At 43.8% G+C, this 53,628-nt stretch carries 51 protein-coding genes and 1 pseudogene (1 of these 52 cut by a window edge); 25 read left to right on the top strand and 27 right to left on the bottom strand.

All coding sequences use genetic code 11. From position 1 onward, the window contains the following. The coding region (locus OH460_RS19895; protein WP_269995361.1) for a flagellin at window positions 1–370 on the top strand (370 nt) is incomplete at its 5' end. A 729-nt stretch (window positions 371–1,099) separates the two neighbouring features. Here the strand turns inward: OH460_RS19895 and crr are convergent. The 5 genes from crr to cysZ form a co-directional block, all read right to left on the bottom strand. Next, window positions 1,100–1,609 (bottom strand): PTS glucose transporter subunit IIA, encoded by a 510-nt coding sequence (gene crr / locus OH460_RS19890; protein ID WP_004737851.1) that lies wholly within the window; start codon window positions 1,607–1,609, stop codon window positions 1,100–1,102. Between the two features lie 106 nt (window positions 1,610–1,715). Then, on the bottom strand, window positions 1,716–3,440 hold the full coding sequence (gene ptsI, locus OH460_RS19885) for a phosphoenolpyruvate-protein phosphotransferase PtsI (protein WP_269999249.1): 1,725 nt from the start codon (window positions 3,438–3,440) through the stop codon (window positions 1,716–1,718). 136 nt (window positions 3,441–3,576) lie between these two features. Next, window positions 3,577–3,834, bottom strand: coding sequence for an HPr family phosphocarrier protein (locus tag OH460_RS19880; RefSeq protein WP_004734263.1), 258 nt, complete (start codon window positions 3,832–3,834; stop codon window positions 3,577–3,579). A gap of 302 nt (window positions 3,835–4,136) precedes the next feature. Further along, window positions 4,137–5,105 carry a cysteine synthase A gene (cysK, locus tag OH460_RS19875; protein WP_008224684.1) on the bottom strand — a complete coding sequence of 323 codons (969 nt, stop codon included), beginning with the start codon at window positions 5,103–5,105 and terminating at the stop codon, window positions 4,137–4,139. Window positions 5,106–5,342: 237 nt separating this feature from the next. Next, the gene (cysZ, locus tag OH460_RS19870; RefSeq protein ID WP_269999248.1) at window positions 5,343–6,101 is read right to left on the bottom strand and encodes a sulfate transporter CysZ; all 759 of its coding nucleotides are present in this window, start codon (window positions 6,099–6,101) and stop codon (window positions 5,343–5,345) included. A gap of 228 nt (window positions 6,102–6,329) precedes the next feature. Between cysZ and zipA the strand changes: the two genes are divergently transcribed. The 5 genes from zipA (at window position 6,330) to cueR (ending at window position 12,550) form a co-directional block, all read left to right on the top strand. Further along, window positions 6,330–7,391: a cell division protein ZipA gene (gene zipA, locus OH460_RS19865; protein ID WP_269999247.1), complete on the top strand. Its 1,062-nt coding sequence runs from the start codon at window positions 6,330–6,332 to the stop codon at window positions 7,389–7,391. 92 nt (window positions 7,392–7,483) lie between these two features. After that, entirely contained in the window at window positions 7,484–9,496 is a 2,013-nt protein-coding gene (gene ligA, locus OH460_RS19860; protein WP_269999246.1) for an NAD-dependent DNA ligase LigA, read from the top strand. A 523-nt stretch (window positions 9,497–10,019) separates the two neighbouring features. Then, window positions 10,020–11,159 carry a porin gene (locus OH460_RS19855; RefSeq protein ID WP_061034181.1) on the top strand — a complete coding sequence of 380 codons (1,140 nt, stop codon included), beginning with the start codon at window positions 10,020–10,022 and terminating at the stop codon, window positions 11,157–11,159. A 98-nt stretch (window positions 11,160–11,257) separates the two neighbouring features. Further along, window positions 11,258–12,064, top strand: coding sequence for a DUF2057 family protein (locus OH460_RS19850; RefSeq protein ID WP_061034180.1), 807 nt, complete (start codon window positions 11,258–11,260; stop codon window positions 12,062–12,064). A 93-nt stretch (window positions 12,065–12,157) separates the two neighbouring features. Further along, window positions 12,158–12,550 (top strand): Cu(I)-responsive transcriptional regulator, encoded by a 393-nt coding sequence (gene cueR, locus OH460_RS19845; RefSeq protein ID WP_269999245.1) that lies wholly within the window; start codon window positions 12,158–12,160, stop codon window positions 12,548–12,550. 64 nt (window positions 12,551–12,614) lie between these two features. On the opposite strand, the gene OH460_RS19840 is transcribed toward cueR, so the two are convergent. The 6 genes from OH460_RS19840 to OH460_RS19815 all read right to left on the bottom strand — a co-directional run bounded on the left by OH460_RS19840 (window position 12,615) and on the right by OH460_RS19815 (window position 17,739). Further along, the gene (locus tag OH460_RS19840) at window positions 12,615–12,794 is read right to left on the bottom strand and encodes a hypothetical protein (RefSeq protein WP_004737863.1); all 180 of its coding nucleotides are present in this window, start codon (window positions 12,792–12,794) and stop codon (window positions 12,615–12,617) included. 319 nt (window positions 12,795–13,113) lie between these two features. Continuing rightward, the gene (locus OH460_RS19835; protein ID WP_269999244.1) at window positions 13,114–13,563 is read right to left on the bottom strand and encodes an NfeD family protein; all 450 of its coding nucleotides are present in this window, start codon (window positions 13,561–13,563) and stop codon (window positions 13,114–13,116) included. 3 nt (window positions 13,564–13,566) lie between these two features. After that, the gene (locus OH460_RS19830; protein WP_008224544.1) at window positions 13,567–14,496 is read right to left on the bottom strand and encodes an SPFH domain-containing protein; all 930 of its coding nucleotides are present in this window, start codon (window positions 14,494–14,496) and stop codon (window positions 13,567–13,569) included. Between the two features lie 204 nt (window positions 14,497–14,700). Then, on the bottom strand, window positions 14,701–15,555 hold the full coding sequence (locus OH460_RS19825; RefSeq protein WP_269999243.1) for a co-chaperone YbbN: 855 nt from the start codon (window positions 15,553–15,555) through the stop codon (window positions 14,701–14,703). A gap of 398 nt (window positions 15,556–15,953) precedes the next feature. Beyond that, window positions 15,954–16,781 (bottom strand): SDR family oxidoreductase, encoded by an 828-nt coding sequence (locus OH460_RS19820; RefSeq protein ID WP_269999242.1) that lies wholly within the window; start codon window positions 16,779–16,781, stop codon window positions 15,954–15,956. A gap of 43 nt (window positions 16,782–16,824) precedes the next feature. Further along, the gene (locus OH460_RS19815) at window positions 16,825–17,739 is read right to left on the bottom strand and encodes a TIGR01777 family oxidoreductase (protein WP_269999241.1); all 915 of its coding nucleotides are present in this window, start codon (window positions 17,737–17,739) and stop codon (window positions 16,825–16,827) included. A 304-nt stretch (window positions 17,740–18,043) separates the two neighbouring features. Here OH460_RS19815 and OH460_RS19810 point away from each other — a divergent pair, with 304 nt between their 5' ends. The 5 genes from OH460_RS19810 to yfcE are packed head-to-tail and all read left to right on the top strand — an operon-like array spanning window position 18,044 to window position 20,906. After that, window positions 18,044–18,778, top strand: coding sequence for a DUF1538 domain-containing protein (locus OH460_RS19810; RefSeq protein ID WP_269999240.1), 735 nt, complete (start codon window positions 18,044–18,046; stop codon window positions 18,776–18,778). Next, window positions 18,775–19,569, top strand: a complete 795-nt coding sequence (locus tag OH460_RS19805; RefSeq protein ID WP_269999239.1) for a DUF1538 domain-containing protein — start codon at window positions 18,775–18,777, stop codon at window positions 19,567–19,569. The genes OH460_RS19810 and OH460_RS19805 overlap by 4 nt, the downstream gene beginning before the upstream one ends. After that, window positions 19,559–19,909, top strand: a complete 351-nt coding sequence (locus OH460_RS19800) for a P-II family nitrogen regulator (protein WP_004737873.1) — start codon at window positions 19,559–19,561, stop codon at window positions 19,907–19,909. The genes OH460_RS19805 and OH460_RS19800 overlap by 11 nt, the downstream gene beginning before the upstream one ends. Beyond that, entirely contained in the window at window positions 19,906–20,313 is a 408-nt protein-coding gene (locus OH460_RS19795; RefSeq protein ID WP_128159755.1) for a CBS domain-containing protein, read from the top strand. The genes OH460_RS19800 and OH460_RS19795 overlap by 4 nt, the downstream gene beginning before the upstream one ends. A 47-nt stretch (window positions 20,314–20,360) precedes the next feature. Further along, the gene (gene yfcE / locus OH460_RS19790; protein WP_269999238.1) at window positions 20,361–20,906 is read left to right on the top strand and encodes a phosphodiesterase; all 546 of its coding nucleotides are present in this window, start codon (window positions 20,361–20,363) and stop codon (window positions 20,904–20,906) included. A 24-nt stretch (window positions 20,907–20,930) separates the two neighbouring features. Here yfcE and OH460_RS19785 read toward each other — a convergent pair whose 3' ends face one another. The 4 genes from OH460_RS19785 to OH460_RS19770 all read right to left on the bottom strand — a co-directional run bounded on the left by OH460_RS19785 (window position 20,931) and on the right by OH460_RS19770 (window position 23,554). Then, window positions 20,931–21,209 (bottom strand): SelT/SelW/SelH family protein, encoded by a 279-nt coding sequence (locus OH460_RS19785; protein ID WP_157372401.1) that lies wholly within the window; start codon window positions 21,207–21,209, stop codon window positions 20,931–20,933. 50 nt (window positions 21,210–21,259) lie between these two features. Next, window positions 21,260–22,015 carry a sulfite exporter TauE/SafE family protein gene (locus OH460_RS19780; RefSeq protein WP_269999237.1) on the bottom strand — a complete coding sequence of 252 codons (756 nt, stop codon included), beginning with the start codon at window positions 22,013–22,015 and terminating at the stop codon, window positions 21,260–21,262. Between the two features lie 110 nt (window positions 22,016–22,125). Then, complete coding sequence (locus OH460_RS19775; protein ID WP_008223800.1) at window positions 22,126–22,641, bottom strand: regulatory protein ToxS; 516 nt, start codon at window positions 22,639–22,641, stop codon at window positions 22,126–22,128. A 1-nt stretch (window position 22,642) separates the two neighbouring features. Beyond that, on the bottom strand, window positions 22,643–23,554 hold the full coding sequence (locus tag OH460_RS19770; RefSeq protein WP_061034170.1) for a transcriptional regulator: 912 nt from the start codon (window positions 23,552–23,554) through the stop codon (window positions 22,643–22,645). 269 nt (window positions 23,555–23,823) lie between these two features. Between OH460_RS19770 and htpG the strand changes: the two genes are divergently transcribed. The 3 genes from htpG (at window position 23,824) to hemH (ending at window position 28,000) form a co-directional block, all read left to right on the top strand. Further along, window positions 23,824–25,728 carry a molecular chaperone HtpG gene (gene htpG, locus OH460_RS19765; RefSeq protein WP_116871763.1) on the top strand — a complete coding sequence of 635 codons (1,905 nt, stop codon included), beginning with the start codon at window positions 23,824–23,826 and terminating at the stop codon, window positions 25,726–25,728. Between the two features lie 388 nt (window positions 25,729–26,116). After that, window positions 26,117–26,761, top strand: a complete 645-nt coding sequence (adk, locus tag OH460_RS19760; protein ID WP_004737884.1) for an adenylate kinase — start codon at window positions 26,117–26,119, stop codon at window positions 26,759–26,761. A gap of 276 nt (window positions 26,762–27,037) precedes the next feature. Continuing rightward, entirely contained in the window at window positions 27,038–28,000 is a 963-nt protein-coding gene (gene hemH / locus OH460_RS19755) for a ferrochelatase (protein ID WP_008223805.1), read from the top strand. A 93-nt stretch (window positions 28,001–28,093) separates the two neighbouring features. Here hemH and OH460_RS19750 read toward each other — a convergent pair. Continuing rightward, window positions 28,094–29,491, bottom strand: a pseudogene (locus OH460_RS19750) (peptide MFS transporter). Window positions 29,492–29,992: 501 nt separating this feature from the next. Here OH460_RS19750 and rfaH point away from each other — a divergent pair. After that, window positions 29,993–30,499, top strand: coding sequence for a transcription/translation regulatory transformer protein RfaH (gene rfaH / locus OH460_RS19745; protein ID WP_061034165.1), 507 nt, complete (start codon window positions 29,993–29,995; stop codon window positions 30,497–30,499). Window positions 30,500–30,585: 86 nt separating this feature from the next. Here rfaH and asnB read toward each other — a convergent pair whose 3' ends face one another. The 4 genes from asnB to nagA all read right to left on the bottom strand — a co-directional run bounded on the left by asnB (window position 30,586) and on the right by nagA (window position 36,514). Next, window positions 30,586–32,256: an asparagine synthase B gene (gene asnB / locus OH460_RS19740; RefSeq protein WP_061034164.1), complete on the bottom strand. Its 1,671-nt coding sequence runs from the start codon at window positions 32,254–32,256 to the stop codon at window positions 30,586–30,588. Window positions 32,257–32,489: 233 nt separating this feature from the next. Beyond that, window positions 32,490–34,076, bottom strand: coding sequence for a cation:proton antiporter family protein (locus tag OH460_RS19735; RefSeq protein ID WP_269999236.1), 1,587 nt, complete (start codon window positions 34,074–34,076; stop codon window positions 32,490–32,492). A gap of 84 nt (window positions 34,077–34,160) precedes the next feature. After that, window positions 34,161–35,375, bottom strand: a complete 1,215-nt coding sequence (gene nagC / locus OH460_RS19730) for a DNA-binding transcriptional regulator NagC (RefSeq protein ID WP_061034162.1) — start codon at window positions 35,373–35,375, stop codon at window positions 34,161–34,163. 2 nt (window positions 35,376–35,377) lie between these two features. Beyond that, window positions 35,378–36,514 carry an N-acetylglucosamine-6-phosphate deacetylase gene (gene nagA / locus OH460_RS19725; RefSeq protein WP_008223817.1) on the bottom strand — a complete coding sequence of 379 codons (1,137 nt, stop codon included), beginning with the start codon at window positions 36,512–36,514 and terminating at the stop codon, window positions 35,378–35,380. Window positions 36,515–36,990: 476 nt separating this feature from the next. Between nagA and nagE the strand changes: the two genes are divergently transcribed. Both nagE and glnS read left to right on the top strand, forming a co-directional pair. Next, window positions 36,991–38,547 (top strand): N-acetylglucosamine-specific PTS transporter subunit IIBC, encoded by a 1,557-nt coding sequence (gene nagE / locus OH460_RS19720; RefSeq protein WP_032498767.1) that lies wholly within the window; start codon window positions 36,991–36,993, stop codon window positions 38,545–38,547. 302 nt (window positions 38,548–38,849) lie between these two features. Then, the gene (gene glnS, locus OH460_RS19715; protein WP_061034161.1) at window positions 38,850–40,517 is read left to right on the top strand and encodes a glutamine--tRNA ligase; all 1,668 of its coding nucleotides are present in this window, start codon (window positions 38,850–38,852) and stop codon (window positions 40,515–40,517) included. A gap of 81 nt (window positions 40,518–40,598) precedes the next feature. On the opposite strand, the gene OH460_RS19710 is transcribed toward glnS, so the two are convergent. Next, window positions 40,599–41,228, bottom strand: coding sequence for a pilus assembly FimT family protein (locus OH460_RS19710; RefSeq protein WP_269999235.1), 630 nt, complete (start codon window positions 41,226–41,228; stop codon window positions 40,599–40,601). A gap of 42 nt (window positions 41,229–41,270) precedes the next feature. Continuing rightward, window positions 41,271–41,720, bottom strand: coding sequence for a ferric iron uptake transcriptional regulator FcrX (gene fcrX, locus OH460_RS19705; protein WP_004737897.1), 450 nt, complete (start codon window positions 41,718–41,720; stop codon window positions 41,271–41,273). A gap of 207 nt (window positions 41,721–41,927) precedes the next feature. On the opposite strand from fcrX, the gene OH460_RS19700 reads away from it, so the two are divergent. After that, window positions 41,928–42,434, top strand: coding sequence for a DUF4442 domain-containing protein (locus tag OH460_RS19700; RefSeq protein WP_004737898.1), 507 nt, complete (start codon window positions 41,928–41,930; stop codon window positions 42,432–42,434). A gap of 110 nt (window positions 42,435–42,544) precedes the next feature. Here the strand turns inward: OH460_RS19700 and fldA are convergent, their stop codons facing one another. The 3 genes from fldA to OH460_RS19685 all read right to left on the bottom strand — a co-directional run bounded on the left by fldA (window position 42,545) and on the right by OH460_RS19685 (window position 44,225). Then, window positions 42,545–43,078, bottom strand: a complete 534-nt coding sequence (gene fldA / locus OH460_RS19695; protein WP_004737899.1) for a flavodoxin FldA — start codon at window positions 43,076–43,078, stop codon at window positions 42,545–42,547. A 58-nt stretch (window positions 43,079–43,136) separates the two neighbouring features. After that, window positions 43,137–43,355, bottom strand: coding sequence for a DUF2788 domain-containing protein (locus OH460_RS19690; protein ID WP_004737900.1), 219 nt, complete (start codon window positions 43,353–43,355; stop codon window positions 43,137–43,139). Between the two features lie 108 nt (window positions 43,356–43,463). Next, on the bottom strand, window positions 43,464–44,225 hold the full coding sequence (locus tag OH460_RS19685; RefSeq protein ID WP_269999234.1) for an alpha/beta fold hydrolase: 762 nt from the start codon (window positions 44,223–44,225) through the stop codon (window positions 43,464–43,466). A gap of 93 nt (window positions 44,226–44,318) precedes the next feature. Between OH460_RS19685 and seqA the strand changes: the two genes are divergently transcribed. Together seqA and pgm are read left to right on the top strand one after the other, a co-directional pair. Continuing rightward, window positions 44,319–44,858, top strand: coding sequence for a replication initiation negative regulator SeqA (seqA, locus tag OH460_RS19680; protein WP_017061953.1), 540 nt, complete (start codon window positions 44,319–44,321; stop codon window positions 44,856–44,858). A 94-nt stretch (window positions 44,859–44,952) separates the two neighbouring features. Next, a complete protein-coding gene (gene pgm, locus OH460_RS19675; protein ID WP_269999233.1) occupies window positions 44,953–46,599 on the top strand; it encodes a phosphoglucomutase (alpha-D-glucose-1,6-bisphosphate-dependent) in 1,647 nt (548 codons plus the stop codon). Between the two features lie 118 nt (window positions 46,600–46,717). On the opposite strand, the gene OH460_RS19670 is transcribed toward pgm, so the two are convergent. Beyond that, window positions 46,718–47,476, bottom strand: coding sequence for a DUF1853 family protein (locus OH460_RS19670; protein ID WP_269999232.1), 759 nt, complete (start codon window positions 47,474–47,476; stop codon window positions 46,718–46,720). A gap of 114 nt (window positions 47,477–47,590) precedes the next feature. On the opposite strand from OH460_RS19670, the gene OH460_RS19665 reads away from it, so the two are divergent. Beyond that, window positions 47,591–48,349, top strand: coding sequence for a Nif3-like dinuclear metal center hexameric protein (locus tag OH460_RS19665; protein ID WP_269999231.1), 759 nt, complete (start codon window positions 47,591–47,593; stop codon window positions 48,347–48,349). Between the two features lie 686 nt (window positions 48,350–49,035). Here OH460_RS19665 and OH460_RS19660 read toward each other — a convergent pair. Further along, window positions 49,036–50,325 (bottom strand): citrate synthase, encoded by a 1,290-nt coding sequence (locus OH460_RS19660; RefSeq protein ID WP_061034157.1) that lies wholly within the window; start codon window positions 50,323–50,325, stop codon window positions 49,036–49,038. Between the two features lie 417 nt (window positions 50,326–50,742). On the opposite strand from OH460_RS19660, the gene sdhC reads away from it, so the two are divergent. The 4 genes in view from sdhC to OH460_RS19640 are tightly spaced (at most 12 nt apart) and all read left to right on the top strand, a layout consistent with a single transcriptional unit that may run on beyond the window. After that, window positions 50,743–51,135 (top strand): succinate dehydrogenase cytochrome b556 subunit, encoded by a 393-nt coding sequence (gene sdhC / locus OH460_RS19655; RefSeq protein WP_019820486.1) that lies wholly within the window; start codon window positions 50,743–50,745, stop codon window positions 51,133–51,135. Next, the gene (sdhD, locus tag OH460_RS19650; RefSeq protein ID WP_004737911.1) at window positions 51,129–51,473 is read left to right on the top strand and encodes a succinate dehydrogenase, hydrophobic membrane anchor protein; all 345 of its coding nucleotides are present in this window, start codon (window positions 51,129–51,131) and stop codon (window positions 51,471–51,473) included. The genes sdhC and sdhD overlap by 7 nt, the downstream gene beginning before the upstream one ends. Then, the gene (gene sdhA, locus OH460_RS19645; protein ID WP_269999230.1) at window positions 51,474–53,240 is read left to right on the top strand and encodes a succinate dehydrogenase flavoprotein subunit; all 1,767 of its coding nucleotides are present in this window, start codon (window positions 51,474–51,476) and stop codon (window positions 53,238–53,240) included. 12 nt (window positions 53,241–53,252) lie between these two features. Continuing rightward, window positions 53,253–53,628, top strand: partial view of a succinate dehydrogenase iron-sulfur subunit gene (locus OH460_RS19640; RefSeq protein WP_008221173.1) — the 5' portion only. It continues 335 nt past the right edge of the window; only the first 376 of its 711 coding nucleotides appear in the window; it begins with the start codon at window positions 53,253–53,255; its stop codon lies beyond the right edge, outside the window.

Raw genomic sequence — 53,628 nt, 5'->3', positions numbered from 1 at the left:
TGTTTCTTTCTCTGGCGGTCTTGCTGGTGAGCTAGGCATTCAAGCGGGTAAAGACGTAACCGTTGATACTATCGACGTAACGTCTGTTGGCGGCGCACAAGAGTCTGTAGCAGTAATCGATGCAGCACTTAAGTACGTAGACAGCCACCGTGCAGAGCTAGGTGCTTTCCAAAACCGTTTTGACCACGCTATCAGCAACTTAGACAACATTAACGAGAACGTTAACGCATCTAAGAGCCGTATTAAAGATACCGATTTCGCGAAAGAAACGACTCAGATGACTAAGTCTCAGATCCTTTCTCAAGCTTCAAGCTCGATTCTTGCTCAAGCGAAGCAAGCGCCGAACTCGGCACTTAGCCTACTAGGTTAATCGATTAAAAAGCCACGTTGACTATAAGCGTTGTTGAGACAAAGCGTTAACGTAAGGCCTCCACAAATTAGCTCGTGGTGAGAGATGAGCGCTAAACAAACCCAGCTTCGGCTGGGTTTTTGCTTTTCTGTGAATGGCAAAAGTGTGCTTTCAAGGTTCCAATTAGGGTTGTGGGTACCAAGCGAGATTCCCTATCACGGGCGTCCCTCCCTGTAGGGAATGACGGGAATTGGACGATGATGATCTTATTGCTTTGTAAAATGAGTACGATTGGTTTGAGCAAGTAATGGCTCAGTAAAAAAAAGGATTTTAACGTTATTCCAGAACCGAGTAGAACTAGGAATTAGGAGTTTCGCTTTTGAAAGAGAGGTTGGTATTTCAGGCTTCTTTTTCGGATTCGTGAAGCTTTCATAAGTTAGTTGAGAACTAACCGCCATTCCAGAATTGAGTAGAACGAGATTTAAGGGAACTGTTTCTTAAGAGGAGACTCTTTCGAAATTAGGAAGGTAAAGGTACTTATCTGTACATCAGCTCAACTGAACTTCCGTCATCCCAGAATCGAGTCGAGCGAGATATCAGGGATCTATATTCGTGAAAGGGTGCTGCAAAAGAGGGGGATTTCGCTGTCAGAGAGGGGGAGAGTAATTAGTCACCTAACATGCGAATATAACAGGCACAAAAAACGCCACCCTTAGGCAGCGTTTTATTAAAGCAGATAAGTAATCGAAATTACTTAGTTACTTTAAGAACTGGAGTTTCACCAACAGTTACAGAACCAGAAAGCTTGTTCAGCTCTTTGATTTCGTCCATGTTAGAGATAACAACTGGAGTAAGCGTAGATTTCGCTTTCTCTTCTAGAAGCGCTAGGTCGAAAGTGATGATAGTGTCACCAGCTTTAACAGATTGACCTTCTTCAGCTACACGAGTGAAGCCTTCGCCTTTAAGTTCAACAGTATCGATACCGAAGTGAACGAAAAGCTCAACACCGTCGTCAGACTCGATAGAGAATGCGTGGTTAGTTTCGAAGATCTTACCGATAGTACCGTTAACTGGAGCTACCATTTTGTCGCCAGCTGGTTTGATCGCGATGCCGTCACCAACGATTTTCTCAGCGAAAACTACATCTGGCACATCTTCGATGTTTACGATTTCACCAGAAAGAGGTGCGATGATTTCGATTGCACCAGCATCAGCGCTGTCATCAGATACAAGCTTTTTCAGTTTGTCAAACAGACCCATTGTGTCATGCTCCTAACGTTTAGTTTTATTCTGTAGAATATACTATACCAATCTAACAAATTAGACGACTATTTTTAGCCGTCTAACTTTATTAAGAATTTGGCGATTACTGAGATTTCTCAGCGATGAATTTTTCTACGCAAGCTTCAATTTCAGCAGCTGTAGGTAGAGATAGTGCTTCGTCAGCCATAGCTTTAACTTCAGCGAAGTTAGAGTTACGGATTACTTTCTTAACTTTAGGGATAGAGATGCCGCTCATAGAGAACTCATCTAGGCCCATACCAAGAAGAAGAAGTGTTGCACGCTCATCACCAGCAAGCTCACCACACATACCAGTCCACTTACCTTCAGCGTGTGATGCGTCGATCACTTGCTTGATTACTGTAAGAACAGCAGGAGATAGCGGGTTGTATAGGTGAGAAATCATTTCGTTACCACGGTCTACTGCAAGAGTGTATTGCGTTAGGTCGTTAGTACCGATAGAGAAGAAAGATACTTCTTTCGCTAGGTGGTGTGCGATTGCAGCAGCTGCTGGAGTCTCAACCATTACGCCGATTTCGATGTCTTCATCGAAAGCTAGGCCTTCAGCGCGAAGTTCAGCTTTGTACTCTTCGATTGCTTTCTTCAGTTCACGGATCTCTTCAACAGAAATGATCATTGGGAACATGATGCGTAGTTTACCGTGTGCAGATGCACGTAGGATACCACGTAGTTGGTCACGTAGGATTTCACGACGATCCAAGCTGATACGTACTGCACGCCAGCCTAGGAATGGGTTCATCTCTTGTGGAAGATCCATGTATGGTAGATCTTTATCGCCACCGATATCCATAGTACGGATGATCACTGACTCACCGTTCATTGCTTCAGCTACTTCTTTGTAAGCAACGTATTGCTCCTCTTCAGTAGGAAGCGCGTCACGGTCCATGAATAGGAATTCAGTACGGTACAGACCAACGCCTTCACCGCCATTACGCAGGATACCGTCACAGTCTTTTACTGTACCGATGTTGCCGCAAACTTCTACACGGTGACCGTCTAGAGTTTCAGCATGCAAATCTTTTAGTTTTGCTAGTTCAGCCGCTTCTGCTTCGAAATCTGCTTTGATTTTCTTAGCTTCTGCTAGTTCAGCTTCAGAAGGGTTGATGATGATCTTGTTGTTCATCGCGTCTAGCACAAGCATGTCGCCGTTCTTAACTTGCTTAGTGATATCGTTAGTACCAACGATAGCTGGAAGCTCAAGAGAACGTGCCATGATTGAAGTATGAGATGTACGACCGCCGATGTCACAAGCGAAACCAAGAACGTAGTCTAGGTTGATTTGTGCAGTTTCAGATGGCGTTAGGTCGTAAGCTACTAGGATAACCTCTTCACTGATGTCTGATAGAGACACAATGTTGATGCCTAGAGCATTTTTAACGAAACGAGTACCGATATCGCGGATATCAGTTGCACGTTCTTTTAGGTACTCATCATCAAGAGATTCAAGCGCACAAGCTTGCTCTTCGATCACAGTGTGGATCGCGTTGTCTGCGTGCATTTTTTCTTTCTTGATGAGTGCTAAAATCTCTTCTTCTAGCTCTTCATCTTCAAGCAGCATGATGTGGCCTTCAAAGATTGCTTCTTTTTCTTCGCCAAAAGTTTCAAGTGCTTTTTGCTTAACAACTTCAAGTTGTTGAGAAGATTTGTTACGAGCGTCAAAGAAACGCTGTACTTCTGCTTCAACTTGGTCGTCAGAGATAGATTGAGTGTTTAGGACAATTTCATCTTCTTGAAGTAGTAGTGCTTTACCGAAAGCAATACCAGGAGATGCTAGGATGCCTGAAATCATAGCCTTACCTTAGTTGTTCAACTGTAAACGGGAGAGTGTGTGACTTTAAGTCGTCGACTAATGTCGCGCTTATTCCTATCTATTTCGAACAAAGCCACTTTGCTATGCAAAATGGCTTTGAAAGAAGGAGACCGTATTAGTGTAGTTGATCCATAAGAGCAACTAGGTGGTCAACTGCTTGCTGAGCTTGAGGACCTTCAGCTGAAATAGTTACGTTAGTACCTTTTACTAGGCCTAAAGTTTGTAGTTTGAACAGGCTTTTCGCGCTAGCGCTTTTGCCGTTAGAAGTCACTGTGATGTCAGCGTCGAAAGATTTTGCTTCTTTAACGAACTGTGCAGCTGGACGAGTGTGAAGACCGTTTTCTGCTGTGATTTCTACTTGCTTCTCGTACATTTTATATACCCCAATTAATTTATTTTTTGTAAGTTTGTAACCAGTTTAGCTTAACTGCTTTAGCCCAAATGCGCTAGAGGCTAGTACGCCATGTTCGTGTTAGAACTTAGACTGGTTATAAATTTTTATCCAGCCATGGTCATCTTTTGTTGAGGACTCACGACCTTCAGAATCTGTTTATTGCTTCTTTTATTTTGAAGCGAAAAATAAAACAGACCCGATATTACCAAAGGTGGGGCAGGGATCAACAAAAAAGCCCCTAAACGGGGCTTTTTTGGACGAAAAATTGATTTGACCACATATTATTGTTGGTTCTCTTTTTCCGTAAAGATACCTGCAAATAGCGCTGTACTTAGGTAACGCTCACCAGAGCTTGGAAGTACAGTGACAATGGTTTTTCCTGCAAATTCAGGTAGTTCAGCGATTCTGTTCGCGGCTACTACTGCTGCACCTGAAGAGATACCTGCAAGAATACCTTCTTCTTTCATTAGTCGTTGAGCCATTTCAATTGCTTCTTCAGAAGTTACTGACTCGACGCGGTCGATAAGTTCTAAATCTAAGTTTCCAGGGATGAAACCGGCACCGATACCTTGGATTTTGTGCGGAGCTGGTTTGATTTCTTCACCTGCAAGTGCCTGTGCGATTACTGGAGATTCTGCTGGCTCTACAGCGACAGAAGTGATGGCTTTGCCTTTTTCACCTTTAATGTAACGACTTGTACCAGTGATAGTACCGCCTGTACCTACGCCAGCTACAAACACGTCAATCTCGCCGTCTGTTGCTTCCCAGATCTCAGGACCTGTTGTTTGTTCGTGAATCTGTGGGTTAGCTGGGTTGTTGAACTGTTGTAGTAGTAGGTATTTGTCTGGATCTGAAGCAACAATCTCTTCTGCTTTAGCAATCGCGCCATTCATGCCTTTTGGTGCTTCAGTTAGCACTAGGTTTGCGCCAAGCGCTTTAAGCAGCTTACGACGCTCTAAGCTCATTGACTCAGGCATAGTTAGTGTAAGTTTGTAACCACGCGCTGCAGCTACGAATGCGAGTGCAACACCTGTATTACCACTGGTTGGTTCAACAAGCTCGATGCCTGGCTTAAGGGTACCTGCTTTCTCTGCTTCCCAGATCATGTTCGAACCGATACGACACTTAACACTGAAGCTTGGGTTACGAGCTTCGATCTTAGCTAGGACGTTACCTTTGCTTACTTTGTTTAGGCGGACTAGAGGTGTATTACCAATCGTTAGGGTGTTGTCTTCGTAGATCTTGCTCATGCGATATTCCTTCATTTAATGACAGAACTAAACGTAGTATATCAATCAATTTACCGTCTAGTGTCTTTCGATGTTTGTTCAGCTTGAATTTAGATTAAACAAGTTGAAAAAAAGGTAAAAGGATTAAAAAGTTATATCATATAGATATGTAGCAGAATTGACGCCTATCTTTATTGAAATCAGAACTTCAAAAAGATAGGCGAAACTAGGAAGTGTAGGCAGGGGTAGATACAAGAACTATAGACGAGAGCGTAGAGCTTGGTCTTTAAACTCAGCAACCCACATCGCGGTTGCACCACATACGGCTACGGGCATTACAATCAGGTTTAAAATTGGAATAGTAGTGAACACGGAAACAAGCGCGCCGAAGCTATAGCTCTTGCCTTGTTTTTGTTTCAAACTATTTCTCATGTCATCAAATTTGATTTTATGGTTATCGAATGGGTAGTCGGCGTATTGAATCGCTAACATCCACGCGGTGAAGATGAACCATAAAAACGGTGCAACGGTTTGTCCTAGTGCTGGAATTAACAAAAGTAGGAATAAACCGATCGCTTTTGGCAGAACGTAGACAAGCTTGCGCCATTCTCTTGCTAAAATACGCGGTGTGTCTTTAAGAACATCAAGTAGGCCATCATCATTGACTTTCTTGCCGCTAAGTAGCTCTTCGACTTTTTCAGAGAGCAAACCGTTAAAAGGAGCTGCAATGAAATTGGCAAGGGTGCTAAAGAAATATGAAAACGTTGCTAAGACAGTTAACCCCAATAGTGGCCATAAGATATAGGACAACCATGACAAGAAGCTTGGTAAACCTTCCATCCAGCCTTCAATCCAAGTGTTTAAGTTAGAGAAGATATAAAACAACGCACCACCAACCAGCAGGACGTTAGCGATAAGAGGAAGTAGCACAAATTTACGAATGCTCGGTGACAACGCGATTTTTATTCCGAAAACAAAATAGCCAAAGCCGGAGCGGGGAACAGATTCAATAGTCATATTTAATTAAGGTCACATGTGAATTTGGTTAAATAGCAAACACGTCTAGTGTACTCGACCGAAATTAAGAAAAAAAGCGTGGTGAAAATCACACCATCTAAGGAACTAATTGTATTAAGTTGTTCTAAAACAGTGGCTACTTTTGATAGAGTAGTGAGATTGGTCAAATTAACCCAACTTAGTGACAGCGTTTTGCCGCTAGTTGACTAAGAAAGCTGAGAGCGAAAAATGCAGGAATTGCGATTTGTACTCATTATTGTTGGCGCACTAGCTATCGCCGCATTATTGTTCCACGGATTGTGGACGAGTAAAAAAGAAGGGAAAGCAAAGTTTGGAGATAAGCCACTTGGCAAGCTAGATAATGATAGCTTAGACGATGCTGAAACCATCCCAAACCGTTCATTCGCCCCAGAAGATGATTTTGAAATAATCCGAAAAGAGCGTAAAGAGCCGGATTTTGCGGTATCGCCATCTGCGACTGATCCGCTGATCGATTCAGATCCGCTTACAGCACCACAATCAAAAGAAGAGCAACAAGACGATATCGAGTTGAATGATTTGCCTTCTTTCAGTGTTGAAGACCCTATCAAGGTTGATAGCGAACCGGAAGATGCTGAACAAGCGGTAGAACCAGAGGTTCCTAGCTTCGAACTGACCGACGAGCAAAAAGAGAGCCATGCAGGTTTTAAAGAGCAGTACGGTTCTTTTGAAGAAGTTGCAGCTGAACAAGTTGAAGAGCCTGTAGTCGCAAGTGAGCCAATGGCTTCACAACAAACTTTTACTGCAAGTGAACCATTCGCAGCAAAAGAGAGTGTTGCTCCACAAGCAGCAGCTCCTGTTGAAGAAACAAAGCAAGATGAAGAGTTAGGCTTAGAGGTGATTGTCCTTAATGTTCACTGTGCTGGAGAGATCCCATTTGTTGGTACTGAACTTTTCCGCAGCATGGAGAACAATGGCTTAACTTACGGTGAGATGTCTATTTACCACTGCTTTGCACAATCAGCTGATGAGCCTAAGGTTATCTTCAGTGTCGCAAATATGATGCAGCCTGGTACTTTAGAGCATGATGATCCAGCTGACTTTACGACTAAAGGTATTTCGTTCTTCATGACATTGCCATGCTATGGTCAAGCTGATCAAAACTTCAATGTGATGTTGAGTGCGGCACAGAAGATTGCTGATGATATGGGCGGAAACGTTTTGGATGAATCACGCAACCTAATGACACCAAACCGTTTATCAGACTATCGCAAACAGATTAGAGACTTCATGTCGGCAGCGAATGCTTAGCCATATTGTTTAGCCTAGTAAATAATCTATATTTATAGAAAAGGGCTCCTAAGGGAGCCCTTTTTGATATTTCAATCACGACAGAGAATGATATGAAAGAATCGATTCAAGTGACCTTAGAGCAGTTAAGAGAAACTCTGCTCTATCATGCCGTTCGTTATTACGTAGAAGATAGCCCAGAGATCCCTGATGTTGAGTACGATCGATTAATGCAACAGTTGCTAAAGATCGAAGAAGAGAACCCAGAGCTCGTAACGGTTGACTCACCGAGCCAACGTGTTGGTGGTCAGCCACTAGATGGCTTCACACAAGTGGCTCACGAGATCCCAATGCTTTCTTTGGATAATGCATTCTCTGATGAAGACTTAGATGCGTTCAATAAGCGTATGTCCGATAGGGCGCCAACCGCTAACCTTAAGACTTTCTGTTGTGAGCCTAAACTCGATGGCCTTGCGGTGAGCTTGCTTTACGTGAACGGGACATTAGTTCAAGCGGCGACTCGTGGTGATGGCGCAACGGGTGAAAACATTACTGAAAACGTACGTACGATTAGCTCAATTCCACTTAAGCTACAAGGCGTAGGTTGGCCAGAACGTATTGAAGTGCGTGGCGAAGTGTTCATGCCAAAAGCCGGCTTCGATAAACTGAACGAAATGGCGCTGAAGAAAGGCGAGAAAGTCTTTGTTAACCCGCGTAATGCAGCAGCAGGTAGTTTGCGTCAGCTGGACTCTCGTATTACCGCAAAACGCCCATTAGCTTTCTATGCTTACAGCGTAGGTGTGGTTGAAGGTGCAGAGCTGTCAACTAGCCACTACCAACGCTTCTTGCAGCTGAAAGGTTGGGGTTTACCTATGTGTCCTGAGACGAAGCAGCTTAGCTCACTTGAGGATGTAAAAGCGTATTACCAAGATATCATGACGCGTCGCGATGCTCTGGCTTATGAGATCGATGGCGTGGTGATCAAAGTCGATGATATCGCGGCACAAGAAGTGCTTGGCTTTGTTGCTAGAGCCCCTCGTTGGGCGATTGCTTACAAGTTCCCGGCTCAAGAAGAGATTACCCTGCTTAACGATGTTGAGTTTCAGGTAGGCCGTACCGGCGCTATTACGCCTGTAGCTAAACTGGAGCCTATCTTTGTGGGTGGTGTGACGGTGAGTAATGCAACGCTACACAACGCTGATGAGATTGCTCGTCTAGGTGTGAAGGTAGGTGATAGCGTTATTATCCGCCGTGCTGGTGATGTGATTCCACAGATTGTCGCGGTTGTACAAGACCGTCGCCCTGAGACGGCTAAAGACATCGTTTTCCCTGATGCATGCCCTGTATGTAGCTCTGCGGTTGAGCGCGTAGAGGGGGAAGCTGTAGCGCGTTGTACTGGCGGTTTGGTGTGTCAGGCTCAGCGTAAAGAAGCACTTAAGCACTTTGTATCTCGAAAGGCGCTTGATGTTGATGGTCTGGGCGTGAAAGTAATAGAGCAGCTTGTTGATCGTGAAATGGTCGAGACACCAGCGGACCTATTTAAACTCAGTGCAGGTGTGATTACGGTGCTTGACCGTATGGGGCCGAAATCGGCACAGAACGTGGTGAGTGCGCTGAACAAAGCGAAAGATACGACGTTAGCGCGTTTCCTTTATTCACTCGGTATTCGTGAAGTCGGTGAAGCGACTGCGATGAACTTAGCACAGCATTTCAAGACATTAGAGCTCGTTCAAGCGGCAACTCATGAACAGCTTGTTGAGGTGTCCGATATTGGCGACATCGTTGCTAGTCATATTACGGCTTTCTTCTCACAAGAGAAAAACCGAGCGGTCGTTGAACAGCTTATCGAACTAGGCGTGAACTGGCCTGTTATTGAAGATGCGCCAGATGACCAAGAATTGCCTCTAGAAGGCAAAGTGGTTGTGCTAACAGGTTCATTGTCTCAATTGGGCCGAAGCGAAGCGAAAGCTGCACTTCAAGCGTTAGGTGCCAAAGTAACAGGTAGCGTATCTAAGAAAACCGATATCCTATTTGCCGGAGAATCAGCAGGTTCTAAATTAACCAAAGCACAAGATTTAGGTATCGAAATAAGAACCGAAGAAGATCTAATTGCTCTTCTTTCGTAAGTAAATTCAGGTAAAAAAAGCTCAAAGGCACTCCTTTCAAGAGAGTGCCTTTTTTGTGTCTGTTATAAAAATGGTGGCTTTTTAATTGTTGAGAATTTTGTTCCTATACGAACTACAAAATCAGGACAGTGACGGCGCTCAACATTAATGAAATAGCGCTCTAGTTGTATTGGAAATGCGAGTCATATCTATTTTTATAAAAGGCACCTTATCTTAAGTCGCTGTTTTATATAGTTTTAGGTGTTATTGTGTGTGGCCTTTCAAATTTATCGATCTGGATCACTAAGTACATGGTAAATTTGCACCAACTCATATTTTTTTAGATGAAAATTAAGTTCTCATTGATCTTTTTGAGGGCGAAGTTAGTCTTAATGCCATGGATGCACGATGTGTATACCCAGAAAGGAAATAGAGAATTCAGCGTTAAGGATTCTCAAACAAGAAAAGGTATTTCTCTCTACGGCGGCCAACTTTAGGTGGGGAATATTCAAACAGCTATATCCATTTTTAGGAGTTTTATTCCATGGAAAACAAATTTTTCAAACGTACTCTACTAGGTGCATCCGTTGCACTTTTATCGACAGGCGTAATGGCGAAAGAAGTTGGTATCAACTCTGACTTCAACGTTGACGTATACGGTGTTGCAGCTATCTCTCTAGTTAACTACAACACAACTGATAACAACGACTCTAGTACTGGTTACGCTGTAGAGAACGAATCTCGTATCGGCTTCCGTGCTCATAAAGATATGTTTGATGATGTATTAATCACAATGCAGATCGAATCTGGCTACGTAGATAGCACAGACTGGTCTCACGGTGGTGTTTCAGGTGGTGTGCTAGGTTTCCGTGATACTTTCATCGGTGCTTCTGGCTCTTGGGGTAACCTACGTGTAGGTCGTGTTCTGACACCACTATACGAAATCGTCGACTGGCCATTCTCTAACCCTGGTCTAGGTTCTGTATTCGATTGGGGCGGCATCAACGGTCACTACGATCGTCAATCTAACCAAGTTCGTTACGATTCAGCTAAATTTGGCGGTTTCTCTTTTGCAGCTTCTGTTGGTCGTGATGATAACGACAATGGTGGTGGTGCAGCGACTCGTGATGCAAACTTCGTTGGCGCAAGTGCTAAATACAGCTTTGAGAAAATCACATTCATGGGTGCGGTTGAATCTGGTACTCGTGTAGTTGCGGCTTCTGGTGGTGAGTATGTTGTAGCTCAAGAAGATATTAAAGATGCAAACGGCACCGTAACTACGCCTAAAGGTGAAATTTACCTAACTGATACTGTAGCTGGTTACGATGACGACACATTCGCATACATCGTTGGTTTTGAAGCTAGCCTACCAGCAGGTTTCGGTTTCGCTGCAGCATATAAAGGCGAAGAGCTAGACAACGGCATCCGTAAAGTGACTCAAGATTCTTACTCTATCATCGGTCAATACTGGAATGGTCCAATCGGTTTCAAACTAGGTTACGCAGCTAACCTTGAGTCTGAAACAAATGGTTCTAAAGATGCTAACTCAGACAGCAACACTATTTCTGGTCAGCTAATGGCTGTTCATAACGGTTTCGTACCTTACCTACGTGTAGCGGGTCGTACTGTTGGTGACGCTGATACAGATATCGTAACTCGCGTTGGTCTTGAATACGGTTTCTAAGCTAGAATCTTTAGCTTAAACAGTTAGATAAAAATCAAAACGCTGGTAAATTTTGTTTGCCAGCGTTTTTCCATAGTGAACATAAGGAATTAGTCATAATGAATAAAGTTAGTGTAGTCGTATTATCATTATTTTTGGGAGCTTGTAGTTCACTCGATTCACAAAGTAATTTTGCAGACTCAGTTGCTGATGTACAGCCCAAAGGTGGTTACATTAAAGTAACCGGTCAATCTTACGTAGCAGAAAATAGAGCAAATGTAGGCGCAGACATTCTCAAGTCGTCGCTTTATTTTACATACAATAAAGAAGTAACACCGAATACTGCCCCAGAATCGTCAATTACCATGGATGTAAGTTACTTCCAAAGTTACAAAGAGTACGAAACGGTTAGTTTTTTTGGCAAGACGATAGAACTAGAAGATAGACAAGTACCAAGAGAAAGCTGCAGCGAGCACTGTACTAAGACTCAATATATTAAATTTCCACTAAGTGACGCTGATATCCAGCAAGCAAGAGAAAAGAATTTAGAATTTACGCTTGAAGGCCAAAACTCAGTAATGAGTACGACTTTTATCGTGCCGAAAGCGTACATCGACACAATTTATAACGGTGCAAATAATCATACAGCTATCGCGGTTGCTCCAGTCGCGGCTGTTCCAGTAGCAGCAGTAGCTGCTGAAGAGCCAAAAGCATCACAAGCGCAAGAGATGGTGAATTACTGGTATGGTGAAGCAACCAAAGAAGAGCAATCTGCAGTGACAGATTGGGCATTCAAGAATCGTAAGAACGCGAACCCAGCACCACTAGAAGGCTCAAAAGAGATCGAAATGGTTTCTTACTGGTTCAATAAATTAGACAACGAAGAAAAATCTCAGACGATGATTTGGTTGTTAGAGCAAGAGTAAGCCTTTAACCTAAGCCTCAAACTATGTTTTTCAACCGCAGTATTGTATAACAGCAGTACTGCGGTTTTTCATTTTAAGCTTACAGGTAACATTGTGAATATTGGTGAAGTAGCGAAACGTGTTGGTACAACAGCGAAATCCATTCGTTTTTACGAAAGTAAAGGCATGATGAGTCCGCCACATCGTTCAGAAAATGGCTACAGGCAATATGGCGAGATTCATATCGAGCAGCTAGAATTTGTGCTCAGAGCAAAGATGGTTGGCTTCACACTGGATGAGTGTAAATCCTTGGTTGAGCTAGCTATGAACCCTAATAGGCGAAGTTTCGAAGTAAAACAGAAAGCGACTCAGAAGTTAGACGAAATAGAATTGAAGCTCGCGGAGCTCAATAAAATGAAGGCTCAATTGCAATCTTGGGTACACGACTGCCCAGGTGACGCCTCTACGGATTGTCCTATCTTAAACAATTTATCTGGCCGTCCTTAGACCATTTCAGTAATAAATATCAGTCAGGCTGTAAATGATGTTACTAGCCTGACTTAACCACTTATCACAGCACTTTTCCGCCGTAATGTTTACAGATCAGTAGTGGTACATGAGTGACCGCGTTACCATCTGAACACTTAACAATAGGTCCCATATTACCGTTACCTGGTGATTGACTGCTCGCTAGAGCGCTTCCGAATGACAAGCTAAAAATAGCCGTAACAATGATTAGAAAATGTCTCATACAAACTCCGTTAGTTTTATCTCCGATTGAGATAAGTGAAAGTATGGACAAGGTGAAGAAAATTTCAAAAATTCGACGGACTTAACATTTTTAATAATTATAATTAAGCGATAGTGAGACGAACTATTCATATGTATTTTGGCTAACAAACTTGGCTTTCTTATGCCTTTTGGATTCATTCAAATTTTTTAGCTTTATGAAATAAGAACTTATTTTGTTATCAATTAAATCTATCGTAATGATATTTAAAATATTATTGATGAATAAAAACTAAAAAAGCCTGCATTTATTGAAAATGCAGGCTTTATATATCAATAAACTATAAAGGTTCTATTATTAGAACTATTCCGTCTAAAGCAATAATCTTTATTTCTGTGCCAGATGGAATATCTTGGCTAGCTTTCGCTGACCAAGAAGAGTCTCCGAATTTAATACGACAGCTACCTTTCTTTACGTCTTCACTAAGGATTAGCGTCTGACCTACCAGCTGCTTTTCTCTTTGGTTGAGCTCTCTATTTGAATCTGACTGCTTATCACTAGATAGTTGTCTTCTCCACCATAACCAAGTGGTGATTAGGGAGAAGCTAGCAAAGGATAGCCATTGCATCTGCCAACCAATTGGTAGAGCACCCAAAAGAGCACCGACCAACATGGCTGAGATGCCTATCCACAAAAAGTAACCAGCGGTTCCAACCAGTTCAAGTGCAAGCAACGCTAGACCAAACGCCAGCCAATGCCAGTGGTTTACTTGTTCTAGTAATTCGACCATAAGTTAGTCCTTACTATTTGTATCATTCTTGTGTGTGAACATTTCTGCGATACCAGCAACAGAGCCCATTAGGCCAGTCGCTTCAAGTGGTAGCATGATGATCTTACCGTTTTCTGCTTGTCCAATTGACTTCAATGCCTCGGTATAGCCTTGTGCAATAAAGTAGTTCACGGCTTGCATGTCACCCTGTGCAATTGCGGTTGATACCATTTCTGTTGCTTTCGCTTCTGCTTCTGCCGCACGTTCACGTGCTTCTGCTTGAAGTATTGCGGCTTGCTTTTCACCTTCAGCTTTTAGGATCTCTGATTGTTTGTGACCTTCAGCCTTAAGGATCTCAGCTTGTCTTACACCTTCTGCTTCTAAGATATCGGCACGCTTGTTACGTTCCGCTTTCATCTGAGCATTCATCGCAGCCGTCAGGTCTGCTGGTGGCTGTACGTCTTTAATTTCGATACGGGTAACCTTTACGCCCCACGGGTTGGTGGCTTCATCCACGATGTTAAGAAGCTTGGTGTTGATCATGTCACGTTGACTTAGCATCTCATCAAGTTCCATTGAACCCAGTACCGTACGAATGTTAGTCAAAGTTAGGTTACGAATCGCGTGCTCGAGGTCATTGACTTCATACGCTGCTCGCGGTGCATCAATCACTTGTACGAAACAGACCGCATCAATAACCACATTGGCATTGTCTTTAGAGATAACTTCTTGCGCGGGGATATCAAGAACTCGCTCCATCATATTGATTCGTTGACCGATCTTATCAATGAACGGAATGATTAAGTTAAGGCCTGGTTTTAGTGTGTGTGTGTAGCGGCCGAAGCGCTCTACCGTCCAGTTATTACCCTGTGGTACGGTTTTTACACCAGCGAAAATAAAGAGCAGTGCGACGACAGTAAAGACGCCAATAGTAATCAAAGTATCGATAGGCATACAAAGTCCTTTGCAAGTTTAAGTGTCAAATTATTTATTACTCATACTGGCGCATATTTAAAGTGGGAGCAAATTTATAAATGAGAAATGGGCCATAAAACATTGATTTTATGGCCCATTACGAGTTTTTCATTCAAAAAGCTTATGAGTTGCTTTGTCGATTTTGTATTTGACTACTTACTGTTTAGGAATCAAGGAGCCTAATTAGTAAAGCAGAGAGTAAAGCTGACGGCGGTACTTACTAGCAACAGGATTGCCTTGCCCAAGTGCACTTAGGATATCCATGAACTCTTTTTTCATGTCTCCATCAAGAGCATTGAGGTCTTTGACTAGGAAAGACCACAGTAGGTCCATTGCTTCTTCACTACGGTTTACTTGATGGTATTGCAGTGCCAATTCTGACGCGGTTTTCGCATCGCTTGGGTTTTGCTGCAGCGCCGCTTCTAATGCTTGGATCTCTGGACTATCGGCAGCTTGCTTATGAAGTTCAAGCTTGGCGACTAAGCCTTTGTAGTAGTTGTCTTGGTACTCGAGTGGAATTATTGCTAGCTGAGCTTCTGCAAGGTCAAATTGCTGGGTTTCTAGTAAACACTCTGCAATTGCTAGTTTAACTTCACCTTTGCTCGTTAGTTCTGCTGGAAGCTGCTGCATAGCCGCTAAAGCTAGAGTGTGCTCACCGGCTTGCATCTGCTCAAGTGCTTGGCGTAGTGCCAATTCATCTTGGCTTGGAAGGTGTTTGCTAAGCATTTCCACGATTGCTTCTATGCGTTGCGGGCCACCTAGGCCATCGACAGGTTGACCGTTAACAAACAGTGCAATAGTAGGCAGTGCTTGAACACCAAATTGGCTAGCAATGGCTTGCTCTTGTTCGCAATTTAATAGGGCGAGCGTGAATGCACCATTGTATTGCTGAGTTAAGGTTTGTAGTTCAGGAATGACTTGAGCACTCTCTTGGCTCATTGGTGCCCAAAAATGGATGAGGACAGGGGTCTGCATCGAACCTTCTAGTACTTGACGAAAGTTCTGCTCATTAAGTTCAACAATATGCGGAGATTGCATTTACGTTCCTTGAGATTTGTTTTGGGATACGTTGCAAATATGGGGGGATAAGCGGGTAACTTCAAGATCTAACTGGGTAATCTCGGATAAAAAGAGGCAAAAATAGAAAAACGCCATGCTTCAATGTTGATAGAGTTGTTAACTCGACATGGAAGACACAGCGTTATCTGTGAGGTGGTCAGTGAGGTATTACGTAAGATACTCAAAACAGAATAAACAACGTAATTGCCAGACTCAGACCTACCAAATTAAGGCGGTTTAAAGTCATGAAGTATCCAAAGGGCTAGTCCATCAATTGGGGATAACTGATGAGATAGGCTAAATCATGACATCTTATTGTTACGAATAAATTACATCGTTACATTAAAGTTTGCGACTGTTCATTCAAAGTTAGTAATTTATGCGGCTTTTCTGAGAATAGGGTCTAGCAAGCGGCTCGGAAGTAATCTTTTTAATACAGCAAACACCTTAGTGGGAGTGGTGACTCGGTATCTTAACTTTGGCTTACTGGCTGTGAGCGCGTTATAAACAGGTTCGATACAGCTTTCAGCAGGCAAAACAAACGCGTTATTCGATGACTCTTTCTCAAGTCGGTCTTTTTGTTTTTGGTAAGCATTTTGATGAACACTGCCCTCGATGCTGATCCACTTATTGAAAGCTTTTAAGGCATTGGTTCTAAATTGGGTTTCGATTGGGCCGGGCTGCAGTAATGAAATGTGTATGCCACTGCCATGCAGCTCTAAACGCAGAGTGTCTGTCCAACCTTCAATTGCGAATTTTGATGCGTTATACGCACCACGATATTTCATCGCAGCAAAGCCGAGTACCGAACTGTTTTGGACAATACGCCCTTCGCCTCGCTCTCGCATATGAGGCAGGATTTGGCAAACGAGGTGGTGCCAACCAAAGAAGTTTGTTTCGAACTGTTCTCTTAGCCCTTGCGTCGGTAGATCTTCTAAGGCACCGGCCTGACCATACGCGCCATTGTTGAACAGTCCATATAACCCATTTGGCGCTAGCTCTATGGCTTGCTTAGCTCCGTTCTCAATACTTCCCTTGTTGGCAAGATCCAACTGGATACAGGTGAGGCCTTCTTCTTGAAGACGTTGAACGTCTTGTGGGTCGCGGCAAGATGCGATGACATGAAAGCCGCGTTTGTGAAGTGCGTGAGCACAGGTGTAGCCAATGCCAGTTGAGCAACCAGTGATGAGAATCGACTTGTTCACACTTAATCCTTTGTAAGAACTTCTTTGCTCTTAGAGTAAAGAATTAGTCTTGATGTTGTAACAAGTTTTTTAATGCAGGCTCGATTCTTGAGTAACTGAATATAAAGCCCATCTCAGTTAACTTCTTAGGCTTGGAACGAATGCTATCGAACAGTAGGCAGGACGACTCGCCCATTAGTAGCGACATCGCCCATTTGGGGGTGAATAAGAAATGTGGGCGACGCAATTGTTTCGCGAGGGTGCTACTGAACTGCTTGTTGGTCACAGGGTGCGGAGCGCACATGTTGAATTCCCCTTGAGCGTGGGGGAGTGACAACAAGTGATTGATGGCTCTGACCATGTCGAGCATGTGAATCCAGGGCATGTACTGTTTACCTGACCCTAATGGACCACCAATACCAAGCTTGTAAGGCATCAGCATCTTTTTGAGTGCGCCACCGTTTTCACCCAAAACAATCCCTGTTCTTAATAGGATAACGCGAGTGTTCTCTGATTCGGCTCGTTTAGCAATTTCTTCCCAGTGAGCACAAACTTTATGAGGGAAGCTCTCGTCTTCGACTTGCAGTGATTCATCAAATGGGTGCTGTTGCTGGTCGCCATAGTAGCCGACGGCAGATCCGCTGATAAAGACTTCAGGTGGTGTTGTGCTTGCTTGAATGAGTTCGACGATCTTCTCTGTGATCAGCCAGCGGCTGCTACAGATCCTCTCTTTTTGCTCATCACTCCAGCGTTTGTCTGCAATAGGTTCACCAGCAAGGTTTATCACTGCATCGTAATCGTTGAGGTCATTTAGCTCATCAAGGGATTGGATATAATGAAGGTTGTTTTGGTTCAGGTGGCTTAGGCATTGTTTCGCTTTTTCAGGGTTGCGCGTGAGCAATGTAACGTCGTCAGTGTTCAAGCTCTTGATCAATTCAGAGCCAATAAATCCAGTACCACCAGTTAACAATATCTTCATACCAATCTCCTTATTAAACATAATTATAGACATGGCTTGTTTTTAGTCGCCAACCAATACGAAAAAATCACTATAACGATCAGTTGGTTTCAATCGTGTGATACTTAAATGGCCGCACCAACAATTGGTTAAACAGTGAAATTTAATTCATTAGTTTAGATATGTGTACCGTTATCACAGTTAAGAGATTTTACTCGCATATGTTACCAACTGCGTAATGTTTATCACATTAGAAATAATAAGGATTTGCCATGATTATTACGGATAGATAATCAAACGTAATTATTGGCGATAGGGAGTTGCGATGACGGCAGTGCTAGCTTTGTTTCGAGCTATGTTGGGTAGCCTTCGTGATTTATTGCCTATTGTTACGGTGATCGCGTTCTTCCAGCTTGTTGTTTTACAAGAGCCGCTTCCGCATCTGCTGTCTATTTTAACGGGTTTAGTGCTGGTGGTTCTCGGGCTTACCTTCTTTATTTTCGGGCTTGAAATGGGGCTCTTCCCGATCGGCGAATCTATGGCGCAAGCTTTTGCCCGCAAGGGTAGCGTATTCTGGTTATTGACTTTCGCCTTTTGCCTGGGCTTTGGAACAACCATAGCGGAGCCTGCTTTAACTGCGGTGGCGGCAGAAGCAGCAGAAGTGGCGGCCGAGGGCGGTGTAATACCTAATTCTAATGATGAAATGGAAGAATACGCCGACGGCCTGCGTTTCACCGTCGCATTGTCGGTAGGTATCGCAATATTACTTGGGGTACTTCGGATCCTAAAAGGTTGGCCAATTCAATACATGATCATCGGTGGCTATATTGGTGTGGTGGTGCTCACTGCTTTTGCCCCCGAAAATATCATTGGCATAGCGTATGATTCTGGCGGCGTCACCACATCAACTATCACCGTTCCGTTGGTGACGGCATTAGGCGTGGGCTTGGCTTCAGCCATTAAAGGGCGTAATCCGATGATCGACGGTTTTGGATTGATCGCATTCGCTTCACTGCTGCCGATGATGTTTGTCATGGTCTATGGAATGGTGGTGACATGATCAGTGTTCAACAGTTTATCGATACCTTTCTTGGCACCGTGATGGATGTGATTCCGATTGCGGTGATCATATTTGGTTTTCAATTGGCGGTGCTACGCAGGCCAGTCAACAACCTGCCCAAAGTATTGATAGGGTTCTTTTACGTCATTCTTGGCTTGTCTCTTTTCTTGATGGGGCTAGAACTGGCCTTATTTCCTTTAGGAGAGACGATGGCGATGCAGTTAACGGAGCCGTCTTTTCTTACTGAATTTAAAATCAGTTCTGGCTTAGCCCTAACATGGTTTGATTATTACTGGGTCTATCTTTTTGCGTTCTGTATCGGATTCAGTACCACGATAGCAGAGCCTTCATTGATAGCGGTTGCCATTAAGGCGAATCAAGTCTCTGGTGGCAGTATCAGTGTTAACGGACTGAGGATTGCCGTGGCATTAGGCGTTGCTATCGGTATCTCGCTGGGCAGCTATCGGATTGTGGCTGGTGATCCTATTCATTACTACATCATTGTTGGCTACGTCGTTGTGGTGATCCAAACGTTTTACGCGCCCAAACTGATTGTGCCTTTGGCTTATGATTCAGGCGGTGTCACCACATCGACGGTCACTGTGCCATTAGTCACAGCATTAGGGCTCGGCCTGGCGTCAACCGTACCTGGGAGGAACCCGGTGATCGATGGCTTTGGGTTAATCGCCTTTGCTAGCTTATTTCCGATTATTTCAGTGATGGGCTATGCCCAAATAACACAATGGTTAAACCGTTTACACACCTCTGAGGAGAGTAAAGATGCGCTTTAAATTGATCTTAGCGTTTGTTGAAGAGAGTAAGACTGACATCGTGCTCGATGCGGCGCGTGATGCAGGCGCGACGGGGGCCACCGTTATCAATAATGCTAGAGGGCAAGGGCTAAACCAAAAACGTACCTTCTTCGGTTTGACGCTTGAGGTACAAAAAGATGTGCTGCTGTTTGTTGTTGAGGAGCATTTAGCCCGACATATTTTAGAGACGATAGGAAAAGTCGGGGAGTTCGACCAAGAATCAGGGCAAGGAATAGCGGTGCAAATCGATGTCGAAGACGCGGTTGGGGTTGCACATCAAGTCGAAACATTAACTAAAGTCGTAGAGGACGAGCTATGAATACCAGTGACAAAATCCGAGTCAGCGATGTAATGGCCAATACCTATGTGATTATCGATGGCCTAACCACAGTGTTAGCAGCGATAGAAATGGCGAAAAAGCACAAAGTAAAAGCGATCATCGTGGATAAGCGTCATGAAGATGATGAATACGGGATTGTGTTGATGAACGACATTGCCAAAAAAGTATTGGCCAAAAATCGCTCCCCTGAACGTACTAATATTTATGAAATCATGACTAAGCCCGCGTTAAGCGTGTCTGCCGAGATGAATGTTAAGTACTGTGCGCGCTTGTTTGAACGCTTTGGTATTAGCCGTGCGCCTGTGGTCCGTGATAATAAGATTGTCGGTATGGTTAGTTACAATAATATTGTTATCAACGGTATGGTGAGAGATGACGTATAGCCGATAGGTACGTACAATAGACCCATAAATTTTATGGAGAAGTACGTGTGAAATTATTTTTTGCTTCAGACCTACACGGTTCGCTACCAGCAACAGAAAAGGTATTAGAGCTATACCAAGCTTCGGGTGCCCAATATTTAATCCTACTGGGTGACATTCTGAATCATGGCCCTAGAAATCCGATTCCAGAGGGTTACAACCCGCCTGCTGTTGCAGACAAGCTGAACGAGTTCTCCCAAGAGATCGTTGCTGTCCGTGGTAACTGCGACAGCGAAGTCGATCAGATGCTGCTCTCTTTCCCAATGATGATGGATTACTCATGGGTGTTACTAGAGTCAGGCCAACGTATCTTCTTAACTCACGGTCACCTGTATAACACAACGAAACGACCAGCACTGAAAGCGGGTGATATCATTGCTCATGGCCATACCCATATCCCAGTTGCTGAGTACCAAGATGACATCTTCATTTTTAACCCTAGCTCGGTGACGTTCCCACGAGAAGGGCATGCAGCAAGCTATGGTATCTACGAGAATGGTACCTTCAAAGTGATCAGCCTTGACGGCGATGTACTGGTTAGCGGCCAGCTTTAAATCATAGAACTGGCCGTCATGGGTTTATTTTGAATCCACGTGGCCGAGGTCTCTGTCTGGAGCAATGATGTTTCTCACTCTTTGCTTCAGAACTTTAGCTTCAGGAAAGCCGCCGTCCGCTTTTCTTTCCCATATCTGTATCCCATTGCAAAAGATCTCAAATCGTCCACCGGTATCTGGGTGTAAACTGACTTGTTCAATCTCTTCGCTGAAGGTATGAAGTAGCTCCTGACACAACCAACTTGAGCGAAGCATCCAATTACATTGACGGCAGTAGTGTATCGCTATTGTTGCTTTTGCCACGGTAGGGTTGTTTTGATCTAACTCTGTATTCATAGATAACCTTGAAAATTCTAAAGCAATAGTTTGATGCCGACGGCAAACGTCAATATTTCGAAAGCCGTTTTGACGAGTTGATTACTCGAGCGGTTTGCCAGAACAGCGCCTAAGCTCCCACCAATGAATGAACTCAGCAGTAATATGGGTAACCATACCCAGTATATTGGTGCACCCGCTTGAACAATGGCAATACCACCGATGCCATTCCAGAACAAACCGACACATATCATGGTTAATGAGACGGCTTGTTTATAAGTAAAACCAAACCAACGAACCAGAAATAGGGTAACTAACAGACCGGACCCTGCTGTGAGCGAACCGTTAATTATACCAATGAGTGCAAGCCCAATCCCGCCAACTGTCCAGCCTTTCATATCTCGGTTTTTAAGCTGTTCTTCTTGCCCCAGCTGTTTCTTTAAGCGTGAGTAAACGCCCAGGGCTAAGATCATTGTGCCAAGCAGTTTTTGTGCAATGGCATCTGGGATCATGAGTACGATATTCGCGCCAACGACCACTCCGATGCTGCCGACGATAATCAGGTAGATACAAATTTTCCAGCTTAACGTGCCACCCTTGATATGGGTATATGCGGCGCCTAAGCCAAGAGCGACGCTAGCGACTTTGTGGGTAGCCAGTGCAACTGAAAAGGGTAGCCCTAGAAAGATGAGTAGTGGGAACTGTAGAAGCCCAGCACCGCCACCTGATAAGGAGGCAAGTGTGTTGGCGATTAATGAGCCAAAGAATAAGGCGAGTGAGTTTATCCAATCCATAGAGTTTTTATCTTTGAGTTTAAGATAACAAAAAGGGGCTTCATGCCCCTTATTAGGTTTATCGTTGAATGGTATTCATCCATCGATATGTCGTAAATAGCTATCCAATGTTAGTTTGAAAACAATACGGTAGAACCGTGATTTAAGCTAGTCAGTAGCAGTGCTTTCGGGTTAACAATATCGATGCGACGACTTTGCTCTGCATCCATCTTGATTACTTGAGTAATAAGCTCTAGTTGCTCTTGAGAGAAGTCTTGGCGCTGAGCCGATGTAACATCTTTAAACTCAGTTGGCGAAACCAGTAGGTAGTTGTCGTTGATATCCCACTGACCCGTCTCTGAAATGTTGATTACGTTAGCTGGTGCGGTTTGTGTGCCGTATAGCCTTACCACCGACATTCTCAGATACGTACCGTTTGGTAGATACTTAGCATTTGATGACAGCTCAACTTTACGCAGTGGACCGATTGAATCCGCTTGCTTGGTATCACTGATCAGCGTCACCATTTTTGATTGCCACTCATGTGAGGTAAGTAGGCGCTCTACTTTTGCGTCACTACCCCAATACAACCAACCACTTAGAAAAGCAGAAAGAACCAGTAATATAATAGATACTTTTAATTTCATGTTACTGGCCACCTTTACAAATGTCGTCTACGTCCGACTGGTTTGCATAAATTCTTAGAGTAATGTTTTCGCTAGAGTATTCTTGCGGGTGAATGTAGTTGAGGGCTAAGTTGTTAGTTTGCCCACCTGTCGCAATCACTTCAGTTGGTTTCAGCATACCAGTGTGATTGGTGTTGTAACGTAATACACACTTCTCAATAGCAGGAAGCCAGCTGGTAAGGTCTGGATGATTAATTGGTGACTGAACTTTTACACCATCGACTTCTGCTAATGTACGGAATTCAGATTCCGCTGGATTGGTAAAGGTGAGCACCATAATTGGCATCATGACAGCGGCAAACAGCAAACCAAGGATTAACCACTTGTTACTGTTCTTCGTGTCTGTAGCTGGTGGTACTTGCTGCGGCTCAACGGAAACCGTGGTTTCTTGAACTTTAGATACAGGCTCTGGCAGGCGAGTCTCAGAAACAACGTCTTCCGCCACAGATGCCGTTGCAAACGTTAAGCTTGGTTCTACGTCATTTTCTGCAATTTCAACTGCAGCAGGTTGGTCGTTTGATGAAAGTGGCGCTGAGCGTTCAACGGTTGCGATAAATTGATAACCGCGTTTAGGCACAGTCTTAACGAACTCTGGAGATTTCGTTGAATCTTTCAGCATTTTACGTAGTGTTGAAACGGCTTGAGTTAGGCTTGAGTCATCAACCTCAAAACCTTGATCACGCCAAACATATTCATGTAATTCATTACGAGTGATAACTTCATTGGGTCTTTCCGACAGCATTAGGAGAATGCGGCTTTCATTACTGCCAAGGCGTACGACTTCGCCGTCGCTCATTTGGTCAACAAGTGAGTTGCTGTTTGGATCGAATACGAACCGCTGCGCGAGAATAAACTTTGTGCCGATATTGCTCATTGAATTCTTCTACTTTGGGTTATTTTGAGTGCGAAATAGACAAATCTGAGGTGAAATTTATTCAAATCTTCACCAAATCATGACTTCTTTTATGTTCTTTTATATTTATGAGGCTCAAGGATAATAAAAACAGATCAAAAAAACAGTGTTTTTATGATTTTTGACCTTGAATTTACAATTGTCATCCTCATGTTAATGAACATCAGAGCGGTATTACGTATCCCGCCCCTGTAGTTTTCAACATAAAGTATAGATGTTTTGGAGTAAAAATGAGCGAAACAGCAACGCAAAATAAAGAGACTCGTGGCTTTCAATCTGAAGTAAAACAACTACTTCATCTAATGATTCACTCACTGTATTCAAATAAAGAAATCTTTCTACGTGAGCTGATCTCTAACGCATCTGACGCGGCTGACAAGCTTCGTTTTCAAGCACTATCAAACGGCGAACTTTATCAAGGCGACGCAGACCTCGGTGTAAAACTGTCATTTAACGCTGAGGCAAATACGTTAACGATTTCTGATAACGGTATCGGCATGAGCCGCGACAACGTTATTGAACATTTAGGTACCATTGCTAAATCAGGTACAGCAGACTTTTTCTCAAAGCTATCTGAAGACCAAAGCAAAGACTCTCAATTGATTGGTCAATTTGGTGTTGGTTTCTACTCAGCATTCATCGTTGCTGATGCGGTAACGGTTCGCACACGTGCCGCAGGTCTTGCAAGCAATGAAGCCGTGCAATGGCACTCTGCAGGTGAAGGCGATTACACAATCGAAGACATCACTAAAGAGTCTCGTGGTACTGACATCATTCTTCATATGCGTGAAGACGGTAAAGAGTTCTTAAATGAATGGCGTCTGCGCGAAGTGATTGGTAAATATTCTGATCACATCGGTATCCCTGTTTCTATCTTAACTGCGGTTAAAGATGACGAAGGTAAAGACACCGAAGAGAAACATTGGGAACAGATTAACAAAGCTCAAGCGCTTTGGACTCGTAACAAGTCAGACATTGAGAAAGAAGAGTACCAAGAGTTTTACAAACATGTATCTCACGACTTTGCTGATCCACTAACGTGGAGCCACAACAAGGTTGAAGGTAAGAACGATTACACAAGCCTGCTTTACATCCCAGCAAAAGCACCCTGGGATATGATGAACCGTGACCACAAGAGCGGCTTGAAACTTTATGTACAGCGTGTATTCATCATGGATGACGCAGAGCAGTTCATGCCATCTTACATGCGTTTCGTGCGCGGCCTGATTGACTCAAACGATCTACCACTGAACGTATCGCGTGAAATCCTTCAAGATAACAAGGTGACTCAGTCTCTTCGTGGTGCATGTACTAAGCGTGTACTTACAATGCTTGAGCGCATGGCGAAAAATGACAACGAGAAGTACCTAGAATTCTGGAAAGAGTTTGGCCTTGTAATGAAAGAAGGCCCAGCGGAAGACATGGCAAACAAAGAGAAGATCGCAGGTCTTCTTCGTTTCGCGTCTACAGAAGTTGATTCTGCAGACCAGACAATCAGCCTAGCATCTTACGTTGAGCGTATGAAAGAAGGCCAAGATAAGATTTATTACCTGACAGCAGATAGCTACGCAGCAGCTAAAAACAGCCCACACTTGGAGCAGTTTAAAGCAAAAGGTATTGAAGTGGTGCTGATGTACGATCGCATCGATGAGTACGTAATGAACTACCTAACAGACTTTGACGGTAAACAATTCCAATCGATCACAAAAGCGGGCTTAGATTTAAGCAAGTTTGAAGGTGAAGAAGAGAAAGAGAAGCAGAAAGAGACTGAAGAAGAGTTTAAGTCTGTTGTTGAGCGCACTCAATCTTACCTCGGTGATCGCGTTAAAGAAGTTCGTACGACGTTTAAACTCGCAACCACACCTGCAGTTGTTGTAACGGATGACTTCGAAATGGGTACGCAAATGGCTAAGCTTCTTGAAGCGGCAGGTCAAGCTGCACCTGAAGTTAAGTACATCTTTGAAATTAACCCAGAGCACGCACTTGTTAAACAAATGGCTGACGAAGCCGATGAGCAAGCGTTCGGCCGTTGGGTTGAGCTACTACTTGGTCAAGCGATGCTGGCTGAAAAAGGCTCTATGGAAGATCCGTCACAATTCTTGGGTGCAATCAACGAGCTACTAACAAAGCGTTAGTCTTTCGACTTTGGGCTAAACCACGAATTGTAATTAAAAGCCCGCAAATGCGGGCTTTTTTAATGAACGTCGTTGAAAATGTGTTAAACGTGGTCGACGTCACCGTTATCGTCACAACAAAATGAGGCGATGCATTCTTTAGTCGTAAATTCAGCCAAATTGAATATTAATGTGATAGAATGCTCGACCTAATCAGCTGGATTAGAATCCAATTCATTCCAGTTGTATGATTTTTAAACGTTATACCGAAACTTACCGTTTTGCTTCTACTTTGCTGTTTTGCTTAACCTCAACGGTTACTTAACGCTTTCTGTTTATCTAACCGATGAGCTAGGAAGTTGGGATAGTGAGCTTCGGTATAAATCATAATTTTATAAGAGGATTAAACATGCGCATCATTCTTCTAGGTGCTCCTGGCGCGGGTAAAGGCACTCAAGCTAACTTCATCATGAACAAATTTGGTATCCCTCAAATTTCAACTGGTGATATGCTACGTGCTGCTATCAAAGCGGGTACTGAGCTTGGTAAGCAAGCAAAATCAGTAATCGACGCTGGTCAGCTAGTTTCTGATGAAATTATCCTTGGTCTTATCAAAGAGCGTATCGCTCAAGATGACTGTGAGAAAGGTTTCCTACTAGACGGTTTCCCACGCACAATCCCACAAGCTGATGGCCTAAAAGAAATGGGTATCGCTGTAGATTACGTTGTTGAATTCGACGTAGCTGACGATGTGATTGTTGAGCGTATGGCTGGTCGTCGTGCTCACCTTCCTTCAGGTCGTACATACCACACTGTGTACAACCCACCAAAAGAAGAAGGTAAAGATGACGTAACTGGCGAAGAGCTAGTTGTACGTGATGACGACAAAGAAGAAACAGTTCGTGCTCGTCTAGGCGTGTACCATGAGCAAACAGCTCCACTAATCTCTTACTACGGTAAAGAAGCTGAAGCTGGTAACACTCAGTACCTTAAGTTTGACGGTACTAAGCAAGTTGCTGAAGTTAGTGCAGAACTTGAGAAAGCACTAGCATAATTGGCTAACAGCCAGTTTTAGAATTTGATATATTGGAAGCGACCTTAAAGGTCGCTTTTTTTGTCTCAATTTTTAGTACGATACCAATCTAAGATAATTAGGAGCCCTCAATTCAACGCACATTAGCTTTGAAAAGTTCGCTCATAATCGGAAGTTGATGTTGGTTATGTGTCACGCCAAATGATTATCTCAACATTTAGTGACAAGCAATGATCTTAAACTTCAGCAGATTAGTATATTACTCTCTACAAAATTACATATTGGTCTCTGGTATCTATGGAAAATAATAAAAAGCAGGGCGTTTTACTGGTGAACTTAGGTACGCCAGATTCTGCGACCCCAGCTGGCGTTCGTCGATTTTTGAGTGAATTTTTGCACGATAAGCGAGTCGTTAATCTAACGCGCTGGCTATGGTGTCCAATCCTGCACGGGGTGATTTTACCGATTCGTTCACCTAAAGTAGCCAAGCTTTATCAGTCGGTTTGGATGGACGACGGCTCACCGCTTCTTGTGTATTCACAAAGGCAAGCAGAGAAACTACAGAAGAAGTTAGAGATGCCTGTCGCGCTGGGTATGACTTATGGTAATCCAAGTCTAAAAACGGGCGTTGAGCAGCTGATGGAGCAGGGCGTTGAAGAGATCATCGTACTGCCTCTGTATCCTCAGTATTCAGGCACCACCACAGCTGCGGTTTCTGATGGTTTAACCAAAGCCTTTAAACAGATGCCTGTTATTCCTAGTTACCGCTTTATTCGTGATTACTATGCACACCCTAGTTACACCAAAGCATTGGCTGAGAGTGTTCGTAGCCACTGGGAGAAAAATGGCCGAGCGGATCATTTGGTTTGCTCTTTCCACGGCATTCCGAAGCGATTGGCAGATGAAGGGGATATCTACCCTCAACACTGTGAGGCGACAACTAAGCTACTAGCTGAGGAGCTTGGTTTATCTGCAGACGATATCACCATGACTTACCAGTCTCGATTTGGTCGAGAGGAATGGTTAAAGCCATACACGGATGAGACGCTTGAATCCTTGCCAAGCAAAGGGATCAAGAAGATCGATATCATGGCTCCAGCTTTCTCGGTGGACTGTTTAGAAACGCTGGAAGAGATTTCAGATCAGTGTAAGGAAACCTTCATTGACGCTGGTGGTTCAGAGTTTAGCTATATCATGTGTCTCAACGACAGAGATTCGCATATCGACATGATGGCTGAACTGGTAGAGATTCACCGTTAATATCGGCTAAATAAATACTAAAAGGGCTGCTCAATGAGCAGCCCTTTTTTGAATGTGTTCTAGCGTCTATTAGACACTGAACGATATTAGATATTAAGCAACAGAAGTTTCTGCAGTGCGCTCTTCTTTTGGTTCAGACTCTAGCGTCATGTTGCTCTCTACGCCGTGCATCCAAGATACAAGCTTACCAGCACAAAGAAGTAGTAAGATGCCGCTGATCGTTGCTGTAATTGCAATACCACTGAAGATTGCCATCGCGCCTAGTTCACCTACATGAGAGCCCACAAGGCCAGCTACGTAGTTTGCAATAGCGTTGAAACCAAACCATGCACCCATCATTAGTGATGCTAAACGTAGCGGTGCCAGCTTAGTCACTAACGATAGACCGATAGGAGATAGGCAAAGCTCACCAAGTGTATGGAAGAAGAATGCACCTACTAACCACAGCATCGAAGTTTTAACTGTAAGGTCACCACCTTGCTCCATTACCGCGCCCATCATGCAAACGAAGCCTAGCGCCAAGAAGAACAGAGCCATCGCAAATTTAACCGGTGAGTTTGGTTCACGCTTACCTAACTTCACCCAGAATGCAGCAATGATTGGTGCAAGTGTAATGATGAAGAATGGGTTTAGAGATTGGAACCACGCAGCCGGAACTTCAAAATCACCAATCATACGGTCTGTATATTGTTGAGTGTAGATGTTCATTAGGCCGCCAGCTTGTTCAAAGCCTGCCCAGAAAACAATCACGAACAGACCCATGATCAAAATAACTTTTAGTCGGTCAAACTCTTCTTTAGTTAGCGGTGCTTTCTCTTTCGATTTGTTCATAGCTTTTGCACGAGCAGCTGCTGGCACAGAACCGATATTACCTAGCCATGATTGAGCCATAGTCATTTGCATGATTAAGCTAATAACCATACCGATACCAGCCGCTAGGAAACCTGCTTTCCAGCCATATGAATCAACTGCTGCACCAGAGATAAGACCGCCTAGTAGCGCACCTAAGTTGATGCCCATGTAGAAAATAGTAAATGCGCCATCACGACGGTTATCACCTTCTTGGTAAAGGTCACCAACCATAGTCGAGATGTTTGGCTTAAACATACCGTTACCACTAATAAGCAGCGCTAAACCTAGGTAAAGTGCACTTACTTGGTCTAAGCCCATAAAGCCAGTAGGTAGAGCCAGCGTAAATTGACCAAGTGCCATAAGCACGCCACCGATTAGAATCGATTTACGTTGCCCTAGGTAGTTGTCGGCAATCCAACCACCGATTAATGGTGTGATGTAGACCAGGCCAGTGTAGATACCATAAAGATCGAGTGCGTCTTTTGTAGACCAACCCAGCCCGCCGTTGATTGTTGTATCTGTTAAGAATAAAACAAGAATCGCACGCATAGCGTAGTAGGAGAAACGTTCTCATAGCTCTGTGCTGAAAAGTAGAAATAGGCCTCTAGGGTGGCCAAAGATGTTGTGATTGCTTGGCATAAGTTTTACTAATTTTAGTTATTAAAAGATTTTATAGTTACTTATGTATACAGAGTGGGATAAACATCTGCAATAGAGGTATTTTATGGTAACGATAACCTACATTTCGTAAGTGTATGAAAATTATATGCTTTTCTGGTGATGTCGCCCTTAAAATGCGTGCTGCAAACTAATTTTCCAGATTTGAGCTGGTTGTTAAATGATCTCATTGAAAACATTCTTGAATATTAAAGGCGCAAGCTATCAATTTTATGTATCCTATCGCCATTAAAGGGAACGGTGTGTTTTATTTTTTGACTGTATATGCAGCCATAGAAGCGCACCTTTTGATTGGAAATAGAACTCTGTACAATGCTTAATCACTTTTATGTCTATAATTTTTGTTGATAAATTGGTTTGCTACGCATAATTTTGTGGCTATTAAGATTCATTTAGTTAATAGCAATTAAACCGTTTTAGGCTTGTGGTAAAATGTCCCCAAAATAGAAGATGGCTAGTTAAATGAAACGTTGGTATTTACTCTACTGTAAGCGTGGCGATCAAAAACGCGCTCAGCAGCACTTAGAGAATCAAGGGGTAGAGTGTTTTTACCCACAAATAGAAGTCGAAAAAGTAGTTAGAGGGAAAGAAAAGGTGGTCAAAGAACCGCTGTTCCCTTCATACGTTTTTGTTCGATTTGATTATGAACAAGGACCAAGCTTTACGACCGTTCGTTCAACACGCGGCGTAGTGGACTTCATTAAGTTTGGAGCGCTACCACATGAAGTACAAGGCGACTTGGTTTTTGAGCTTAAAGAACTTGAGAAGTATTGCACCAATGACGTCGAAGAGTGCTGTGCTGAGTTCGAATCTGGTCAGGTTGTGAAAATTACGAGTGGTCAGTTTGCAGGCATAGAAGCAATATTCCACCAGAAAGATGGTGAAGCTCGCTCTATCATGTTAGTGAAGATGATCAGCCAGGTGGTGCCTATCAGCATTGAGAATGAAGCACTGCAAGCTCAAGCTTAACTCTACAGTAAAAAGTGATACACCTAGGCTTAAAATAAAAAGGCGCATAATGCGCCTTTTTTAGTATCTCAAATTTGCCTGAGAGCTTACGCGTTGTAAGCGTCGTTGTGAACCGCTTGAACCGCACGACCTGATGGGTCTACACAGTTTTGGAAAGACTCATCCCACTCAATGGCTTTAGCTGATGAACAAGCGACAGATGGACCACCTGGTACACATTCTGCTGCAGATTCTAGCGGGAACAACTCTTCAAAGATTTCACGGTAAGCGTAGCCTTCTTTAGTCGTTGGCGTGTTGTATGGGAAGCGGAACTGCGCAGTTTCCATTTGCTTGTCCGTTACTTTCGCTTCAGCGGTAGCTTTCAACGTATCGATCCAGTCATAGCCAACCCCATCAGAGAATTGCTCTTTTTGACGCCATGCAATTGAGTCTGGTAGATAATCTTCGAAACACTCACGTAGGATGTGTTTCTCCATCTTACCGTTGCCACACATTTTGTCTTCTGGGTTTAAGCGCATTGCTACATCGATGAACTCTTTGTCCAAGAATGGTACGCGGCCTTCTACGCCCCATGCTGCTAGTGATTTGTTCGCACGAGCACAGTCAAACATGTTTAGAGCCAGCAACTTACGTACTGTTTCTTCATGGAACTCTTTTGCGTTTGGCGCTTTGTGGAAGTACAAGTAACCGCCAAAGATCTCATCAGCACCTTCACCAGACAGTACCATTTTGATACCCATTGCTTTGATCTTACGAGCAAGTAGGTACATTGGCGTAGACGCGCGAATTGTCGTTACGTCGTAGGTCTCGATGTGGTAGATAACATCACGGATTGCATCCAGACCTTCTTGAATGGTGTATGTCATCTCGTGGTGTACGGTACCAATCTTGTCTGCCACTTCACGAGCAGCGATAAGATCAGGAGCACCTTCTAGGCCAACCGCAAATGAGTGCAGTTGTGGCCACCAAGCTTCAGACTGTTCGTCATCTTCAATACGCATTGCCGCAAAGCGTTTAGCGACTGCTGAAGTGATAGATGAATCTAAACCACCAGAAAGAAGTACACCGTAAGGTACGTCAGTCATTAGTTGACGCTTCACCGCTGCTTCTAGTGCTTCCGTTAGGTCTTCTTTACTTGTGCTGTTGCCTTGTACTGCAGCGTATTCGTTCCAGTCACGAATATAGTAACGTTGTGGCTCTGCATCTTTCGAAGAGTAGAAGCTACCAGGAGGGAACTCGCTGATGGTCTTACATACAGGAACCAGAGCTTTCATTTCAGAAGCAACATAGTAGTTACCGTGTTCATCGTAGCCTTGGTAAAGCGGGATGATACCGATGTGGTCGCGGCCTACTAGGTATTCGTCTTTTTCTTCATCGTATAAAACGAATGCGAAGATACCGTTTAGCTCTTCTAGCAGGTCGGCGCCCATTTCTTGGTATAGCGCTAGGATAACTTCACAGTCAGAGTCTGTCTGGAACTGGTACTTATCTTCATAGCGAGCACGAAGTTCTTTGTGGTTATAGATTTCACCGTTTACCGCAAGAATGTGTTTCTTGTCTTGGCTGTATAGCGGTTGAGCACCACTATTTAGACCGACGATAGCTAAACGCTCGTGAGCAAGGATTGCTTTGTCACTTGCATAGATACCAGACCAATCTGGTCCACGGTGACGAAGCTTTTTAGACATTTCTAAAGCGATAGGGCGAAGTGCTGCGGCATCACTTTTTATGTCGAGAATGCCAAATACTGAACACATAGAACTTCCTTTTAAATAATTTCTAAATCAACTGTATTCAATTTGCCATTCTGGCTAAAAAAAGCAACCGGATGTGAGCAAAAAAATAATATAAAGGGTGTTATGTTAGAAATTATTTAATTATTTTGTTGTTTTGGTGTTTGGTATCTAAATGTGGTTGCTTTTTTATACAAAAACCTCTCAAAAGTGCGAAAATTCACAGCCTTGAGAGGTTTTTCTGAGAGGGATTTAGGCTAGATTTTGTTAATGTTTGGGTTTAATTGCTCACAAACATGGCGAGCAAAACCACTACCGGCTTCGCTGTAGATATTGAATGCGGCATCAACACCATTCTCTTTCAAGGTTTCGAGTTGATCAGGGTATTCTGCGATAGCTGCGATCTGTCCTTTAAAGTTACGTGACTTTAGTTGATCTAAAGCGGTCTGGTTACCTTGGTGATGTGGCATGGCTAAGATAACCAGCTTTACATTCGCAGTATCTAAGATGCGCTCCCAGAAGTCTGGGTCGGTCGCGTCGCCAGAAATCACGTTTCTACCGTGGCTTCTGTGGTTGTGTGCTGCTTCTTCACGAACTTCGACACCTAAACTTACCTTGCCATAGCGAGAGCGTAATTCGTCATAAGCACCAGTACCAATTCGGCCCATACCAAGAATAAGCACTTGGGCACGACCAGGATCAATTCGCTTATCGCGTCGGTGAAGCTTTTCTGAGGCATGCTCTTTTAGCCATTTACCTGACTGCTGATAAAGCTTGTGACCAGCTCGATTTAAAGGTGCAGCGATTAAGAAAGACAGCGAAACCGCAATCGCGACGGCAACTAGGATATCGCCAGACATCCAACCCATCTTGAAGGCTAGGCCACCAACGATGAGGCCAAATTCGCTGTAGTTAAACAGTGATAAAGAGGCAAGTAGAGACGTTCGAACACGGAACTTGAAGCGGTTAAGCACCAAGAAGTAGAGAACTCCTTTCACTGGCAGCATCAGCAAGAACAAGATTGCAAGCATAAAGCCTTGAATGGTTGGTTGCTCTGACAAACCAATGTTCAAGAAGAAACAGACAAGGAAAAGCTCTTTAAGGTTAAACAGCGATTTTGATAACTCTGAGGCTTTTGGATGACCAGCAAGCAGCATACCTAGAACAAGAGCGCCCAGGTCTGGCTTAACACCAACCAAATGGAATAAACCAGCACCGACGACTAATGCGAAGAAGATGCCGGAAAGAACCAACATTTCGCCGTGTCCAACCCAATCAAGAATTTTGTAGAACAGTGGGCGTAATAAAGGTAGGGCAAATAGCGCAATTGCATACCACTCTGGTATTTTACCGGTCGAGGCCGTTAGGAATACCACCGCGAAAATATCTTGCATGACCAAGATACCAATCGCCAATGTACCGTAGGTCGCATTCATTTCGCCTTTCTCTTGAAGAGTCTTTACCGCAAATACGGTACTCGAGAATGATAGGGCGAAGCCGAGTAGAACAATCTGCTCGGCTGACATAGCTGCCAGTGACGAAATGCCAAGGAACTTAAAACCAAATAGGGCGACGGCAAAAAACAGAGTGGATAAAAGGTTATGTATTGTCGCGCCAGCCCAGATCTCTTTAGAGAGTAGGGTTTTGATATCTAGCTTCAAGCCGATGGTGAATAGGAGCAGGGTGACACCGAGGTCAGCCAAGGTAATGATGGTGTCATTCGTTTCGAAACCAAAGGCGAAAAGCCCAAATCCCGCAACCAAAAAACCAACCAGTGGCGGAAGATGACATTTTAAAGCAATAAATCCTGCGATAAACGCAGTGGATATTAATATAAGTTCCATAACTTGTTGTTGTAGTTCCCTAGCTTAAAAAAACGGGCCGTGTTTTTACAAACACGGCCCGCGGAAAATCAGAATTGTTGTTCTTTAATCTTCAAGTAACTTCTGCAGTAACACACCGTTGAGCATGGCGCGCTTGATCATAGCAAAAGCTCCCATCGTAGGATGTTTATCGATCTGTGATGCTACAATAGGCAGGCCGCTATGGAAAGTCGTTAGGGACTGATTCTCTACATTACGCTTAATTGCAGGGAAAACAATCTCTTGTGCCTTAGTAATATCACCAGCAATGATCACTTTTTGAGGGTTAAATAGGTTGATCGTCATGGCGATCGCTTTACCTAACTGGTTTCCTACTCGAACCAAGCTCTGCTTAGCTAATTCGTCACCATTCATTGCATGGTCGCAAACGTCTTGAATAGTAATACGCTCAAGTTCGGTTAAAGAAGACTCATAACCTTGTTTAATCAGCTTTTGCACGCGCTCTACGATTGCTGGATTCGCCGCTACCGTTTCAAGACAACCAAAGTTACCACATTGGCACTGTTCACCAAGTGGATCGATTTGGATATGACCGATTTCACCGACGTTACGGTTATGGCCTAAGAAAACCTGACCGTTAACGATAATACCCGCACCAGTACCGCGGTGAACACTCACTAAGATAGAGTCTTGGCTGTCTTGGCTCGCGCCAAAGTAGTGCTCCGCTAATGCCATTCCGCGAACATCGTTACCAACAAAACAAGCGACATGGAATGTGTCGCGAATAATGTCGCTCAATGCAAGGTTATCGATGTCTGTATTTGGCATGTACTCAACGACACCCGTCGTCGGGTTAACTAAGCCTGGAAGAGTTACGCCAATCGCAATCAGCTGATCGATTTTCGGTTGGTGCTCAGCAATGAAGGCCTTAAGCGTGTTGACCAAGCCCTGGGTAAGGTCTGATTGGTCTGAATAATTCAGGTCTTGCTGCTGGAAAGCCAATTCACGACCACCAAGGTCATGAAGGCTAACTTGAATATAGTCTCGACCTAAGCGCACAGCGATAGAGTGGAAAGGCTCTACTTCTGTGGTTAGAGAGATAGCGCGTCTACCGCCAGTAGACGCTTGCTGTGCGACCTCTTTGATTAGGCCGCGCTCTAATAATTGGCGGGTAATTTTTGTAACACTTGCCGGTGCGAGTTGGCTTACATCAGCCACTTGTATACGACTGATAGGCCCTTGTTGGTCTATTAGTCGGTATACCGCCGCACTGTTTAGTTGTTTAACTAAGTCTACGTTACCTATTTGTCCGCCATTCATACTTAATTGTGCTCGTATTGTCCATTAACAACAGTCGCTTTAACGTTAAAGTCTCGGTCAAATACAGCTAGGTTTGCAACCATGCCTTTTTTGATTCGACCTAGCTTGCTTTCTACACCGATAGCCGTAGCTGGGTATAGCGTAGCCATGCGAAGAGCTTCGTCTAAAGCGATACCAGCGTGCTCAACTGTATTCTGAACTGCTTCAATCATAGTCAGAGCTGAGCCGCCCAGTGTGCCGTTTTCATCAACACACTTACCATCTCGGTAATATACTTTCTTACCGACAAAAATAAAGTATTCCATGTCAGCACCTGCAGGAGCTGTGGCATCCGTCACTAATACCAACTTTTCTCCCTTGATTTTGTGCGCAATTCTGATGTTTGCGTAATCAACGTGGAAGCCGTCGGCGATGATGCCTGCGTATACTTCTGGCGTATCGTAAATTGCGCCAACCACACCTGGTTCACGACCAACCATAGGTGTCATTGCATTGAATAGGTGCGTTGCGAATGTGATACCAGATTCGAAACCTTGGCGTGCTTCTGCATAAGTTGCGTTGGTGTGACCGATAGAAACAACAACACCAGCTTTGTGCAGACGCTCGATATGCTCTGGGTCGTTCAGCTCAGGAGCCAGTGTTACTTTCGCAACAAGGTCGCTGTTCTCACAGATAAGCTCAATCATCTCGCTGTCAGACTTACGAATATGATCAACGCTGTGAATGCCTTTTTTTGCAACGTTTAGGTATGGACCTTCAAGGTGAAGACCTAAAGATTGGTTCTGGTATTGGTTGTGGTACTCACGAGCAGCTGTGATAACAGCGCGCATGTCTTCGTCTGAAGAAGTGATCAGAGTCGGTAAGAAGCTAGTACAGCCTGATTTTAGGTTGGCTTTGTGCATGATCTGCATTGTTTCTGCAGTGATCTCATCGTTCAGCATTACACCGCCACAACCATTAAGTTGTAGGTCAATGAAACCTGGACTTAGGTTTGCTCCGTCTAGGTCGCGAACCTCGATACCTTCCGGTAATTCAGAGATAGGGCAGACTTTTTTGATCAGTTCGTTTTCGATTACTACAGCATGATCGGTTAGAACATCACTACCAGTGTAAATTTTACAGTTACTTAGCGCGTACATAGTCAGCTAATCCTTATTTCGTCAGATCTTTTAAATTCGTTCGTTACCTAAATGTGGACTTAGTTTGCGAGCATCATTTACGTAACGATTTATCTTTTATGGGCAAACGGCTTCAAAAAGGGAAGCGATTTTAAGTGTTTGAAAAATATGTGAACAATTCATTGTTTTTATGATTATGGGTTAAGAAATATCAGTAAGTTAGCTGGCTTTTAAAGCTGAACATAACCCACTCTTGACCCAATAGTTAGATTTGGATTTTATCTATAAATGTCCATTTTTTTGAATGATAAAATAAGTTTTATGATCTCGCTAGCAAAAACCTCTGGATTTGGTAAAAACTGGTGATTACGATCACAAATGATAAGGTTTTAATTTGCGGAGCAAAATTAATTGAATACACTGAATAGGACTAAATTGAGCGACTAAAATAAGTTTCTCAAACGAATTCTAAAAAATCCTATAGGGGGAAACAACTGGTGAATATTCTAGGATATGCACAGAAGCTAGGTAAGGCGTTAATGCTACCTATCGCAACGCTTCCGATTGCGGCGCTTCTATTACGTTTAGGTCAAGGCGATCTACTTGATATTCCATTCATGGCGCAAGCTGGTGGTGCTATCTTCGGTAACCTACCATTGCTATTTGGTCTAGGTATCGCGATTGGTCTTTCTAAAGACGGTAACGGCGCAGCGGGTCTTGCTGGTGCAGTTGCTTACTTCGTTCTAACAGCGACAGCGACAACGATTAACGCTGACGTTAACATGTCTTTCTTCGGCGGTATCTTCGCAGGTATCATCGCGGGTCACTCTTACAACGCTTTCCATGCTACACGCCTTCCTGAGTGGCTGGCATTCTTCGCAGGTAAACGTTTAGTACCAATCATGGCTGGTCTATTTGCACTTGTTGCAGGTGCTGTATCTGGTGTGGTTTGGCCTGGTGTTCAATCTGGTCTAGACGCACTGGCTCACGCAGTATCAACGTCTGGCGCTATCGGTCAATTCGTTTACGGTACTCTTAACCGTGCACTTATCCCTGTAGGTCTACACCACGTATTGAACTCGTACTTCTGGTTCGGTATGGGTACATGTCAAGAAATCATCGTTGCTGGTCAAGGCGCATTCGCTAACATCACTCAACTTTGTGTTGACCCATCTCTAGCTAAAACTCTAGTTGTTGGCCAAGAGCACACATTCACATTCGCTAACTCTGTAACTCCAGAAATCACTACTGTTGTTAAAGAAGTTACTGACACTGTTAAGTCTGGCGACCTACACCGTTTCTTCGGTGGCGATAAAGGTGCAGGCGTATTCATGAACGGTTTCTTCCCAGTAATGATGTTCGGTCTACCAGGTGCTGCACTTGCAATGTACCTAGCAGCTCCTGCTGAAAAACGTAGCCAAGTTGGTGGTGCACTATTCTCAGTAGCATTCTGTTCATTCCTAACTGGTATCACAGAGCCGCTAGAATTCATGTTCGTATTCCTAGCTCCTGCTCTATACGCAATGCACGCAGTATTCACTGGTCTGTCTCTAGTTGTTGCTAACATGTTTGGTACTCTGCACGGTTTCGGTTTCTCTGCTGGTCTTATCGACTTCGTATTGAACTGGGGTCTAGCAACTAAACCTCTAGTACTTCTAGCAATCGGCCTTGGCTTCGGTGCTCTATACTTCTTCACTTTCTCTTTCGCAATCCGCGCTTTCAACCTGAAATCGCCAGGTCGTGAAGATGACGAAGAAGCTGCAGCTCCAGCTGGTGACGCTCCAAAAGGCGACCTTGCACGTCAATACCTGAAAGCTCTAGGTGGTCACGACAACCTAACTTCAATCGACGCTTGTATCACACGTCTACGTCTAACTCTTAAAGACCGCTCTGTTGCTGACGAAGCAGTTCTTAAGAAGCTAGGTGCTAAAGGTGTTGTGAAGCTAGGTGAAAACAACCTACAAGTTATCCTAGGCCCACTTGCTGAAATCGTAGCTGGCGAAATGAAAGCTATCGGCGCAGGTGAAGACCTATCTGATGTAAAACTTCCATAGTAAGGAAGTACTTAACTGAGCAGTCATTAATACTCTCAAGTAAGTGTCAAATTGAAGGCCTCCCATATGGGAGGCTTTTTTGTATCTGCAGTTTAAGGCTTTGGGATACGGTTCGTTCTATTCTTCATCGAATAGCAGAAATAATCGTAATTAACGGACGGTTCTTATTGTGCAAAGGCGAAGAATTGTGGATGATTAGCAACAATGATCTTTCTATCTAGAGCTGACGCTAAAAGTGGCGCTTGGCTAGGAGATAAAAGATAACTTTCTCTGACAATACTAAATACATAGAGGTGCTATAGATGAGTGAAGCTGAGGCTCGTCCATCGAATTTCATTCGCCAAATTATTGATAAAGATTTAGCGGATGGTACACACAGTAGCGTGCATACTCGTTTCCCGCCGGAGCCAAATGGTTACCTGCACATCGGTCACGCTAAATCTATTTGCTTGAATTTTGGTATTGCTCAGGACTACCAGGGACAATGTAATCTTCGTTTCGATGATACAAACCCTGAAAAAGAAGACGTTGAATACGTTGAGTCAATTAAGAATGATGTAAGCTGGTTAGGCTTCGAATGGTCTGGTGACATTTGTTACTCATCAAACTACTTCGATACGCTTTACGCTTATGCTGTCGAATTAATTAATAAAGGCTTAGCGTACGTTGACGAGCTAAGTCCTGAGCAGATCCGCGAATACCGTGGCACGCTAAAAGAGCCAGGTAAAGCAAGCCCATACCGCGACCGCAGCCCTGAAGAGAACCTAGCGTTATTTGAAAAAATGCGTGACGGTGGCTTTGAAGAAGGTAAAGCGTGTCTGCGTGCCAAGATCGACATGAGCTCGTCATTCATGGTAATGCGTGATCCTGTTATCTACCGTGTTCGTTTTGCTCACCACCATCAGACAGGTGACAAATGGTGCATTTACCCAATGTACGATTTCACTCACTGTATTTCTGATGCGCTGGAAGGTATTACGCACTCTATCTGTACTCTTGAATTCCAAGATAACCGTCGTTTGTACGACTGGGTTCTAGATAACATTACGATCGATTGCCAACCTCGTCAGTACGAGTTCAGCCGTCTGAATCTTGAATACACGGTGATGTCTAAGCGCAAACTAAACCAACTTGTGGTTGAAAACCTAGTTCAAGGTTGGGATGACCCACGTATGCCGACTATCTCTGGTTTACGTCGTCGTGGTTTCACTTCCGCGTCTATTCGTGAGTTCTGTAAGCGTATCGGTGTGACTAAACAAGAGAACATGATTGAGTTCGGTTCACTTGAGTCTTGTATCCGTGATGACTTGAACGAAAATGCACCACGTGCAATGGCTGTTCTAGACCCGGTTAAGATTGTGATTGAAAACTACGATGCAGACAAGGTAGAAACACTAACGGTTGCTAATCACCCGAACAAACCTGAAATGGGTACTCGTGAAGTACCGTTTACTCGTGAAGTTTGGATCGAGCGTGATGACTTCCGTGAAGAAGCAAACAAGAAGTACAAACGTTTGGTTCTAGGTAAAGAAGTTCGTCTACGTGGTGCTTACGTAATTAAAGCAGAGCGTATCGAGAAAGATGCAGAAGGCAACATTACAACTATCTTCTGTTCTTACGATGACGAAACGCTAGGTAAGAACCCGGCAGATGGCCGCAAAGTGAAGGGTGTTATCCACTGGGTATCTGCTGATAAAGCACTGCCAGCTGAGATTCGTCTATACGATCGTCTATTCACTGTTGCAAACCCAGCTGCTGCGGATGATTTCGCTGCAACGATCAACCCAGAGTCTCTGGTTAAGTTGAACGGTTTTGTAGAGCCTAGCCTAGCGGAGGCTGCTGCTGAGCAAGGTTTCCAATTTGAGCGTACAGGCTACTTCTGTGTCGATTCAAAAGACTCTAAAGCAGATGCGTTGGTATTCAACCGCACGGTTGGCCTACGTGATACTTGGGGTAAAGCTGAAGCATAATTGCTAACGCTAACAAGTTATCTAATAAAAAACCGGCCTAGTGTCGGTTTTTTTGTCACTGTATATCCTGCTTATGTGATATCAGATATCTTCAGGTCGAGAATTTGTGATTTCTCCAGTGCGGGAGTTGTACCAAAACACGTATTCCGCTCTGTCTGGGTTTCTGTGGTGACCCTCTGCGGTATAGATGTAGTAGCAAAGTGCTTGAGCGGTCTCTGAGCCACCCTCTTTAGTTAAAAAGGTTAGGTTTTGGCGGCGTGAGACAAAATCGAATCCATCAAAATTATCTCTATCTGTTGTGACGGTTAGATCGGTATTCATGATCGCGTCCCAAATAGCGACACACCCTTGATGACCTTTACCTATATTGTAGGGAGCGCCCATCGGAGAGTTTTTATCGACACCTAAAGGGTAGCCTTCATCATTCATATCCAATTGAGGGTTGCCGTTGGCATCTTCTCCAAAGCCAGGTAGGTCGTTCATTTCTGAATTACCGCCGCCATTCACAAGCCATTTGCTGTGAGCAAACGTAATCGCACTTTGAAACTGAGACTGAGCACCGTTGAAAATAGCAATTCGGCTATCACTTTGCAGATTTAAAAAGCGAGGAAGTGCAATAACAGAAAGCACGGTTATGATCACAATCACAACCAGTAGCTCTATCAAGGTAAATGCTTTTATATGCGGTCGCTTTCTGTATGAGTCGTTCATGATAGCTACAAATAAAAAACGCTGACCGAAGTCAGCGTTTTTTTAATTTTTCGGTTTGTGCGCGTCTGGGTTACCTTTGCAATCACCCGTCATGCTTTTACCGTAAAGGTATAAACTGTGGTTCGTTAGCTGAACGTTGTAACGCTTCGCTATCTCTTTTTGTCTCTCTTCGATGATGTCATCAGAGAACTCGATAACTTCGCCACAATCTAGACATACTAGGTGATCGTGGTGGTGCTGTGTTGAAAGTTCGAATACAGACTTACCGCCTTCAAAATGGTGGCGAGTTACAATGCCAGCGTCATCGAATTGGTTTAATACTCGATAAACGGTCGCAAGCCCGATCTCTTCACCTAAGTCGATCAGCTTTTTATATAAATCTTCAGCACTAATATGTTGGCAGTCTGGTTGTTGTAATACTTCTAAAATTTTGAGCCTTGGGAGGGTCACTTTAAGACCAGCATCTTTTAGCGCTTGATTATTGTCTGACATATACTTTCCTGTTGATGATCTGCAGCAATTAACAGAATTCAATATTAATACCATTATAGTTTAGTCAGGCATAACAATAAACCACGAACTTCAAAGGGTTACTAATCAACATCACAATCTGTTTTGTAAATTGGAAGTATCTCACTTATAGTGGAGGTACGACCAGTCAGGGTGGCGGTAATTCTAATATGAACACGGAATGTTGTTATGAATAAGCAACTTGCAAAAATATACAAACCAAACATCGTAAAATTCGCTCTTAATATTTGGCCTCCATTTTGGGGAGCAGGGATAAAGATAGCCCATATTAGTTCGGATTTTAGGGTAGTAAAAACAGTGCTTAAGTTACGCTGGTGGAATAAAAATGCCAATCGTACTCAGTATGGCGGTAGCATATTTTCCCTCACGGATCCTGTTTACTCATTGATGTTAATGGGAATTTTAGGTGAAAGGTATTATGTGTGGGACAAAGAGGCGAGCATTAACTTCATCAAACCTGGTCAGTCGGATTTGTATGCAGACTTTGAAATAAGCCAAGGTCAGCTTGACGAAATCTACCGTCAGACTCAACTTGGTGAGAAGTGTTTTCCTGAGTTTATAATTTATGTCAAAGATAAACAGGGTAATGTGGTTTCAGAAATTCAGCGTACGCTTTATGTCAGAAAGAAGCCACAATTCAGAGATGATGACGAAGCACTAGAAGCAGAGTGCTAATTTAGACAGACAGAACTTATATAGACAAATAGAAAAAAACCTCCAATTAGGAGGTTTTTTAATATCTAGAGAGTTGTCACTAATTGTAACAATGGACAACTACCAGAGAATTAGTCTTCAAGCTCTGCTAGGCACATCTCTTCGTGGATTTGTTTAACCCAGTTAGATACACGCTCATCAGTTAGCTCTGGTTGACGGTCTTCGTCGATACATAGACCAACGAATTGGCTGTCATCGCCTTCAACTAGACCTTTAGATGCTTCGAACTCGTAGCCTTCAGTAGAAGTGTAACCTAGGATAGTACCGCCTTTCGCTTCAACGATGTCACGGATAGTACCCATAGCATCACAGAAGTATTCTGCGTAATCTTCTTGGTCACCACAACCAAAGATAGCAACAAGCTTAGTTGAGAAATCAATAGCTTCTAGCTCTGGGAAGAAATCATCCCAATCACATTGTGCTTCGCCGTAGTACCACGTAGGGATACCAAGCAGCAGTAGATCGAAGTTATCGATATCTTCTTTGCTGCTTTTTGCAATGTCTTGAACGTGAACGAGCTGTTTGCTCAATTGCTTTTGAATCATCTTAGCAACAGCTTCAGTGTTACCTGTATCGCTACCAAAGAAGAGACCTACACTTGCCATAGAATCATTACCTTTCATTTTGTCTGTTGTCGGTGTAATAAAGTTCGGAGGGGAATCGTTAGATCCCAGTTCCTTCCCAGCTTAGTTGGATTATCCCTTTGGCGATAAAACCTGCACAGCCAAGGAAAAGTACTAACCACACAATGCGACGACCAAATGGAGGAACATTTCCTTGCTTGAGAACGTCCTTAATTGCCATACCGATCAAAAAGAAAATCGCGGCAAATAGGAGATCTAAACCAACAGATTCAATGATGTTCATGTAGTCGTAAAGCATGGGAACCTTATATACCAATTTTGCTTGGGCGCACTATATCACTGTTGCGAGATAAAGTTAATGTGCAGTGATTACTCAGCTCTCATTTATCTGCATGAAAAAGCGCACTTAAGCGATGAATTTTCGAATTGCTCTCAGCACTTCAGCTGGCTTTTCTGCGTGTAGCCAGTGGCCGGTATTCGCAATAACGTGCGCCTTTGCGTTAGAAAATTGCTGTTGGACCGCAGTTTGGTGCTCAGCCGTGAGGTAGTCCGAATCCCCACCTTTTATTAGTAAGGTTTTGACTGAGGTTTTGTCGATCGGTTCCCAACCAATAATGTGTGGGTAGTTGCTCAGTAACGAAGCGACGTTAAAGCGCCACTCCATAATGCCTTCTTCTGACTTGAATAGTGATTTTGTTAAGAATTGGCGAACACCGTCTATTTCGATATGTTTGGCGAGCACTTTAAGTGCTTCGGCACGAGATCCTGGCTTTTCTTCAATTACTGCTTGCAGGCCTGCGAATACGTTGTCGTGACGGCTTTGGGTGTAAGCGACTGGTGCCATGTCCAATACAATCAGTTTACGCAGCTCTAGGTGTTGGGTTAGCGCCATAGCAACTTTTCCGCCCATCGAGTGACCAATGACAGTGACGTCATTCAGCTCGAGATCTTTCAACAGTTGAGCGACATCTTGTGCCATCGCTTGGTAATTATGGGTATCACTGTGGAAGGATTGTCCATGGTTACGAAGATCGATACTCAGTACCTGATGATCGGTTTTTAGATCCCTGGCTAACAAGCCTAGGTTGTCCAGATTACCGAATAATCCATGGATCAAAACTATGGTGTGACCCTCACCTTCGATTTTATAGTTGAGCTGTACTGACATTTTTATCTTATTCATGGTGGGTTTGACGTAGAGTATCCGCGCGGATCTCGCTATAATCCCCCTGAGTTTAAACATTGAGATTGTGAAAAGCGAATGAAAACAATTGAGGTTGATGAGGACCTATACCGTTTTATTGCGGGTCAGACAGAACGTATTGGCGAAAGCGCTTCAGATATTCTGCGCCGCTTGTTACAGGTTGATAGCCAAGGCATGGCTCCGATCGAAGAGATCGTAGAGCCGAAAGGTATCGTTGTTAGCAAAGAGGTAGGCTTTACTCCAGAGAAGTTCGATGGCGTTAAAGAAATGCGCTCACTACTAATATCAGATGAGTTTGCATCATTAAAGAAAGCCATTGATCGTTTCATGCTGGTGTTATCAACACTGCATAAAATCGACCCTTTAAGCTTTTCAGAAGCAACTCAAGTGAAAGGCCGCAAGCGTGTTTACTTTGCAGACAACGAAGCGACGTTACTAGCAAACGGTAACACGACTAAGCCTAAAGCCATTCCACAAAGTCCTTTTTGGGTTATTACAAATAATAATACTAGCCGCAAAAGACAGATGGTTGAGCAGCTTATGAGCCGCATGAATTTCCAAGCAGAATTGATTGAAAAAGTAACAGGTTCAATTTAACGAAATCTGATTTAAACCTCATAATATCCATGGATAAGAAGATATTATGAGGTTTTTTTGTTTTTAAATTTTATATATATAAGGATGTCGAAAAATGGCTATGCACCCTCGTGCTGGGCAAAAAGCTCAGCAGGAAGATCTTCATAATATTCCGGCTTTAGTGGCTAACTATTTCTTACAGCAACCGGATGCGACTAACCCAGATCACAAGGTACTATTCGGTACTTCAGGTCACCGCGGTACAGCAGACAAATCAACATTTAACGAAAACCACATTTTAGCGATTGCACAAGCAGTGGCTGAGGTGCGTGCTGAGCAGGGTACAACAGGCCCGCTTTTCTTAGGTAAAGATACGCACGCGCTATCTGAACCTGCATTTTCTACGGTAATCGAAGTACTTGTAGCGAACGGTGTTGAAGTTATTATTCAAGAAAACAACGGCTTTACTCCAACACCTGGTATCTCGCATGCGATTCTTACGCACAACCTAGTGAATGACAAAAAAGCCGACGGCATCGTTATCACACCTTCACACAACCCACCTCAAGATGGCGGTATCAAATACAACCCGACACACGGTGGTCCTGCTGAAGCTGAATTGACTCAAGCGATTGAAGACCGTGCGAACGTGATCATTGCTGAGCAAATGCAAGGTGTAAAACGCACTCCTATCGCACAGGCTAAACAGTCTGAGTTAGTGAAAGAAGTCGATCTTGTTGCTCCATACGTTGCTGACTTGGTGAACGTGGTTGATATGGAAGCGATCCAGAAAGCGAACATCAAAATTGGTGTTGATCCACTGGGCGGCAGCGGTATTGATTACTGGCGTCAAATTGGTAAAGCGTACAACCTAGATCTTACTTTGGTAAGTGAAGCGGTTGACCCTTCATTCCAATTCATGTCTCTAGATAAAGATGGCGTGGTTCGTATGGACTGTTCTTCGCCATACGCAATGGCAGGTTTGCTTGCACTTAAAGATGAATACGCGCTAGCGTTTGGTAACGACCCTGATTACGATCGCCACGGCATTGTTACACCTAAAGGCCTAATGAACCCAAACCACTTCCTAGCGGTTTGTATCGATTACCTATACCGTAACCGTGAAGGTTGGGGTAAAGAGGTTGCTGTTGGTAAAACTTTGGTATCAAGCGCATTGATCGACCGTGTAGTAGCAGACTTAGGTCGTGAACTTTGTGAAGTGCCAGTTGGTTTCAAATGGTTCGTTGATGGCCTTTACAACGGTCAGTTTGGTTTCGGTGGTGAGGAGAGTGCAGGTGCATCTTTCTTACGTAAAGACGGTACGCCTTGGTCAACAGATAAAGATGGCCTAATTCTTTGCCTACTTGCTGCTGAGATCACAGCCGTTACAGGTAAGAACCCACAAGAATACTACGAAAAACTGGCTGCTAAACACGGTGAATCTAAGTACAACCGTATTCAAGCGGTAGCAAATGGCGCACAAAAAGACGTGCTGAAAAAGCTATCTCCAGAGATGGTTTCTGCTGAAACGCTTGCTGGCGATGCGATTACTGCTCGCTTAACGCATGCTCCTGGTAATGGCGCTGCGATTGGTGGCCTTAAAGTGACCACTGAGAACGGTTGGTTCGCTGCTCGTCCATCAGGCACTGAAGACATCTACAAGATCTACTGTGAAAGCTTTAAAGGTGAAGAGCACCTAAAAGCAATCGAAGCAGAAGCTCAAGAGATTGTTAACCAAGTATTTGCCGCTGCAGGTCTATAATCGAATACGATTCATAGAGTTATAAAGCAAATAATCGAAGGGTTGATGTGAAAGCATCAGCCCTTTTTATTTGTCTGTGAGTAAGTGGCTAGACTAAGTCAGTTGAATGACGAATGGATTAGCCGTGTGGCCAACTTTGTGGCATCACAAACCAGAATTGACCAGACTTAGTTTGCCCGTGAACAAAGCGGTCACCAAATTCGGTGATAGGTTCACCGCTGAAATCATCCGTTCCTGCGGCCCATTGCTCTTTGTTTAGAGGATAGAGTGTTTCGGTGATCAAGTGAGCCTGATTTTGATAACACCAAAATCCATTTACTTGGCTTGGGTTAATGCTGTAGCCCAAACATTCTGTAGGTATATTTTGTTCTAGAAATGGGTTGGTATAGAGGCGACCTTGCATCAGAAGATGTTTTGAGTCGACATCGATCTCCGGGTACTGCTCAACACAGGCGTTTGAAGAGGACATACCAAGTTGATGGCAGAGCATCCTATCGAGCTTCTTGTCCAATTGGTCGTGAGAATTGGGACCAAACCATGTTTGCTCATGAAGTAGGTAAAACTTAATTGCCACTTCCCAGTGTTCTAATTTTTGGCTGCTCGTGTCTTCCAGGATAAAGTCGATTGCGCCAAGTGTTCGTCCCTCAACATTAATCTGAATCTCATCGTGCTTGATTGAATAATTATCCGAAGTCATGATGACTTGTTCACATAAGTGTTGGTAGAGGAAACCTAATCTAGGGTTACCATTATAAATATGTGACTCGTCGAGTGCTTGGTGGTTTGAGAATACACTGAGATCAGAAATGGGCGGCTTGATTTCCAGTAGTGGTGGTGAGCAAATCACCCATTGGTAAAAACGTTGCAGTTCAGTCATCGGTTCCTCGTAAACTTTAGTCATCTGTTCTTAATAAACAGAGGGCAGGGCTTTCGACATTCTACCCGTAAATTGATATAACGACGTTATTATAAAGGTGAGCTGGAAATAAAAATGAATAACTTACAGTTAGAAAAGCTACTGAACGAAAAACTGCAGCCACAGCAGATTAAAGATTACTGCCCAAACGGCCTTCAAGTTGAAGGTGCTCCTGAGGTCAAGCGCATCGTCACTGGTGTAACGGCTTCGCAAGCTTTGATTAATAAAGCGGTTGAGCTAAAGGCTGATGCTTTGTTGGTTCATCACGGTTTCTTTTGGAAAGGTGAGTCAGAGGCAATTCGTGGCATGAAGGGCAAACGCATTCGCACTCTGATTAAGAATGACATTAACCTTTTGGGTTATCACTTACCTCTCGATATCCATCCTGAACTTGGTAACAACGCCAAACTCGCTGAACTGCTTGATATTGAAGTAGAAGGTGGCTTGGAAGGGCACCCACAATCGGTTGCTATGTTTGGTAGATTAAAGACACCGATGACCGGTGCTGAGTTTGCGGCAAAAATTGATCAAGTACTGAATCGTAAGCCGCTACATATTGCTCCTGAAAACGCAGATAAAATGATTGAAACGGTAGGTTGGTGTACTGGCGGCGGTCAAGATTACATTGAACTTGCAGCCTCTCAAGGTATCGACGCATTTATCTCTGGTGAAATTTCTGAGCGCACAACTTACTCGGCTCGCGAGCAAGACATCCATTATTTTGCTGCAGGTCACCATGCGACAGAACGCTACGGCGTGAAGGCACTAGGTGAGTGGTTAGCAAAAGAGCACGGCTTGGATGTTGAGTTTATCGATATCGATAATCCAGTGTAAAAACAGATGCTAGATGAGGGATACGAGCAAATAGTGTTCGTCATTCCCCAGACTGACGAAGGAGGGAGTAGAGAATTTTTTTGGGCTATCTACTCGTTGAATGAGATCCCCAACTCACTCGTCCCTCGTTTTTGGGGATGACGGCATAGTTTGCTCCTATAGTCATTCCTTAGACTGACGAAGGAAAGAGTAGGGAATCTTTTTGGGCTATCTATTCGTTGAATGAGATCCCCAACTCACTCGTCCCTCACTCTTAGGTATAACGAGCAACTATAAATTTGTATCTGTCGATGTTATGCGCGAGTCAGAGCGTTAAAGAGTCATATCCGAATCCGTCATTCCCTAGACTGACGAAGGAGTGAGTAGGGAAACTCTTTGGGCTATCTAATCGTTGAATAAGATCCCCAACTCGCTCATTCCTCGCTCTTAGGTATAACGAGCACCTATAAATTTGTATCCGTCGATGTGATGCGCGAGTCAGAACGTTAAACGGTCATATCCGAATCCGTCATTCCCTAGACTGACGAAGGAAGGAGTAGGGAATCTCTTTGGGCTATCTACTCGTTGAATAAGATCCCCAACTCACTCGTTCCTCGCTCTTGAGGATGACAGTGTTGCGAGCACATAAAAGAAAAGGGTTGATGCGAAAGCATCAACCCTTTTTAACAATCATACTTTAATCGCAATTATTCACGTTCGTGAAGTGCTTTAAAGTCACGTTGCTCTTCACCAGTGTATAGCTGACGAGGACGACCGATACGGTTTGTCGGATCGCTGTGCATTTCGTTCCAGTGTGCAATCCAACCGATAGTACGAGACATCGCGAAGATTACTGTAAACATAGACACTGGAATGCCGATCGCTTTCAGAATGATACCTGAGTAGAAGTCTACGTTCGGGTATAGCTTCTTAGACACAAAGTATTCATCAGACAGAGCGATACGTTCAAGTTCCATTGCTACGTCAAGTAGTGGATCTTGGATGTTTAGCTCTTTAAGTACTTCGTGACACGCTTCGCGCATTACTGTTGCACGTGGATCGTAGTTCTTGTAAACGCGGTGACCGAAGCCCATCAAACGGAATGGGTCATCTTTGTCTTTCGCTTTTGCAACATACTCTTCGATGTTATCTACGCTACCGATCTCTTCAAGCATACGTAGACACGCTTCGTTTGCACCGCCGTGAGCTGGGCCCCAAAGTGACGCGATACCAGCTGCGATACACGCAAACGGGTTAGCACCAGATGAACCAGATAGACGTACTGTCGATGTAGAAGCGTTTTGTTCGTGATCAGCGTGTAGAGTGAAAATCTTATCCATTGCACGAGCTACGATAGGGTTTACTTCGTACTCTTCACATGGGTTTGCGAACATCATGTGTAAGAAGTTTTCTGCGTAGCCTAGGTCGTTACGTGGGTAGATAAACGGCTGACCGATTGAATATTTGTAACACATTGCTGCCAGTGTTGGCATTTTTGAAATTAGGCGGTAAGCCGCAATTTCACGGTGTGTATCGTTGTTGATATCAAGTGAGTCGTGGTAGAACGCTGCTAAAGCGCCTACAACACCACACATTACAGCCATTGGGTGAGCATCACGACGGAAGCCGTGGAAGAAACTAGCAATTTGCTCGTGAACCATAGTGTGACGTGTCACGGTAGTCTTGAACTTTTCGTATTCAGCTCGAGATGGGGCTTCACCGTAAAGAAGTATGTAACATACTTCTAAGTAATCAGCGTTATTGGCAAGTTGGTCAATTGGATAACCACGGTGTAAAAGGATACCTTTACCACCGTCAATAAAAGTGATTTGAGACTCACAAGATGCAGTGGCAAGAAAACCAGGGTCAAAAGTGAAAAAACCATTAGAACCTAGTGTACGAACATCGATCACTGGAGTACCTAGTACACCTTCTGTAATCGGCAGCTCGATTGGCGCTTGACCTTCAATGTGAAGGGTAGCTTTCTTATCCGCCATAACAATCTCCTTTGTTTATTATTTAATCCGTCCAGGATGTTTATGTGCCATTTTTTTACTGGTCTTACGTGGGAAAGTCAATTTTTCTGCAGCTTTGTGTGCACTTGTTAGTGTTTTTTACATTAAATTCGTTAAAAATCTGGTCTGTGTAGCATTATTTGTTACATCAATTGTATTAGAATGTTGCCGACCGTATAGTGGCGATGAAAAATTTGGTTAAAACCTTATAAATGCAAGGCTAAGAAGAAATGTGAGGTGTCTATCTTAATCTTGTTGTTAACAATTATTTTACAATTATCTAAGGCTCAACTTCAGTTATTTGTTAAGTTAATGTTAAATTTTGAAGGTTTGCGATCAAATTTTGTCCATAACAATATCATAAGGTTATTTAATGACCATAATGCTCAATGGAGCTGAGTGAGCAAGCCCGTGAAAGAAAGAAAGACAAGACCTGTTAATTTAGATTTACAGACCATCCACTTTCCGATCACTGCAATAGCTTCCATCCTACACCGTGTGTCTGGGGTGATTACTTTTGTTGCGATTGGAATTTTGCTTTGGTTACTATCCATTTCCCTCTCATCCCCAGTAGGCTTTATGGAAGCTAGCGACATTGTCGACGGTTTCTTCGTGAAGTTTATTCTGTGGGGCATTTTAACCGCTTTGGCTTACCACATTGCTGGTGGTATTCGTCACCTTCTTATGGACTTAGGTCACTTTGAAGAGCTGGAATCTGGCGCGAAGAGCGCTAAGGTTGCATTCGCAGCGACAGCGGTATTGTCTCTACTAGCGGGGATCTTAGTATGGTAAACAACGTTTCGACATTTGGCCGTAATGGCGTTCACGATTTCTTATTGATTCGTGCAACTGCAATCATTATGACGCTATATACAATTTATTTGGTGAGCTTTTGTGCCTTCACCGATATCTCTTACGTATCATGGACTCAGTTCTTTGGTGGAACTTTCACTAAAGTATTTACCATGTTAGCGCTTACTTCGGTTCTTGTTCACGCTTGGATCGGCCTATGGCAAGTGCTAACCGACTACATCAAGTGCGCTAAACTGCGTGTTGGCCTTCAAGTAGGTGTAGTTGCGGTTCTTCTTGGATATTTCTTCTCTGGTCTGTTTATTTTGTGGGGTGCGTAAGTGACTATTCCTGTTCGTGAGTTTGATGCCGTAGTTATCGGCGCTGGTGGTGCAGGTATGCGTGCCGCACTGCAAATTTCAGAGCAAGGCCTATCATGTGCATTGCTTTCTAAAGTTTTCCCAACTCGTTCTCATACCGTATCTGCTCAAGGTGGTATTACGGTTGCGCTAGGTAATGCGCACGAAGATCACTGGGAACAACATATGTATGACACAGTAAAAGGTTCTGATTACATCGGTGACCAAGATGCTATCGAATACATGTGTAAAAATGGCCCAGAATCAGTTATCGAACTAGAAAAGATGGGTCTTCCATTTTCTCGTTTCGACAACGGCACCATTTACCAACGTCCTTTTGGTGGCCAATCGAAAAACTTTGGTGGTGAGCAAGCGGCTCGTACCGCTGCAGCAGCTGACCGTACTGGTCACGCATTGCTACACACGCTTTACCAACAAAACATTAAGCACAAAACAACCGTGTTCTCTGAGTGGTACGCGCTTGATCTTGTGAAGAATGAAGACGGTGCCATTCTTGGTACAACAGCACTTTGCATGGAAACAGGCGAAGTATGCTACTTCAAAGCGAAAGCAACGATCCTAGCGACTGGCGGTGCTGGTCGTATCTACGCATCGACAACTAACGCACACATCAATACTGGTGACGGTGTTGGTATGGCGATTCGTGCTGGCGTTCCAATGCAAGATATCGAAATGTGGCAGTTCCACCCAACGGGTATTGCTGGCGCAGGTGTTCTTGTAACAGAAGGCTGTCGTGGTGAAGGTGGTTACCTTCTAAATAAAGACGGCGAACGTTTCATGGAACGTTACGCTCCAAACGCGAAAGACTTAGCGGGTCGTGACGTTGTTGCTCGTTCAATGATGGTCGAAATTCGTGAAGGTCGTGGTTGTGACGGTCCTTGGGGGCCACATATCAAGCTGAAACTTGACCACCTAGGTAAAGAGACACTTGAATCTCGTCTACCAGGTGTATGTGAACTGTCGCGTACATTCGCACACGTTGATCCAGTAAAAGAGCCAATCCCAGTAATCCCAACATGTCACTACATGATGGGTGGTGTACCGACACAAGTTTCTGGCCAAGCGATTAAGCAGGGTACAGATGGTAGCGATGTAGAAGTACAAGGTCTATTCGCTTGTGGTGAGATTGCTTCAGTATCCGTACACGGTGCTAACCGTCTAGGTGGTAACTCACTGCTTGATTTGGTTGTATTCGGTCGTGCTACAGGTCTACACCTAGGTGAGACTCTGAAGAAGCAAGCTGATGCGAAACCTGCAACGGAAGAAGATATCGCTCGTTCTCTAGAGCGCTACAACCGTTGGGAAAACAGCACAGACGGCGAAGATCCAGCGCAGATCCGTAAAGATCTACAGCAATGTATGCAGAACAACTTCTCTGTATTCCGCGAAGGTAAAGCAATGGCTGACGGCCTAGAAGAGCTTAAAGCAATTCGTGAGCGTCTGAAGAATGCACACCTTTCAGATAAGTCTACTGAGTTCAACACGCAGCGTATTGAGTGTCTAGAGCTTGAAAACCTAATGGAAACAGCTTACGCGACGGCTGTAGCGGCAAACTACCGCACAGAGAGTCGTGGTGCACATGCTCGTTTTGACTTCCCTGATCGTGATGATGAGCAATGGCTATGCCACACGCTTTACAATCCTGAGTCAGAAAGCATGACTAAGCGTAACGTAAACATGGAACCTATCCATCGTGAAGCGTTCCCGCCAAAAGCACGTACGTACTAAGGAGACATGACCATGAAACTGAATTTCTCTTTATACCGTTACAATCCAGATGTCGACCAAAAGCCTTACATGAAGGAATACACCCTAGAGGTGGATGAAGGTTCAGACATGATGCTTCTGGATGCGCTTATTCTACTGAAAGAACAAGATCCAACAATCGCATTCCGCCGCTCATGCCGTGAGGGTGTATGTGGTTCGGATGGTCTGAACATGAACGGTAAAAACGGTCTAGCGTGTATCACGCCTCTATCTGCGCTGAAAGGCGATAAGATCGTGATTCGCCCGCTGCCAGGTTTACCTGTTGTTCGTGACCTGATTGTTGATATGACTCAGTTCTACGATAACTACGAAAAAGTAAAACCATTCCTAGTGTCTGATGGCAATGTAC

This window comes from Vibrio sp. Makdt (assembly GCF_027587015.1).
Classification (GTDB): Bacteria; Pseudomonadota; Gammaproteobacteria; order Enterobacterales; family Vibrionaceae; genus Vibrio; species Vibrio chagasii_B.
This window is presented reverse-complemented; position numbering and strand designations above follow the sequence as displayed.

Excerpts from the sequence above, each read along its gene's own strand:
- crr (WP_004737851.1), bottom strand. The coding sequence starts at position 1,609 with ATGGGTCTGTTTGACAAACTGAAAAAGCTTGTATCTGATGACAGCGCT.
- ptsI (WP_269999249.1), bottom strand. The coding sequence starts at position 3,440 with ATGATTTCAGGCATCCTAGCATCTCCTGGTATTGCTTTCGGTAAAGCA.
- OH460_RS19880 (WP_004734263.1), bottom strand. The coding sequence starts at position 3,834 with ATGTACGAGAAGCAAGTAGAAATCACAGCAGAAAACGGTCTTCACACT.
- cysK (WP_008224684.1), bottom strand. The coding sequence starts at position 5,105 with ATGAGCAAGATCTACGAAGACAACACCCTAACGATTGGTAATACACCT.
- cysZ (WP_269999248.1), bottom strand. The coding sequence starts at position 6,101 with ATGACTATTGAATCTGTTCCCCGCTCCGGCTTTGGCTATTTTGTTTTC.
- zipA (WP_269999247.1), top strand. The coding sequence starts at position 6,330 with ATGCAGGAATTGCGATTTGTACTCATTATTGTTGGCGCACTAGCTATC.
- ligA (WP_269999246.1), top strand. The coding sequence starts at position 7,484 with ATGAAAGAATCGATTCAAGTGACCTTAGAGCAGTTAAGAGAAACTCTG.
- OH460_RS19855 (WP_061034181.1), top strand. The coding sequence starts at position 10,020 with ATGGAAAACAAATTTTTCAAACGTACTCTACTAGGTGCATCCGTTGCA.
- OH460_RS19850 (WP_061034180.1), top strand. The coding sequence starts at position 11,258 with ATGAATAAAGTTAGTGTAGTCGTATTATCATTATTTTTGGGAGCTTGT.
- OH460_RS19840 (WP_004737863.1), bottom strand. The coding sequence starts at position 12,794 with ATGAGACATTTTCTAATCATTGTTACGGCTATTTTTAGCTTGTCATTC.
- OH460_RS19835 (WP_269999244.1), bottom strand. The coding sequence starts at position 13,563 with ATGGTCGAATTACTAGAACAAGTAAACCACTGGCATTGGCTGGCGTTT.
- OH460_RS19830 (WP_008224544.1), bottom strand. The coding sequence starts at position 14,496 with ATGCCTATCGATACTTTGATTACTATTGGCGTCTTTACTGTCGTCGCA.
- OH460_RS19825 (WP_269999243.1), bottom strand. The coding sequence starts at position 15,555 with ATGCAATCTCCGCATATTGTTGAACTTAATGAGCAGAACTTTCGTCAA.
- OH460_RS19815 (WP_269999241.1), bottom strand. The coding sequence starts at position 17,739 with ATGAAGATATTGTTAACTGGTGGTACTGGATTTATTGGCTCTGAATTG.
- OH460_RS19810 (WP_269999240.1), top strand. The coding sequence starts at position 18,044 with ATGACGGCAGTGCTAGCTTTGTTTCGAGCTATGTTGGGTAGCCTTCGT.
- OH460_RS19805 (WP_269999239.1), top strand. The coding sequence starts at position 18,775 with ATGATCAGTGTTCAACAGTTTATCGATACCTTTCTTGGCACCGTGATG.
- OH460_RS19800 (WP_004737873.1), top strand. The coding sequence starts at position 19,559 with ATGCGCTTTAAATTGATCTTAGCGTTTGTTGAAGAGAGTAAGACTGAC.
- OH460_RS19795 (WP_128159755.1), top strand. The coding sequence starts at position 19,906 with ATGAATACCAGTGACAAAATCCGAGTCAGCGATGTAATGGCCAATACC.
- OH460_RS19780 (WP_269999237.1), bottom strand. The coding sequence starts at position 22,015 with ATGGATTGGATAAACTCACTCGCCTTATTCTTTGGCTCATTAATCGCC.
- OH460_RS19775 (WP_008223800.1), bottom strand. The coding sequence starts at position 22,641 with ATGAAATTAAAAGTATCTATTATATTACTGGTTCTTTCTGCTTTTCTA.
- OH460_RS19770 (WP_061034170.1), bottom strand. The coding sequence starts at position 23,554 with ATGAGCAATATCGGCACAAAGTTTATTCTCGCGCAGCGGTTCGTATTC.
- htpG (WP_116871763.1), top strand. The coding sequence starts at position 23,824 with ATGAGCGAAACAGCAACGCAAAATAAAGAGACTCGTGGCTTTCAATCT.
- adk (WP_004737884.1), top strand. The coding sequence starts at position 26,117 with ATGCGCATCATTCTTCTAGGTGCTCCTGGCGCGGGTAAAGGCACTCAA.
- hemH (WP_008223805.1), top strand. The coding sequence starts at position 27,038 with ATGGAAAATAATAAAAAGCAGGGCGTTTTACTGGTGAACTTAGGTACG.
- rfaH (WP_061034165.1), top strand. The coding sequence starts at position 29,993 with ATGAAACGTTGGTATTTACTCTACTGTAAGCGTGGCGATCAAAAACGC.
- asnB (WP_061034164.1), bottom strand. The coding sequence starts at position 32,256 with ATGTGTTCAGTATTTGGCATTCTCGACATAAAAAGTGATGCCGCAGCA.
- OH460_RS19735 (WP_269999236.1), bottom strand. The coding sequence starts at position 34,076 with ATGGAACTTATATTAATATCCACTGCGTTTATCGCAGGATTTATTGCT.
- nagC (WP_061034162.1), bottom strand. The coding sequence starts at position 35,375 with ATGAATGGCGGACAAATAGGTAACGTAGACTTAGTTAAACAACTAAAC.
- nagA (WP_008223817.1), bottom strand. The coding sequence starts at position 36,514 with ATGTACGCGCTAAGTAACTGTAAAATTTACACTGGTAGTGATGTTCTA.
- glnS (WP_061034161.1), top strand. The coding sequence starts at position 38,850 with ATGAGTGAAGCTGAGGCTCGTCCATCGAATTTCATTCGCCAAATTATT.
- OH460_RS19710 (WP_269999235.1), bottom strand. The coding sequence starts at position 41,228 with ATGAACGACTCATACAGAAAGCGACCGCATATAAAAGCATTTACCTTG.
- fcrX (WP_004737897.1), bottom strand. The coding sequence starts at position 41,720 with ATGTCAGACAATAATCAAGCGCTAAAAGATGCTGGTCTTAAAGTGACC.
- OH460_RS19700 (WP_004737898.1), top strand. The coding sequence starts at position 41,928 with ATGAATAAGCAACTTGCAAAAATATACAAACCAAACATCGTAAAATTC.
- fldA (WP_004737899.1), bottom strand. The coding sequence starts at position 43,078 with ATGGCAAGTGTAGGTCTCTTCTTTGGTAGCGATACAGGTAACACTGAA.
- OH460_RS19690 (WP_004737900.1), bottom strand. The coding sequence starts at position 43,355 with ATGCTTTACGACTACATGAACATCATTGAATCTGTTGGTTTAGATCTC.
- OH460_RS19685 (WP_269999234.1), bottom strand. The coding sequence starts at position 44,225 with ATGTCAGTACAGCTCAACTATAAAATCGAAGGTGAGGGTCACACCATA.
- seqA (WP_017061953.1), top strand. The coding sequence starts at position 44,319 with ATGAAAACAATTGAGGTTGATGAGGACCTATACCGTTTTATTGCGGGT.
- pgm (WP_269999233.1), top strand. The coding sequence starts at position 44,953 with ATGGCTATGCACCCTCGTGCTGGGCAAAAAGCTCAGCAGGAAGATCTT.
- OH460_RS19670 (WP_269999232.1), bottom strand. The coding sequence starts at position 47,476 with ATGACTGAACTGCAACGTTTTTACCAATGGGTGATTTGCTCACCACCA.
- OH460_RS19665 (WP_269999231.1), top strand. The coding sequence starts at position 47,591 with ATGAATAACTTACAGTTAGAAAAGCTACTGAACGAAAAACTGCAGCCA.
- OH460_RS19660 (WP_061034157.1), bottom strand. The coding sequence starts at position 50,325 with ATGGCGGATAAGAAAGCTACCCTTCACATTGAAGGTCAAGCGCCAATC.
- sdhD (WP_004737911.1), top strand. The coding sequence starts at position 51,129 with ATGGTAAACAACGTTTCGACATTTGGCCGTAATGGCGTTCACGATTTC.